Annotated in this window: 56 protein-coding genes and 1 pseudogene (1 of these 57 only partly in view); 12 read left to right on the forward strand and 45 right to left on the reverse strand. The window is 60.7% G+C overall.

Annotation, left to right across the window (positions count from 1 at the left end):
* Window positions 1-529: 529 nt before the first annotated feature.
* The 17 genes from IIY41_RS07490 to IIY41_RS07570 all read right to left on the reverse strand — a co-directional run bounded on the left by IIY41_RS07490 (window position 530) and on the right by IIY41_RS07570 (window position 14971).
* Window positions 530-1063 carry an inorganic diphosphatase gene (locus IIY41_RS07490; protein WP_009324619.1) on the reverse strand — a complete coding sequence of 178 codons (534 nt, stop codon included), beginning with the start codon at window positions 1061-1063 and terminating at the stop codon, window positions 530-532.
* Window positions 1064-1296: 233 nt separating this feature from the next.
* Entirely contained in the window at window positions 1297-2115 is an 819-nt protein-coding gene (locus IIY41_RS07495) for a histidinol-phosphatase (protein WP_256290048.1), read from the reverse strand.
* On the reverse strand, window positions 2112-2789 hold the full coding sequence (gene hisIE / locus IIY41_RS07500; protein ID WP_256290046.1) for a bifunctional phosphoribosyl-AMP cyclohydrolase/phosphoribosyl-ATP diphosphatase HisIE: 678 nt from the start codon (window positions 2787-2789) through the stop codon (window positions 2112-2114). The genes IIY41_RS07495 and hisIE overlap by 4 nt, the downstream gene beginning before the upstream one ends.
* Before the next feature lie 172 nt (window positions 2790-2961).
* Window positions 2962-3129, reverse strand: a complete 168-nt coding sequence (locus IIY41_RS07505) for a hypothetical protein (RefSeq protein ID WP_009324625.1) — start codon at window positions 3127-3129, stop codon at window positions 2962-2964.
* Window positions 3130-3153: 24 nt separating this feature from the next.
* Window positions 3154-3909 carry an imidazole glycerol phosphate synthase subunit HisF gene (hisF, locus tag IIY41_RS07510; protein ID WP_050004905.1) on the reverse strand — a complete coding sequence of 252 codons (756 nt, stop codon included), beginning with the start codon at window positions 3907-3909 and terminating at the stop codon, window positions 3154-3156.
* A gap of 4 nt (window positions 3910-3913) precedes the next feature.
* Window positions 3914-4636: a 1-(5-phosphoribosyl)-5-[(5-phosphoribosylamino)methylideneamino]imidazole-4-carboxamide isomerase gene (gene hisA, locus IIY41_RS07515; RefSeq protein WP_009324629.1), complete on the reverse strand. Its 723-nt coding sequence runs from the start codon at window positions 4634-4636 to the stop codon at window positions 3914-3916.
* Window positions 4637-4706: 70 nt separating this feature from the next.
* On the reverse strand, window positions 4707-5327 hold the full coding sequence (gene hisH / locus IIY41_RS07520; protein WP_050004906.1) for an imidazole glycerol phosphate synthase subunit HisH: 621 nt from the start codon (window positions 5325-5327) through the stop codon (window positions 4707-4709).
* A gap of 16 nt (window positions 5328-5343) precedes the next feature.
* Window positions 5344-5940: an imidazoleglycerol-phosphate dehydratase HisB gene (gene hisB / locus IIY41_RS07525; protein ID WP_009324633.1), complete on the reverse strand. Its 597-nt coding sequence runs from the start codon at window positions 5938-5940 to the stop codon at window positions 5344-5346.
* A 30-nt stretch (window positions 5941-5970) separates the two neighbouring features.
* Window positions 5971-7050 (reverse strand): histidinol-phosphate transaminase, encoded by a 1080-nt coding sequence (gene hisC, locus IIY41_RS07530; protein ID WP_009324634.1) that lies wholly within the window; start codon window positions 7048-7050, stop codon window positions 5971-5973.
* A 28-nt stretch (window positions 7051-7078) separates the two neighbouring features.
* Window positions 7079-7294 (reverse strand): hypothetical protein, encoded by a 216-nt coding sequence (locus tag IIY41_RS07535; RefSeq protein WP_055081174.1) that lies wholly within the window; start codon window positions 7292-7294, stop codon window positions 7079-7081.
* 23 nt (window positions 7295-7317) lie between these two features.
* Window positions 7318-8604, reverse strand: a complete 1287-nt coding sequence (gene hisD, locus IIY41_RS07540) for a histidinol dehydrogenase (RefSeq protein ID WP_050004908.1) — start codon at window positions 8602-8604, stop codon at window positions 7318-7320.
* Complete coding sequence (hisG, locus tag IIY41_RS07545) at window positions 8601-9218, reverse strand: ATP phosphoribosyltransferase (RefSeq protein ID WP_009324641.1); 618 nt, start codon at window positions 9216-9218, stop codon at window positions 8601-8603. The genes hisD and hisG overlap by 4 nt, the downstream gene beginning before the upstream one ends.
* Window positions 9212-10345 carry an ATP phosphoribosyltransferase regulatory subunit gene (locus IIY41_RS07550; protein ID WP_009324643.1) on the reverse strand — a complete coding sequence of 378 codons (1134 nt, stop codon included), beginning with the start codon at window positions 10343-10345 and terminating at the stop codon, window positions 9212-9214. The genes hisG and IIY41_RS07550 overlap by 7 nt, the downstream gene beginning before the upstream one ends.
* 385 nt (window positions 10346-10730) lie before the next feature.
* A complete protein-coding gene (locus IIY41_RS07555) occupies window positions 10731-11183 on the reverse strand; it encodes a hypothetical protein (protein WP_050004910.1) in 453 nt (150 codons plus the stop codon).
* A 55-nt stretch (window positions 11184-11238) separates the two neighbouring features.
* Window positions 11239-12054, reverse strand: a complete 816-nt coding sequence (locus tag IIY41_RS07560; protein WP_158555360.1) for an SH3 domain-containing protein — start codon at window positions 12052-12054, stop codon at window positions 11239-11241.
* Between the two features lie 217 nt (window positions 12055-12271).
* Window positions 12272-13489, reverse strand: a complete 1218-nt coding sequence (pepT, locus tag IIY41_RS07565) for a peptidase T (protein ID WP_050004913.1) — start codon at window positions 13487-13489, stop codon at window positions 12272-12274.
* Between the two features lie 102 nt (window positions 13490-13591).
* Window positions 13592-14971, reverse strand: a complete 1380-nt coding sequence (locus IIY41_RS07570) for a hemolysin family protein (RefSeq protein ID WP_058722855.1) — start codon at window positions 14969-14971, stop codon at window positions 13592-13594.
* 309 nt (window positions 14972-15280) lie between these two features.
* On the opposite strand from IIY41_RS07570, the gene IIY41_RS07575 reads away from it, so the two are divergent.
* From IIY41_RS07575 to IIY41_RS07610, 8 genes are all read left to right on the forward strand, one after another.
* On the forward strand, window positions 15281-16327 hold the full coding sequence (locus IIY41_RS07575; RefSeq protein ID WP_009324652.1) for a polysaccharide biosynthesis protein: 1047 nt from the start codon (window positions 15281-15283) through the stop codon (window positions 16325-16327).
* Complete coding sequence (locus IIY41_RS07580; RefSeq protein WP_278659535.1) at window positions 16317-17453, forward strand: polysaccharide biosynthesis C-terminal domain-containing protein; 1137 nt, start codon at window positions 16317-16319, stop codon at window positions 17451-17453. The genes IIY41_RS07575 and IIY41_RS07580 overlap by 11 nt, the downstream gene beginning before the upstream one ends.
* A gap of 2 nt (window positions 17454-17455) precedes the next feature.
* Window positions 17456-18595, forward strand: coding sequence for a non-hydrolyzing UDP-N-acetylglucosamine 2-epimerase (gene wecB / locus IIY41_RS07585; RefSeq protein WP_009324657.1), 1140 nt, complete (start codon window positions 17456-17458; stop codon window positions 18593-18595).
* Between the two features lie 51 nt (window positions 18596-18646).
* Window positions 18647-19876 carry a glycosyltransferase family 4 protein gene (locus tag IIY41_RS07590; RefSeq protein WP_123157726.1) on the forward strand — a complete coding sequence of 410 codons (1230 nt, stop codon included), beginning with the start codon at window positions 18647-18649 and terminating at the stop codon, window positions 19874-19876.
* A 67-nt stretch (window positions 19877-19943) separates the two neighbouring features.
* Window positions 19944-20657 (forward strand): glycosyltransferase family 2 protein, encoded by a 714-nt coding sequence (locus IIY41_RS07595; protein WP_287400231.1) that lies wholly within the window; start codon window positions 19944-19946, stop codon window positions 20655-20657.
* Complete coding sequence (locus IIY41_RS07600; protein ID WP_055081179.1) at window positions 20654-21061, forward strand: DUF2304 domain-containing protein; 408 nt, start codon at window positions 20654-20656, stop codon at window positions 21059-21061. The genes IIY41_RS07595 and IIY41_RS07600 overlap by 4 nt, the downstream gene beginning before the upstream one ends.
* Window positions 21062-21469: 408 nt before the next feature.
* On the forward strand, window positions 21470-22969 hold the full coding sequence (locus IIY41_RS07605; protein WP_058722858.1) for an MBOAT family O-acyltransferase: 1500 nt from the start codon (window positions 21470-21472) through the stop codon (window positions 22967-22969).
* Between the two features lie 12 nt (window positions 22970-22981).
* Window positions 22982-24196 carry a hypothetical protein gene (locus IIY41_RS07610; protein ID WP_155201373.1) on the forward strand — a complete coding sequence of 405 codons (1215 nt, stop codon included), beginning with the start codon at window positions 22982-22984 and terminating at the stop codon, window positions 24194-24196.
* Between the two features lie 211 nt (window positions 24197-24407).
* On the opposite strand, the gene cysS is transcribed toward IIY41_RS07610, so the two are convergent.
* From cysS to murD, 4 genes are all read right to left on the reverse strand, one after another.
* Entirely contained in the window at window positions 24408-25805 is a 1398-nt protein-coding gene (gene cysS, locus IIY41_RS07615; protein WP_119980495.1) for a cysteine--tRNA ligase, read from the reverse strand.
* Window positions 25806-25835: 30 nt separating this feature from the next.
* A complete protein-coding gene (locus tag IIY41_RS07620; RefSeq protein ID WP_009324671.1) occupies window positions 25836-27101 on the reverse strand; it encodes a methionine gamma-lyase family protein in 1266 nt (421 codons plus the stop codon).
* Between the two features lie 69 nt (window positions 27102-27170).
* Window positions 27171-27932, reverse strand: coding sequence for a GNAT family N-acetyltransferase (locus IIY41_RS07625; RefSeq protein WP_009324673.1), 762 nt, complete (start codon window positions 27930-27932; stop codon window positions 27171-27173).
* Window positions 27929-29323 carry a UDP-N-acetylmuramoyl-L-alanine--D-glutamate ligase gene (gene murD, locus IIY41_RS07630; protein WP_058722860.1) on the reverse strand — a complete coding sequence of 465 codons (1395 nt, stop codon included), beginning with the start codon at window positions 29321-29323 and terminating at the stop codon, window positions 27929-27931. Before murD ends, IIY41_RS07625 begins: the two co-directional genes overlap by 4 nt.
* 269 nt (window positions 29324-29592) lie before the next feature.
* Here murD and IIY41_RS07635 point away from each other — a divergent pair, with 269 nt between their 5' ends.
* The gene (locus IIY41_RS07635) at window positions 29593-31683 is read left to right on the forward strand and encodes a glutamine synthetase III family protein (protein ID WP_009324678.1); all 2091 of its coding nucleotides are present in this window, start codon (window positions 29593-29595) and stop codon (window positions 31681-31683) included.
* A 204-nt stretch (window positions 31684-31887) separates the two neighbouring features.
* Here the strand turns inward: IIY41_RS07635 and IIY41_RS14090 are convergent.
* The 15 genes and pseudogenes from IIY41_RS14090 to IIY41_RS07710 form a co-directional block, all read right to left on the reverse strand.
* Window positions 31888-31995: pseudogene (locus tag IIY41_RS14090) on the reverse strand (GNAT family N-acetyltransferase); the annotation flags it as partial.
* On the reverse strand, window positions 31989-32195 hold the full coding sequence (locus IIY41_RS07645; RefSeq protein ID WP_058722861.1) for a hypothetical protein: 207 nt from the start codon (window positions 32193-32195) through the stop codon (window positions 31989-31991). The gene IIY41_RS07645 and the pseudogene IIY41_RS14090, both read right to left, overlap by 7 nt.
* 82 nt (window positions 32196-32277) lie before the next feature.
* Window positions 32278-33321 carry a hypothetical protein gene (locus tag IIY41_RS07650; protein ID WP_117460425.1) on the reverse strand — a complete coding sequence of 348 codons (1044 nt, stop codon included), beginning with the start codon at window positions 33319-33321 and terminating at the stop codon, window positions 32278-32280.
* Window positions 33322-33479: 158 nt separating this feature from the next.
* Complete coding sequence (proC, locus tag IIY41_RS07655; protein ID WP_287400238.1) at window positions 33480-34271, reverse strand: pyrroline-5-carboxylate reductase; 792 nt, start codon at window positions 34269-34271, stop codon at window positions 33480-33482.
* Between the two features lie 45 nt (window positions 34272-34316).
* Complete coding sequence (locus IIY41_RS07660) at window positions 34317-35594, reverse strand: lipopolysaccharide biosynthesis protein (protein ID WP_287400240.1); 1278 nt, start codon at window positions 35592-35594, stop codon at window positions 34317-34319.
* 153 nt (window positions 35595-35747) lie between these two features.
* On the reverse strand, window positions 35748-36146 hold the full coding sequence (gene atpC, locus IIY41_RS07665; protein ID WP_009324690.1) for an ATP synthase F1 subunit epsilon: 399 nt from the start codon (window positions 36144-36146) through the stop codon (window positions 35748-35750).
* Between the two features lie 12 nt (window positions 36147-36158).
* Window positions 36159-37553 (reverse strand): F0F1 ATP synthase subunit beta, encoded by a 1395-nt coding sequence (gene atpD, locus IIY41_RS07670; RefSeq protein ID WP_009324693.1) that lies wholly within the window; start codon window positions 37551-37553, stop codon window positions 36159-36161.
* Between the two features lie 339 nt (window positions 37554-37892).
* Entirely contained in the window at window positions 37893-38744 is an 852-nt protein-coding gene (atpG, locus tag IIY41_RS07675) for an ATP synthase F1 subunit gamma (RefSeq protein ID WP_009324695.1), read from the reverse strand.
* A gap of 27 nt (window positions 38745-38771) precedes the next feature.
* Window positions 38772-40292, reverse strand: coding sequence for a F0F1 ATP synthase subunit alpha (gene atpA / locus IIY41_RS07680; protein WP_009324697.1), 1521 nt, complete (start codon window positions 40290-40292; stop codon window positions 38772-38774).
* A 37-nt stretch (window positions 40293-40329) separates the two neighbouring features.
* A complete protein-coding gene (gene atpH / locus IIY41_RS07685; RefSeq protein ID WP_055081187.1) occupies window positions 40330-40863 on the reverse strand; it encodes an ATP synthase F1 subunit delta in 534 nt (177 codons plus the stop codon).
* Entirely contained in the window at window positions 40860-41366 is a 507-nt protein-coding gene (gene atpF / locus IIY41_RS07690; RefSeq protein WP_009324700.1) for a F0F1 ATP synthase subunit B, read from the reverse strand. The genes atpH and atpF overlap by 4 nt, the downstream gene beginning before the upstream one ends.
* A gap of 55 nt (window positions 41367-41421) precedes the next feature.
* Complete coding sequence (atpE, locus tag IIY41_RS07695; RefSeq protein ID WP_009324702.1) at window positions 41422-41685, reverse strand: ATP synthase F0 subunit C; 264 nt, start codon at window positions 41683-41685, stop codon at window positions 41422-41424.
* Between the two features lie 93 nt (window positions 41686-41778).
* Entirely contained in the window at window positions 41779-42528 is a 750-nt protein-coding gene (locus tag IIY41_RS07700; protein ID WP_009324704.1) for a F0F1 ATP synthase subunit A, read from the reverse strand.
* A complete protein-coding gene (locus IIY41_RS07705; protein WP_287400246.1) occupies window positions 42525-42944 on the reverse strand; it encodes an ATP synthase subunit I in 420 nt (139 codons plus the stop codon). Before IIY41_RS07705 ends, IIY41_RS07700 begins: the two co-directional genes overlap by 4 nt.
* A 72-nt stretch (window positions 42945-43016) precedes the next feature.
* Window positions 43017-43250, reverse strand: a complete 234-nt coding sequence (locus IIY41_RS07710) for an AtpZ/AtpI family protein (protein WP_009324708.1) — start codon at window positions 43248-43250, stop codon at window positions 43017-43019.
* A 481-nt stretch (window positions 43251-43731) separates the two neighbouring features.
* Here IIY41_RS07710 and IIY41_RS07715 point away from each other — a divergent pair, with 481 nt between their 5' ends.
* Complete coding sequence (locus IIY41_RS07715) at window positions 43732-45213, forward strand: DUF1846 domain-containing protein (RefSeq protein ID WP_287400247.1); 1482 nt, start codon at window positions 43732-43734, stop codon at window positions 45211-45213.
* 131 nt (window positions 45214-45344) lie between these two features.
* Here the strand turns inward: IIY41_RS07715 and IIY41_RS07720 are convergent, their stop codons facing one another.
* The 6 genes from IIY41_RS07720 to IIY41_RS07745 form a co-directional block, all read right to left on the reverse strand.
* Entirely contained in the window at window positions 45345-45839 is a 495-nt protein-coding gene (locus IIY41_RS07720) for a DNA-deoxyinosine glycosylase (RefSeq protein ID WP_287400249.1), read from the reverse strand.
* A 102-nt stretch (window positions 45840-45941) separates the two neighbouring features.
* Window positions 45942-46751 (reverse strand): HAD hydrolase family protein, encoded by an 810-nt coding sequence (locus IIY41_RS07725; RefSeq protein ID WP_050004927.1) that lies wholly within the window; start codon window positions 46749-46751, stop codon window positions 45942-45944.
* A 155-nt stretch (window positions 46752-46906) separates the two neighbouring features.
* The gene (locus IIY41_RS07730) at window positions 46907-48178 is read right to left on the reverse strand and encodes an ABC transporter permease (RefSeq protein WP_287400250.1); all 1272 of its coding nucleotides are present in this window, start codon (window positions 48176-48178) and stop codon (window positions 46907-46909) included.
* Window positions 48165-48881 carry an ABC transporter ATP-binding protein gene (locus IIY41_RS07735; RefSeq protein WP_117472988.1) on the reverse strand — a complete coding sequence of 239 codons (717 nt, stop codon included), beginning with the start codon at window positions 48879-48881 and terminating at the stop codon, window positions 48165-48167. Before IIY41_RS07735 ends, IIY41_RS07730 begins: the two co-directional genes overlap by 14 nt.
* A 1-nt stretch (window position 48882) precedes the next feature.
* Entirely contained in the window at window positions 48883-50382 is a 1500-nt protein-coding gene (locus IIY41_RS07740) for an HlyD family efflux transporter periplasmic adaptor subunit (RefSeq protein WP_287400252.1), read from the reverse strand.
* A 407-nt stretch (window positions 50383-50789) separates the two neighbouring features.
* Window positions 50790-50996 (reverse strand): hypothetical protein, encoded by a 207-nt coding sequence (locus IIY41_RS07745; protein ID WP_205457210.1) that lies wholly within the window; start codon window positions 50994-50996, stop codon window positions 50790-50792.
* Between the two features lie 137 nt (window positions 50997-51133).
* Between IIY41_RS07745 and IIY41_RS07750 the strand changes: the two genes are divergently transcribed.
* Entirely contained in the window at window positions 51134-51718 is a 585-nt protein-coding gene (locus tag IIY41_RS07750) for a hypothetical protein (RefSeq protein WP_287400254.1), read from the forward strand.
* Window positions 51719-52396: 678 nt separating this feature from the next.
* Here the strand turns inward: IIY41_RS07750 and IIY41_RS07755 are convergent.
* Both IIY41_RS07755 and IIY41_RS07760 read right to left on the reverse strand, forming a co-directional pair.
* On the reverse strand, window positions 52397-54292 hold the full coding sequence (locus tag IIY41_RS07755) for an alpha-glucosidase (RefSeq protein ID WP_287400256.1): 1896 nt from the start codon (window positions 54290-54292) through the stop codon (window positions 52397-52399).
* Between the two features lie 53 nt (window positions 54293-54345).
* Window positions 54346-55227, reverse strand: coding sequence for an aldose 1-epimerase family protein (locus tag IIY41_RS07760; protein WP_009324718.1), 882 nt, complete (start codon window positions 55225-55227; stop codon window positions 54346-54348).
* 132 nt (window positions 55228-55359) lie between these two features.
* Here IIY41_RS07760 and IIY41_RS07765 point away from each other — a divergent pair, with 132 nt between their 5' ends.
* Complete coding sequence (locus tag IIY41_RS07765; RefSeq protein WP_058722864.1) at window positions 55360-56145, forward strand: hypothetical protein; 786 nt, start codon at window positions 55360-55362, stop codon at window positions 56143-56145.
* Window positions 56146-56157: 12 nt separating this feature from the next.
* Here IIY41_RS07765 and IIY41_RS07770 read toward each other — a convergent pair whose 3' ends face one another.
* Window positions 56158-57183, reverse strand: the 3' portion of a protein-coding gene (locus tag IIY41_RS07770; RefSeq protein ID WP_050004934.1) for a recombinase family protein. Its footprint extends 561 nt past the window's final position; the window shows 1026 of its 1587 coding nt (coding positions 562-1587); the start codon falls outside the window, past its right edge — the gene reads right to left on this strand; its stop codon occupies window positions 56158-56160.

Raw genomic sequence — 57183 nt, forward strand, 5'->3', positions numbered from 1 at the left:
CACAAAACTGGTACTTCCAGTGCGGGCGGTAGAAACGGCAGGTACCGCAGTCCTCCGGCGCTCCGGCCTCGCCGCTGTCAAAATGATCTGCGCCCGGTCTCGTCTGCATGAGCTGTTCAAAGGCCCGGTCACTGCCGGAAGTAAAGTACATAGGCGGTCGCCTCCTTTCTGGTTTTGGGCGCAAAAAAAGCGGCGTCCTGATCTCCCCAAAGGGGAAAAGAGAACGCCGCCGTCTGCGGTGTCGTGTTCGATTTTCGATGTGTCACTATTTGGGCGGTGGGCTTCACGGGAAGCGGAAGCGTGTCAAAGCTCAATCCGAAAGTAGTAAATCGGTAGTAAATTCAGTTCTTATATCCCGTGAAATGCCCGTATTTCCGGGCTTTTTGGAGATAATCAGAGTTGTTAACAGAAAAGTATAAGTGTATGTCTTTGGTCTGTCAATCCCGCCCGCTGCAAAGCGCAAATAAATCCAAGAAAGCACAAAAAAGCCCGCGGCGCGGGCAGCGCCGGGGCATGCATTTTGTCGGGTTCAGCGGCAGAATTTTTCGATATAATTGTCCAGACAGTTCTGAATGATGCGTTTCGCCTCATCCGGCCCCTGTTCCTCGTCCACCACCGTAGTCTTGCCTTCCAGATTCTTATACACACTGAAGAAATGGCGCATCTCGCTGAAGATATGGCTGGGCAGCTCCGATATGTCACGGTAGGTGTTGTAGGTGGGGTCCTCAAAGGGGATTGCAATGATCTTCTCGTCCATTTTCCCCTGATCCTGCATGGTGATGACGCCGATGGGATAGCACCGTACCAGGCTCAGCGGCGCAAGCACCTCGCTGCACAGCACCAGCACGTCCAGCGGGTCGCCGTCGTCCGCAAAGGTGCGCGGGATCAGACCGTAGTTTGCCGGATAGTGGGTAGAGGTATAAAGGATGCGGTCCAAAATGATATGGCCGGTCTCCTTATCCAGCTCGTACTTTTTCTTTGAGCCTTTTTCAATTTCGATCACCGCGATGAAGTCTTCCGGGTTAATGCGCGATGGGCTGATATCATGCCAGATGTTCGTCATATTCGTGTCCTTTCTTCTGTGCGGGCCGGGGCCTCCCGCCCCGCATACTTCCGCGCCGCGGAATACCGCAAGAGCTCCGTTTCACGCAAGCATTATACCATCCGCCGCGCGCGGGTGCAAACAAAAGAACGGCGCACCGGTGCAAAGCATTTCCCGGCACGGCAACAAAATTCTGTACGATACGCACAAATCAAGCCATTGAATTTCGTCAGGATGTTCACGCACCGGCTGCGTCACAGCGGTTTTTCCACAAACATGCCGTCCTCCAGCACCGTCACAGCCGTAAAGCCGATATCCCGCAGCAGCGCCAGCGTTTCGTCAAAACGGAAGCGCACGGCTTCGGTGCAGTGCGCGTCGGCGTTTACAGTGACGCGTGCGCCGCTTTTCCGCAGGGCTTCCAGCAGAAAGCGCGAGGGATACGGCTCACCGCAGTAACCGCGGAACATGCCGCCCGTGTTCACCTCAAAAACAGCCCCGGTGGCGGCGCAGGCGTCCAGCGCCTCCAGCGCCGCAGTACGGTAAACCGGGTCCGCTTCATCAAACAGGTGTCCGCCGCAGTTGTTTTTTTTCACCAGGTCGAAATGGCCGATGATCTCCGGCCGGTATTTCCGGACGTTTTCAGCCACAAGCGCGTAATAGGCCCGGGCCATGGCCAGCGCGTCGCCGCCGAACATCTGCGTCACACAGGCGTCCAGAGCCTCCGGTGCGCCGTCCACGGCATAATACCGGCCTGTGGCTTCGTCCCGCAGGTAATGCACAGAGCCAATGATGTAGTCCAGCGCCGCGCGGTCGTTCACCGGAGCGAACCAATCAGCTTCCATTCCCACGGCAATGCGCAGACGGCCCGCGTATGCCTTTTGCAGTGCACGCAGCTCCTGCACATAGTGTTGCTCCGATTTGACGGAATAATCCAGATCAAACGGCGCATAGCTGTGGCCGGAAAAGCCGAAATCCGTGAAGCCGGCCTCCAACGCGGCCCGGGCCATTTCCTCGGGCGTGTTCCTGCCGTCGCACAGATTTGTATGGTTGTGTGTGGAGGATGTCAGTCTCATTGCATCGTCTCCTGTTTCACCTTATGGTCAATGACATGGCGCGACGCCAGCTCGGCCCGGATGTCATCCAGCGTGATGCCTTCTGCGACCATCAGGACCAGCACATGGTAACACAGGTCGGAAATTTCGTAGATGGTTTCCTCCCGGCTGCCCTTCATGGCCCCGATGATGACTTCGGTGCATTCCTCACCCACCTTTTTCAAGATTTTTTCCCGCCCTTTTTCAAACAGGTAGGTGGTATAGCTGCCCTCGGGACGCTGGGCATTGCGGCCCTCCAGCAGCGCGTACAGCGCCTCCAGTGAAAACCGCTGCACCTCCTCGTCCCGGAAAAGCAGATTGGCAAAGCAGGAATCCGTGCCCAGATGGCAGGCGGGACCGTCCTTAATGACTTCCACCACCAGCGCGTCGCCGTCGCAGTCCGCCGTGACAGACACCACATGCTGCACATTGCCGCTCGTCTCGCCCTTGCGCCACAGCTCCTGCCGGGAACGGGACCAGAAGCAGGTGCGCTTTTCCCGCAGTGTGATGTCCAGACTTTCGGCGTTCATATACGCCACGGTGAGCACCTTTTTCGTGTAAAAATCCTGCACGACGGCGGGGATCAGCCCCTTTTCGTCGAATTTCAGCTCTTGTGTCGTCATTGCTGTTTTCTCCTTTTTAACAATGGGAAACATACTTTTTCAGCAGCCTTGCCGAATCTCTCGGCGCCGCAGGGGCAGCAGCGTCCCGCCGCTCGCGGTTCTGCATCAGCGAAAAACCGTTCCCCCGGCGGACCTGCCGAATCTCTCAGCGCCGCAGGGACGGCAGCTCCCCGCCGCATATCCATAAGCCTCCATTGAATTTCCGCTATACATCCGTCAGAATCTTCAAAACGGCAGCCGCCGCGTCCAGAATTTCTCCGGTTTTCCGGTTCTTTTCCTCCTGCCTGCGTTCTTTTGCAAAAACGGCTTGCTGCCGTTCGCGCTGCTGCGGCGTCAAGTTGTCTTTAAAAATCGGGGTTCCCCGTTTTTTCATTCCGGCACGCGTTCCTCTCCGCATTCACAGCCGCACCGGCACGCCGTTTTCAGTTAAATACCGCTTCAAATTTCCGATATCCACCTCGCCGAAATGAAAAATGCTGGCCGCGAGGCCCGCATCCACGCCCGGCAGCGTGAACAGCGTTTTGAAATCCTCCATTTTGCCCGCGCCGCCCGATGCGATGATGGGCAGCGACACACGCTTCGACAGGGCTTCCAGCATCTCCAGGTCAAACCCCCGCTTCACGCCGTCGGTATCGATGCTGTTCAGCACGATCTCCCCCGCGCCCCCGGCTTCGCCGCGCACAGCCCATTCCAGTGCGTCCAGACCGGTATCCTCGCGCCCGCCTTTTGTGAACAGGTGGTATTTGCCGTCCACGCGGGCCACGTCCATGGAGAGCACCACACACTGGTCGCCGTATTTCTTCGCAGCCTCTCCGATGAGGGCCGGGTCTTTGATGGCCCCGGAATTGACGCTCACCTTGTCCGCACCCGCCTTGAGCACCCGGTCGAAATCCTCCAGCGTATTGATTGCCCCGCCCACGGTGAGGGGGATGAATATCTGCCGCGCCACGTCCCGCAGCACGTCTGTGAACAGACCGCGCCCCTCCACACTGGCCGTGATGTCGTAAAATACCAGCTCGTCGGCGCCGGCGTCGTTGTAGCGCCGCGCAAGCGCCACGGGGTCCTCAACGTCCTGCACGCCCTTGAAATTCACGCCCTTTACCACGCGCCCGTTTCGGATGTCCAGGCACGGGATGATACGCTTTGTCACCATAGAACTATTCCTCCCCCGCCGCGGCCAGCACATCCGGCAGGGCCAGCGCGCCCGTATATACGGCTTTCCCCACAATAGCCGCCTTTGTCCCCATTGCGGCCAGCGCGCGGATCTCGCTCAGTGACGAAATGCCGCCCGACGCCGTGACGCCGAGGCCCGGCACCTCCCGCGCCAGCGTCTCATACACGGACAGGTTCGTGCCCTGCATCGCGCCGTCCCGGGCGATATCGGTGTATATCACGTTTCGCACGCCCGCTTCATATACCCGCCTGCAAAAGTCCACGCCCTGCGTGCGGCTCACGTTCAGCCAGCCGTCGGTGGCCACAAAACCGTCCTTCGCGTCCACGCCCACGGCGATTTTTTCTCCGTATTTGTCCACCATGCGCTGCAAAAACGCAAAATCGCGCAGTGCGGCGGTGCCCAGGATCACACGTCCCGCGCCCTGCTCCAGATACGCGCGCACCCGCGCCTCGTCGCGAATGCCGCCGCCCACCTCCACAAACATGCCTGTGGCCGCGATAATGGCGGACACCGCGTCGAAGTTGGAGAGCGCGCCGTCCTTCGCGCCGTCCAGGTCCACAACGTGCAGGTACTTCGCCCCCTGCGCCGCAAAGCCGCGCGCGGCGGCGGCCGGGTCCTGCCCGTACACCTCCACTTTTCCATAGTCTCCCTGCGTCAGACGCACCACCTGTTTGTCCTTCAGGTCAATCGCCGGGAATATCTGCATGGCCGCTTCTTCCTTTCTGCGCCCCGGCGGCGCGCACGCCGCCCGCGGGCCGGTTTCTGTATTTTTCCCGTCACAGCGCCGCAAAAGCCCGCAGGATGCGCAGGCCGGCTTCTCCGCTTTTTTCCGGGTGAAACTGGCAGCCGTACACATTGCCCCGCGCCACCGCGCCGGGCACCGTCACGCCGTATTCGGCGCCGGCCACCAGCGCGTCCCCGCAGCCCTTGACATAGAACGAATGGACGAAATAGACGAAATCGCCCTCGCGCGTATTGGCCATCAGCGGGTTTTCCGGCCTTACCAGATGCAGGCTGTTCCAGCCGATGTGCGGCACCTTGTAACTAAAGCCCGCCGCCGCGAGGTCCGGTTCCAGCGGGCAGACGCTGCCCGGCAGCAGGCCAAGGCCCGCGTGCTCGCCGTACTCATAGCTTTTTTCAAACAGAAGCTGCATGCCAAGGCAGATTCCCAGCAGCGGCTTGCCGTTTTCCGCCTGCCGCTCAAGCTCGGGCACAAGGCCCGTGGACGCGAGCTTTTCCATCGCGTCGCCGAACGCGCCGACCCCGGGCAGGATGATATGCGACGCCTCGTCCAGCTCCCGCGCGCTGCGCGTGACTTTGTTTTCCAGCCCCAGATACGCCAGAGAGGACGAAAGGCTGAACAGGTTGCCAACGCCGTAATCGATCACCGCGATCATATCCGTCCCTCCGCATTCACAAAATCGTCCCCTTGGTGGATGGGATCTCAAGCGCGTATTTTTCATCGATGGCGACGGCCTCTTTCAGCGCGCGGGCCAGCGCCTTAAACATGCCCTCGATGATATGGTGGCTGTTTGTGCCCGCCAGGCGGCGCACATGCACCGCGCAGCCCAGGCTGCGCGCGAAGCCCAGCAGGAATTCCTCCACCAGCTCGGTGTCGAAATCGCCCACCTTTTCGGTGGGGACCTCCAGCGCATAGCCCACGGCCGGCCGCCCGCTGATGTCCACAGCCGCAAGGATGAGCGCCTCATCCATGGGCAGCGTACAGGTGCCGTAGCGGTTGATGCCGGCGCGATCACCCAGCGCCTCGCTGAACGCGCGGCCCAGCACGATGGCGATATCCTCCACGGTATGGTGATAATCCACCTGCACGTCGCCGCGGCAGGCGAGCGTGAGGTCGAACCGGCCGTGGCGGCTGAACAGCTCCAGCATATGGTTCAAAAAACCGCAGCCCGTGTCCACGTCGTAAATGCCTGAACCGTCCAGATTCAGCGTCAGGCTGATCTCCGTTTCGTCGGTGCGGCGCGCGGATTTTACGATGCGCATGCTCATGGCAAACCCTCCTGTTTCGTGTGTTTTTTGTCAGCGCGCGGCGCTGTGCCGCGCGTCCAGTATCTGCTTTGTCACATCCACAAGGCGCTGCATCTGCGCGGCGGTGCCGACGGTGATGCGCACCCAGTTCTCGATACGCGGCAGCGTAAAGTGCCGCACAAGAATGCTGCTTTGCCGCAGCGCTGCATAATATTCTCCTCCGGAAACAGCCGGATGCGCGCCCGCGAACAGAAAGTTTGTTTTGCTGTCTGTCACTGTGAAGCCCAACGCGCGAAGGGCCTGCGCCGTCTCGTCCCGCACGGCGGCTACCTGCGTGCAGCAGCGCGCGAAGTAGGGTGCGTCGGCCAGCGCGGCCTCGCCCGCCAGAAGCGTCAGGCGGTTGATATTATAGGGGTTGAAGCTGAATTTGACGGTGTTCAGGTCCGCGATGAGCGCCGGGCTGCCCACGGCATAACCCAGCCGCGCGCCCGCGAGGCTTCGGCTTTTGGAAAAGGTGCCCACCACCAGCAGATTGTCGTACCGGCCCAGCAGGCAGGCGGCACTCTCTCCGCCGAAATCCACATAGGCCTCGTCCACCACCACCAGGCGGTCCGGGTCCTGCCGAAGGAGCGCCTCGATCTCCGCCAGCGGCAGGCACAGGCCCGTGGGCGCGTTGGGGTTTGCCAGGAACACCGTGCCCGGCACACCCGCATAATCGCCTGTATTCACCGAAAAATCCTCCCGGAGCGGCACCTCCTGCGCCGCGATGCCGAACAGCTGCGCGAACACCGGGTAAAAGCCGTAGGTGATGTCTGCGAATGCCGCGCCCTTTTCGCAAAACGCGAGGAATGCAAACGCCAGAACCTCGTCCGAGCCGTTGCCCGCGAACACCTGGTCCCGGCCCACGCCGAACGTCTCTGCCAGCGCGGCCAGAAAATCCGCGCACGCGGGGTCCGAATACAGGCGCAGGTTTTCTGCCGCGCGGCCGTTCAGCGCCTCCAGTACCTTCGGGCTGGGCGGGTACGGGTTTTCATTCGTGTTCAGTTTGATAAGGGTTTCCACGCCCCGCGGCTGTTCCCCGGGCGTATAGGGCGTAACGGCGCGCAGCGCGCCCGCCAAAAAACGGCTCATGCGTTTCTCTGCCTCCCTGCACCAAAAATCATTTTTCCTGCCCGCCGGGGCAACCGCCCGGGGATTGGGCATCGCTTTGTGTTTCGGCAGGCGCTTCTTTACGCTGCAGCGCCCGAAGAATGAACGCCGCCGCTGCCGCAGCGGCGAAAACTGCTCCCACACCGGGCCAGTTCAGCCAATTCCCCAGCAGGCTTTCCGCCACAAAGCCCACAAGCACCGTCACGATGAACGCAATAAACTCCATTCACGTTTCCCCTTTGCTTCGTCTTACTGCCCGTCCTCGAACCGGATGGACACGCTGCGCGCGTGAGCGGAAAGCCCCTCGCGCTCGGCAAAATCGACGATGCGCTCCTGCACCGCGCCCAGCGCCTCTTTCGTGTAATAAATAAAACTGGATTTTTTCACGAAATCATCCACGGAAAGCGGGCTGGAAAAGCGCGCCGTCCCCAGCGTGGGCAGCGTGTGGTTCGGCCCTGCGAAATAATCGCCCAGCGCCTCGGGCACGTTTTTTCCCAAAAAGATGCTGCCCGCGTTGCGGATGCTGTTCAAAAGGCTGAACGGGTCGTCCACGCAGACCTCCAGATGCTCGGGCGCGATCTCGTTGGCGATGTCCACGCCCTCGGCCATGTCCCGTGCAATGATGATCTTGCCGTTGTTGTCGATGGACGCGCGGGCGATGTCCGCCCGGGGCAGCAAGGGAATCTGCCGCTCCAGCTCCGCCGAAACCGCCCCGGCCAGCGCCTCGCTGTCGCACACCAGCACCGCGGTGGCCAGCCTGTCGTGCTCGGCCTGGCTCAGCAGGTCCGCTGCCACATAGGCGGGGTTCGCCGCAGCGTCGGCCAGCACCAGTATCTCGCTGGGGCCTGCGATCATGTCGATGTCCACGATGCCGTATACCCGGCGCTTGGCGGCGGCCACAAAAATGTTTCCCGGGCCGACGATCTTATCCACCTTCGGCACGCTTTCGGTCCCGTAGGCCAGCGCCGCCACGGCCTGCGCGCCGCCCATTTTGTAAATGGCCGTCACGCCCGCCACCCTTGCGGCCGTAAGAATGGCCGGCGCCACACTGCCGTCCTTTGCGGGAGGCGTTACCATTATGATCTCCGAAACGCCCGCCAGACGCGCCGGAATAGCGTTCATCAGAACGCTGGAGGGGTAGCTGGCCGTGCCGCCGGGCACATACAGGCCCACCCGCTCAATGGGCGTCACCTTCTGGCCCAGCACCACGCCGGGCGTGTCGTTGATGACAAAATTTCGGCGGATCTGCCGTTTGTGGAAAGCCTCGATGTTGCCAGCGGCCATCGTCAGCGTCCGGATGAATTCCGGGTCCGCCGCTTCGTAAGCCGCGTCGATATCCGCCTGCGCCACGCGCAGCCCCGCCAGCTTCACACCGTCGAATTTTTCGCAATAGCGCAGCACCGCCGCGTCTCCGTTTTTCTTCACATCGGCCAGAATATCCGCCACCGCGTCCTCCACGGCCTGCGTGCTGCCGGATTCTCCCCGGTATAAAATATCCGCGCGGGCCACTTCCCCGCTTTTGAACACACGAATCATAGCTTTTCCCTCAACTTCCCGCAGATGCCGTCGATGACGCCGGCGCTGAACTGATAGCTCGCCTTGTTTGCAATGAGCCGCGCGCTGCTTTGGGCCACGTCCGCGAACACGCCCAGATCGTTCTCCTTCAGCGTCGTGCCTGTTTCCACGATGTCCACGATCACATCCGAAAGGCCCAGAATGGGCGCAAGCTCGATGCTGCCGTTCAGCCTGATGATCTCGATCTGGCGGCCCTGCGCCTCGTAATACTCTTTTGCCACGCGGGGGTACTTCGTCGCCACGCGCAATGGCAGCGAAAGGTCCTCCTGCCAGCCGTTTTTCGCTGCCACAGCCAGACGGCAGCGGCCCAGCTGCAAATCAAGCAGCTCATATACATCGGGCTGTGTTTCCAGCAACACGTCCTTGCCCACCACGCCGATGTCCGCCGCTCCGTGCTCCACATAGATGGCCACGTCGCTGGGCTTCACCAGCAGGTACCGCACGCCGCGCTCCGGGTTTTCAAACACCAGCTTCCGGTTGTCCTCGTAAATGGCCGCGCAGTCGTACCCAATGGAGGAAAACAGCCCGTATACCTTGTCGCCCAAGCGTCCCTTGGGCAAGGCGATATTCAGCATATGCCGCCACCTCCTGTCACGGGGACCGCTCCGTCCGGGCCAAGGCGCAGCGTCTGGCGCACACGCAGGCCCTCCGGCGCGCTCTGTTCGGCCCTTACGCTGCGGCCGCTTTTTAAAATGCTCTGTACCGCCCGCGCCACCTGCGCCGGGCTTTGGCCTGCATCATACAAAAGAAGAGTGTCTACGTCGTAATCGGATTTTTCCGCAAACGCCCGGCCCAGCCCGCCCAGGTACAGCGCGAAGCCCACGGCGGGCTGCGGCTTGCCGAAGCGGCGCATCAGGTTGTCGTAACGCCCGCCCGCCAGCACGGCCCGGGGCACGCCCCGGACATAACCCTTGAACACAACGCCGTTGTAGTAGTCGATGTCGTTGAGCGTGGAGAAATCCAGCCGCAGAGTATCCGCCGCATCCACAGCCTCCAGCGCGTCGTACAGGCTCTGCAGCTCGCCGCAGGCGTCCGCCATGCCCGGCGCGGCCACCAGCGCGCGGGCGGCGTCCAGCGTTTCGGGGAAGGGCCCGGCCAAAGCCGCCAGCGCGGCAAGCTGGCCCGCCTCTTCCTCCGTGCAGCCGCTTTCGGCCGCGATGGCCCGCAGCGTGTGGGCGTTTTTGGCCCGCAGCGCGTCCAGCGCGGCGGCGCGGGCTTCCTCCCTGACGCCCAGCACGTCCAACAGGCTCGTGATGAAGCCCATGTGACCCACGTCCAGAACACTCTGCGGACCAATGGCCGCAAGGCTGCGCACGGCCAATTCAACGGCCTCAGCCTCGGCATAGCCGCCCTGGCCGCCAATGAACTCCAGGCCCATCTGGCTGATCTCCCGGTATTCGCCGCTCTGCGGCGCCAGACGGAACACGTTTTCCACATAATACAGCTTGCTGGAAACAGCGTCCGGCTTCGTATGCTTGACGATGCTCATGGTAACGTCCGGCTTCAGAGCCATCAACCGGCCCGACGCATCGGTGAAGGTAATGATCCCTTCGCTTTCGAGAAAGTTTTTATTCTCCCGGTACAGGTCATAGGCTTCAAAATTGCTCATCCGGTAGCGGCGGTAGCCGCGCTGCTCGAACAGTCCGCGCAAAAGCAGCGGCACCTGTTCGTCTTTCGGCAGACGTCCCGTTTCGATCTCCATTGGCGCTTGCCCCCTTTGTTCTGCGGCGCGGGCGGTCCCGTGCAAAGCCGGCTCCCGCTTTCGCCGTCCACGGCGGCGTTTCCGGCCGGTGCGGCCGCTCCGTTTTCCGTGATAAAAGCAGTATAATACAGCCGTTCGCTTTAGTCAAGTAAATTGGTAAAGCATTTCAAAAATTTTTATGCTTTTCTCCAGTTTACACATTCTGCGCCGAAAAAGAAAGCCGCTTTTATGTGGAATGATAAAAAGCGCGCTCCGCAAAGCCATAAGACCGGACGGAACGCGCTTTTATACGACGGAACAGCATGCCGTGGCAGCCGTCCCGCATGGTTCTTTTTTACTTACAGCAGCTCCGCCACGCGGTTTTGAACCGCCGGAAAACCGTGGTTCAACTGTATGTCGGCAGCTCACTTTCGCCTGTATCCACCGCTTCATAAGCACAGCCATCCCAGCAGCCTCCAATATCCGCCGAGGTGAAATAATCCTGCTGTTCTGCGGGGAGCTTCAATCGGCCTTTCTTAACAGCCTCTGCGCAATAAATAATTTCATAGCTTGTATGATCCGAAAGGTTGAACCTGAAGCTCGTTACCGCTCCCCCCACGACCGGCTCGGTCTTTCGGTCGCTCACAGGCAGTTCCGAAAACACGGCGTAAAGCTCGCTGATAGCATCCGCCTGCGTTATGATCTTTTTTTCAGCGGAGGCCGGAACGACATAATGGTACATTTCAACATTTTCCACGTCCGAGGCTGCAAACGGAAGGCTGATGGTCATTGCTTTTCCACAGCCGGATAACAGCGCGCAAAGCGTTATTGCCAAAATGGATATCGCTGTTTTTCTCATGGACAAACACTTCCTTTAAGCCCCGCTTTCAGTTTCTTCGAGCCCGTTTCACCGCTCAATCATAGGCGATATAAAGATAGGAAACATAGCCCGCCTTGCCGTTGTAAGCCACCCTGGCCCACTCATTCTCCTTGTTGCCGTAGCACTGTACTACGGTGCCGTTGGGAATGGTGAGCAGTTTTTCGGCCGTTTCGCTGGCAGAGGCGCGCAGGTTCAGGCCCGTGGACGCACGCACGGTAACGGGAACCAGCAGATAGTCCTGAGAAACATAACCTGTTTTGCCGTTGTAGGTCGTTTTCACCCAGCCGTCCCCCTGAGAAATGCAGGGCAGCACGGTGCCGTCCGGCACGGTGAGCAGTTTTTCGTAGCTTTCGCCCGGGCCGCTGCGCAGGCGCAGGCCGCCGTCCGCACGCACCTTTCCGTCATACAATAAGTACACTGCCGAGACATAGCCTGTTTTGCCCTCGTAGGTCGTTTTGGCCCACCCGCTCTGCCAGCCGGTGCACTCGATGTGCGTGCCGTCGGGGATCGTAAGCAGCTTTTCGCTTTTTTCGCTGGCGGATGCGCGCAGACGCAGGCCGCCGTCCGCGCGTACCGTAGCGCCGCGGCGTGTGCTCTGCGTGGGCGTGGCGGCCGCGGAGGACGAAGCGGCAGAGCTGGACGCCGGCACGCTGCTTGCCGCCTCCGATGACGCCGCGCTGCTGGAGCTTGCAGGCTGCGACGATGCGCTTGCCGGCGGTACGCTGGAGCTTGCAGGCGGTGTTGAAACGCTCTGCGGACGCGAAGACGAGCTGTCATCCTTTGAACACGCGGCAAACAGCACAGCGGCACAGAGCGCCGGTGCGAACAGCTTCCATACAGTTTTTTTCACAACAAAGCACTTCCTTTCCCTCTGGGGCATCCCTTTGTTTGTTATACGTCCGGCAGGAACAAAATATTTCATATTTCCGCATGTTTTGCGCAAATTTCACAAAACGCAAACGAAAAGAGGGGAGGCGCGGCCTCCCCGGTTTGTGCTTATCTGTCCAGGCCTCGCGCCCGCAGTGATTTTCAATGAAAGGGGCCCGCCCCTTTCAAACTATCCCCGCTCACGCCGCATACAGCGCGATGATATTTAAAATGATCTCCACGGCCTTGTCCATACTTTCTGCTGTGATACACTCGTAAGGCCCGTGGAAGTTATGGCCCCCGGTTCCCAGGTTCGGACAGGGCAAACCCATATACGACAGCCGCGCACCGTCTGTACCCCCGCGCGTCGCCTCCTCAAACCACTGTACGCCCGCCGCCTCGCAGGCCTTTTTCGCATTGTCAATGAGGTGCATGCAGGGACGGATCTGCTCCAGCATGTTGTAGTAGCTGTCCTTGAGCGCAAGCTCCACCCGCGCCGTGGGATACTTTTCCGTCATGGCCTTTTCCACGCCGCGCAGCAGCTCCTTGCGCGCCTCAAACTTTTCCCGGTCATGGTCGCGCACGATATATTCCAGACGCGCGGCAGCCGTGTCTCCGGACAGAGCGTCCATGTGGAAAAAGCCCTCCCGGCCCTCGGTGTGCTCAGGCACCTCCCGCGGCGGCAGCATGCCGTCGATCTCGCAGGCCAGCTTCAGCGCGTTTACCATGGTGTCCTTGGCGCTGCCCGGGTGTACCGAAACGCCCGTGATGCGGAACACAGCGGACGCGGCGTTGAAGTTCTCGTAGGATATCTCGCCCACCTCGCCTCCGTCCATCGTATAGGCATAAGCCGCCCCGAAGCCCGGCACGTCGAAATGGTCCGCGCCTTCGCCCACTTCCTCGTCCGGCGTGAAGGCGATCTTCACCGGGCCATGGGGCGCGCCGCTTTGCAGGAGCTGTTCACATGCCGTCAATATCTCCGCAATGCCCGCCTTATCGTCCGCGCCCAGAAGCGTGGAGCCGTCGGCCGTGATGAGCGTTTTTCCCTTCAGCTCTTTCAGGAACGGGAACTCGGACGTTTTCAGTACGCGGCCGCACTGCGGCAGGGCCACGTCGCCGCCATCATAATTCTCATGCAGAATGGGCTTCACATTCTCGCCGGAGAATGCCTGGGCCGTATCCATGTGGGCGATCCAGCCGATGGCCGGGCTTTTTTCGCAGCCGAGCGTAGCGGGCAGGCTTCCGTACACATAGCCGAAGCCGTCCACGCGCGCGTCGGCTATGCCCATTGCGCGCATCTCCTCCGCCAGCATCCGCGCCAGGTCCAGCTGGCGCTCCGTAGTGGGCGTTCGCCCCGTGCCGTCCTGGGATGTGGTGTGTACTTTTACATAATTCATCAGGCGTTCATAAGCGCGCATTGTTCAGCTCTCCTTTGTTTTATCGCCACACCGGGCTTTGTGGTTCAGGCGCCCGGACAAGTCCGTGCCCGGGTTTGCGCCTGCTTTCGTTCCGGGACAGGCTCACTTTTCCCCGTCCCTGTCTTTTTTGCGTCCGAAGCGGCGCTTCTGCTCCGGCGCGGGCTGCGGATCGGCCGTTTTTTCAGCCGTGCGGGTGATGGTCACCTTCGTCACAGCGCGGGGCGTGGCTTCCGCTACGGTGAGGGTATAGCCCAGTGTCTCCAACGGCAGCGTCTCGCCCGCCTGCGGGATACGGCCCAATGTCTCAGTGATGAAGCCGCCGATGGTATCACAGTCGGCATTTTCAAAAATGTCCTCGCCCAAAAGGCCCTCCAGTTCATTCACAGGCACATCGCCGCCCACCTCATACACGCCGTCCGCCAGCGTGACGACGGCATTGTCCTCCTCGTGCTCGTCGTCCAGATCGCCCACGATCGTCTCCAGCAGGTCCTCCATGGTTACCATGCCTTCCGTGCCGCCGTATTCGTCTACGACGATGGCCAGGTGCACACGCGCTTTCTGAAATGCGTGCAGCAGGTTGGAGCACGTCATACCCTCGGGCACATACAACACGCTTCGCATGTATTTTTCCGGCGTGGCGTCGGCATATCGGCCCGGCTCAAGCAGGGGGACAAGGTCTTTTACGAACACAGCGCCCACGATATCGTCCAGGTCCTCTTTATATACCGGGATGCGAGAGAAACGGTTTTCCGCCTGCAGCGCCACGATGTCCTGCAGCGTGGCCGTCACGGGCACGCCCACCACATCGGTGCGGTGCGTCATGATCTCGGACACCTTGCGGTCGTCGAACTCGAAGATGTTTTTGATCATCTCGTGCTCGCGTTCGTCCACGGTGCCTGTCTCCTCGCCGGCCTCCACCATCATCAGAATATCTTCCTCCGCCACCGGCTCCTCATCACTGGCCGGGCCGATGCCCAGCGGACGCAGCACAAGGTTGGTGGACGCGGCGATCAGCTTGATGACGGGCTTGCACACCTTGTTCAGCGCCCATATGACGCCCACGACCTTGAGCGCCACGCCGTCCGGATTCTTCATAGCGATGCGCTTGGGCGCAAGCTCGCCGAAAATCAGCATGAAATAAGAAAGAATAATGGTAATGAGAAACACCGTCACGCCGCGCAGCGTAGACGCGGGAATGGGAATGAACGACAGCGCGGAGACCAATGGGTCCGCGAAGCTGTCCGCGGCTGCGGCCGAAGCCAGAAAGCCGGACAGCGTAACGCCCACCTGAATGGTGGCCAGGAAGTCCGACGGAGCCTCGGTGATGACGAGCAGACGCGCGGCGGGCTTGCTGCCGCCCTCGGCCAGGCGCTTCATCTTCTGTGTGTTGACGGACACCACCGCAAACTCGCTCATGGCGAAAAACGCGTTGGAGGCAATGAGTATGACCTGCAGAAATAAACTGGGCAGGACTGTGTCCATAAAAATCGATCAATCTCCTTTTTTAATAATGGGAAGCTTTGTCTTTTTTGCAGCCGAGCTGAATCTCTTCACACCTGCAGACGGACAGGCTTGTTTTCGCACGCGCCTTCGTTGCGCAGGCCCTGCTTTCCGCCCCGCGCGCCGCTGCGCAGGACAGCTAAGAAAATAATACCAGAACCAAAGCGGACCGTCAAACGGCGAAATCCGTCAAAATCTTGGCATCCCGGGCGGATTATGGTATACTGTACAAGGTTATACTTTTCTTACGTGACATTACAGGGCCGCGCGCCCATTCTTGGAGGTTTCGATATGGAATCCACAGTATTTGCAGGCAAAACACTGCTCATCACGGGCGGCACCGGTTCTTTCGGCAATACGGTTCTCAAACACTTTTTATCCACAGACATCGGCGAGATCCGCATCTTTTCCCGCGACGAAAAAAAGCAGGACGATATGCGCCACGATTACCAGCTCAAATATCCGGAGCTGAGCGGCAAGATCAAATTTTATATCGGCGACGTACGCAATCCGGACAGCCTACGCGGCGTGATGCGCGGCGTGGACTATATCTTCCATGCGGCCGCGCTCAAGCAGGTTCCGAGCTGCGAGTTCTTTCCCATGGAGGCCGTGCGCACCAACGTGCTGGGCACCGACAACGTATTGACAGCCGCCATCGACGCGGGCGTAAAAAAGGTCGTCTGCCTCTCCACCGATAAAGCGGCGTACCCCATCAATGCCATGGGAATCAGCAAGGCAATGATGGAAAAAGTTATCGGCGCGAAAGCGCGCACCGTCAAGGCCGAGGCTACCACCATCTGCTGCACCCGCTACGGCAACGTCATGGCCAGCCGCGGCAGCGTTATCCCCCTGTTTATCGACCAGATCAAAGCGGGCAAGCCCATCACCATCACCGACCCGGAGATGACCCGCTTCCTGATGAGCCTGGACGAAGCCGTGGACCTTGTGGCCTTTGCGTTCGGGCACGCCAACCCCGGCGACCTGTTTGTGCAGAAAAGCCCCGCCTCCACCATTGGGGACCTTGCCAAAGCCGTGCAGAAGCTGTTCGGCGATACCGGCACGCACATCATCGGCACGCGCCACGGGGAAAAGCTGTATGAAACATTGCTCACCCGAGAGGAAAAAACGCGCAGCGAGGACCTGGGCGGTTATTACCGCGTGGCCGCCGACGGCCGCGATCTGAACTACGACAAATACTTTGTCAACGGCGAGGTGCGCACCCAGGCGCCCGAGGACTACACCAGCCACAATACCCGCCGCCTGACGGTGGACGAGGTCGTGGACAAGCTGCTGAGCCTTGAATATGTGAAAGAGGAGCTGGCCGCGCTTGGAAAATAAGAAAAAAACGCTGCTCATTACAGGGGCGGGCGGTTTTGTGGGAAAAAACCTTGTCGCCCAGCTTCGCAATGAAGGCTGGAACGACCTGCTTTTGTTCGACGTCGACACGCCAAAAGAGCTTCTGGCGGACTACGCCGCCCGGGCGGACTTTGTGTTCCATCTGGCGGGCGTGAACCGTCCCCAAAATCCGGATGAATTTTACGAGGGCAACCGGGGCTTCACCGAGCACCTGCTCGCCCTGCTGGCCGCGGCGGGCAACAAAGCGCCTGTGCTCGTCACCTCATCCATCCAGGCGGAGCTGGACAATGACTACGGCAAAAGCAAGCGGGAGGCTGAGGAGCTTATTTTCGCCCACGAGCGCGCCACCGGCGCGCCTGCGCTGGTGTACCGCCTGCCGGGCGTGTTCGGCAAATGGTGCCGCCCGTCCTACAACAGCGTTGTGGCCACGTTCTGCCACAACATCGCAAACGGCCTGCCCATCGACGTGCGGGACCCTGCATACAGCTTCCCTCTGGTATACATCGACGACGTGGTGGCCAGCTTCATCGCCGCGATGGAGGGGCGTGCCGCGCGGGACTGTTCCATTCCCGGCTACTGCCATCTGATGTGCGACGCCTATGATGTGACGCTTGGCCGTCTGGCGGAGCTGATTGAAAGCTTCCGCGGCAGCCGCGGCAAGCTGGACGTACCGGACATGGGTGACGCCTTCACACGGAAATTGTATGCGACATACCTTTCTTATCTTCCCACAGACGGCTTCTCCTATCCGCTGGACATGCACTGCGATGCGCGTGGCAGCTTTACGGAGTTCCTGCGCACCCCGGAGCGCGGGCAGGTGTCCGTCAACATTTCCAGGCCCGGCGTCGTAAAGGGCAATCACTGGCACCACACCAAAAACGAGAAATTTCTGGTGGTGAAGGGCGAGGGCGTCATCCGCTTCCGCCGGCTGAACACCGAAGCCGTGTACGAATACCGCGTCTCCGGCGATAAGCTGGAAGTGGTGGACATTCCCACGGGCTACACCCACAACATTGAGAATGTGGGCGAGAGCGATATGGTCACCGTGATGTGGGCCAGCGAGCCCTTTGACCCGGAGCGTCCGGATACCTATTTCCTTGAGGTGTGAACATGGAAAAGATTAAACTCATGACCATCGTCGGCACAAGGCCGGAGATCATCCGCCTTTCCGCCGTCATCAAAAAATGCGACCGGTATTTCAATCAGCTTCTGGTCCACACGGGCCAGAATTACGACTATACGCTCAACCAGATTTTCTTCGAGGATCTGGAACTGCGCGCGCCGGATTTTTACCTGAACGCCGTGGGCAGTGATCTGGGAGAGACCATCGGCAACATCATTGCCAAGAGCTATGCGCTGATGGCGCAGCAGAAGCCCGACGCGCTGCTGATTTTGGGCGACACGAACAGCTGTCTTTCCGCCATCGCAGCCAAGCGCCTGCACATCCCCATCTTTCACATGGAGGCCGGCAACCGCTGCTTTGACGAGTGCCTGCCCGAGGAGACCAACCGCCGCATCGTGGACCACATCAGCGACGTGAACCTGTGCTACTCTGAGCATGCGCGCCGCTATTTGAACGCCGAGGGCACGGCCAAAGAGCGCACCTATGTGACGGGCAGCCCCATGGCCGAGGTCCTGCGTGCCAATTTTGCCAAGATCGAAGCCAGCGATGTGCTGGAGCGGCTGGGCCTTGAAAAAGGGCGCTATATCCTGCTCTCGGCCCATCGGGAGGAGAACATCGACACCGAGAAAAATTTTCTCGACCTGTTCCGTTCCGTCAACCGTCTGGCCGAAGCCTACGACATGCCCATTCTGTATTCGTGCCACCCCCGCAGCAAAAAATTCCTCGAGCAGCGGAATTTCAAGCTGGACGCCCGGGTGCGGCTGCATGAACCGCTGGGCTTCCACGATTACAACCACCTGCAGATGAACGCCTTCTGCGTGGTGAGCGATTCCGGCACGCTGCCCGAGGAATCCAGTTTCTTCACCAGTGTCGGCCGCCCTTTTCCCGCGGTGTGCATCCGCACCTCCACCGAACGGCCCGAGGCGTTGGACAAAGGCTGCTTTATCCTTGCGGGCATCAGCGGGGGCGGCGTGGAGCAGGCCGTGGCTACCGCCGTGGCCATGAATCAAAACGGCGATTTCGGCATTCCCGTACCCAATTACACCGAGGACGTTTCCGTCAAAGTGGTGAAGATCATCCAGAGCTATGTGGGCGTTGTAAACAAAATGGTATGGCGCAAGGATTGATGCTTTGCCGTCTTTTTCCCACCCCGGAACACTGAAAAAAGGAGTTTTTGCGTGAAAGGCAAACGCATTCTTGTGGTGAGCCAGCACTACTGGCCCGAAAATTTCCGCATCACCGACATCTGCGCGGGCTTTGCGGAAGACGGCTGTGAGGTGGATGTATTGTGCGGCCTGCCCAACTATCCAAAAGGCGAGTGGTTTGAGGGGTACCGTTATACCGGCCCCCGGCGCGAGAGCCATGCCGGCGTGCAGATCTTCCGCGCGGGCGAAATACGCCGCAGGGGCAACACCTCCCTGCGCATCTTCCTCAATTATATTTCCTTCCCCGTTACGGCGCTGTTCAATCTGCCGCGCCTGCACGGAAGGAAATATGACGCCGTGTTCTGCTACGAAACCAGCCCCGTGCTGATGATGCTGCCCGCCGTCGTGTACGCAAAGCTGCACCGCGTGCCGCTCACCACCTACGTGCTGGACCTCTGGCCGGAAAACCTGTATTCGGTGATGCCTGTGCGAAACAAGGCGCTGCGCGCCGTGGCCGCGGGCGTTTCCCACTGGTTTTACCGCCGCAGCGAACGCCTTGTTGCCATGAGCCCGGCTCTGGACGAACGCCTGGCCGCCATCGCGCCCCGGGCGCAGCGCACCGTGGTGCCCCAATACTGTGAAGACCTGTATGCGCAGGACGTGCATGACGCGGCTCTGGAAAGCCGCTTTGCCGGGCGGTTCAACGTGGTGTTCGCGGGCAACATCAGCCCCGCGCAAAACCTGCCGCTTCTGGTGGAATGCGCGCGGCGGCTGAAAGCGGCGGACCGCCGGGACGTGCATTTTGTTATCGTGGGAGACGGCATGAGCCGCGACGCCCTTGAGCAGGAAATTGCCGCAGCGGATGTAGCGGATTGGTTCACATTCGAGGGACAGCATCCCGTAACGGATATCCCTGCCTATCACACGATGGCGGACGCACTGTTTGCCGCACTGAATGCCAGCGAGGACGTGGGACTGACGGTGCCCGCAAAAATCACCAGCTACTTAGCCGCCGGGCGGCCATGCCTTGTTTCGGTGAGCGGTGAAGCCGCCCGCGTGATGGACGAAGCCGCCGCCGGTTTAACGAGCCCCGCAGGCGACGTACACGGACTGTACGAAAACCTGCTGGCCCTGGCCGATATGCCGCCGGAGCGGCGCGCGGCCCTTGGCCGTGCGGGCCGGGCCTATTACGAAACCCATTTCCGGCGTGAGCCGCTGCTGCGGCAGCTGGAGGATTTTGTGCTTTCCGGTAAAAAAATGTAACAAAACCTTTTTTTGCCGCGTATTACTACTTGATACGGCGGGCGCGCCCGCCCAAAGAGGTGACGGTTTGAAGACCCTTGTGATCATCCCCTGCTACAACGAAGAAGAAAACCTGGACCGCGTGGTGGAACGCCTGCACGCTGCCGCGCCGGACGTGGATTACCTGATCGTCAACGATTGCTCCACCGACGGCAGCGCGGCGCTGTGCAGAGCCCGCGGCTACAATTACATTTCTCTGCCCGTAAACCTTGGCATCGGCGGCGGCGTACAGAGCGGCTACTTATACGCCCGGGAGCACAGCTATGACGTCACCGTGCAGATGGACGGCGACGGCCAGCACAACCCGTTGTTTCTGGCGGACGTGGTGCGGCCCGTGGCCGAGGGCAGGCTGGACATGTGCATCGGCAGCCGTTTTATCACGAAGGAGGGCTTTCAGACGAGCTTCATGCGCCGGCTGGGCATCAACTTCATCAGCGTGATGATCCGTCTTCTGTGCGGCGTGCGCATACTGGACACCACCAGCGGCTTCCGCGCCTGCAACAAGGAACTGACCGCCTATTTTGCTGACCATTACGCCCAGGACTACCCGGAGCCGGAGGCCATTATCACCGCTGTTCTGAACGGCTACCGCGTGGGCGAAGCCCCGGTCGTCATGGAAGAGCGCATGGGCGGCAAATCGTCCATCAGCCCTTTTAAATCGGTTTATTATATGGTGAAGGTGAGCATTGCGCTGGTGGTGTTCCGCATCACCTCCGGCAGACGGAAGGAGGGCCGCGCATGAACTGGCAGAGCATCAGCCCTATCCTGCGTATCGGCCTTTTGCTGGGTGCGGTGTGCTATCTTGCCCTCATCCTGTGGCTGCTCAAAAAGAAAAAGCTCACGGTGCGGTACTCCATCATCTGGCTCATTTCGGCCGGAGTGCTGCTCGTTTTCGCAGTATTTCCTTATGTCGTTCTGGTGCTGACAGACCTGCTGGGCATGGCTGTGCCCGTGAACGTGGTATTCCTCCTTGTCATCGCGTTCATCCTGCTTTTGCTGCTCAGCCTTTCCAGCATCGTCTCCGGCTTCGCGGAAAAGATCAAGCGCCTTGCGCAGGAAAACGCCCTCCTGGAAGAGCGCGTGCGCAGACTGGAAGCGCAGCTCGCGGCGCAGGATAAGCAAACGGAAAACGAAAAAACCTCGTAACGCGCCGTCCAAAGGCGGCGACAGCTTGTCAAAAACGCTGCGCTTTTCCGCCAAGCTGCTTACGACCAGGGTCTTTGGCCCCGTTCGCCGCGCACGGCGGCCTTCGGCGGCCGCTTCGCTCTACACATGCCTCGGCACTGGCCCTGCGGGGGCGTCTGCGCGCTAAGAGCCGCGCTTTCAGCGCGGTTGCCCGCAAGGGAGGCTTCGCACCGTTCCGACACGCGCCTGCGGGCGCAATCACCACCCCTTTTTGGCGGCATTCGCCGCGTGGCCTGCACTTTGCCGCGCAAAGATGCACGACTTTGCCACCGCCAGCTTTTTCCCCGGACGCTTCTTTTACTTCTTTGCCTTTTTCAACAGTCTGGTGCCGCCCATGGGCGGCGATCCTCCCCGGAAGGAGTTTTGCGCATGAGCAGCTTTTTCGCTGTTGCGTTCCTTGTGTTCCTGGCGGGCACGTGCCTGGCCTACTTCGTGCTGCCCAAGGCGGTGCGTCCCTACTGGCTTCTGGTGTGCAGTTACCTGTTTTATATGTACGACCCGGAAAATGCGGGCTTTGTGGCGCTGCTGCTTTCGGCCTCGGCCGTCACCTGGGCGGCGGCGCTGCTGCTGGAACGTCTGCGCGTCAAATGGATGCGCCGCGTCTGTCTGGTCGTGTCGCTGGCGCTGTGCGTGGGCTGTCTGTTCTATTATAAATATTTCAACTTTTTGGGCGAAACGCTGGCTGCGCTGCTGGATTCCTTCGGCCTGCATTATACGGCCCCCAGCCTGGATATTCTCGCGCCGGTGGGCATCAGTTATTTCACCTTTGCCGCGCTGGGCTATGTCATCGACGTGTACCGCGGCCGGCAGCGTGCGGAGAAGAACTTTTTCTTTTATGCGCTCTTTGTCAGCTTTTTCCCCTGTATCGTCACAGGCCCCATCGAGCGCGCGGAGCATATGATCCCCCAATTCAAAACGCCGCAGACCTTCGATTACGCCCGCGTTTCAGGCGGGCTGTTCCGCATTCTGTGGGGCTTTTTCAAAAAATTCGTCATTGCCAACACGCTGGGAACAGCGGTGGATGCGGTGTACGGCAACCCGGGTTACGGCGCATACACCGGCCCCATCCTGCTGCTGGCCAGCTTGCTGTATACTTATCAGCTTTACTGTGATTTTTCCGCCGGATGTGACGTGGCGCTTGGCGCGGGGGCCGTGTTTGGGTTTGAATTGACGGAAAACTTCCGCCAGCCGCTGCGCGCCCGCTCCTTTACCGAACTGTGGCGGCGCTGGCACATCAGCCTGACAAGCTGGTTCCGTGATTACCTGTACATTCCTTTGGGCGGCAACCGCCGTGGCAAGGCGCGGCAGTACATAAACCAGCTTGTTGTTTTCCTTGTAAGCGGTCTGTGGCACGGCGCCTCCCTGTCTATGGTGGTGTGGGGCCTTCTCAACGGCGTTTACCTGTGCGTGGGCAAGGCCACGCAGGACGCGCGGCGTAAATTGACGCGGCATAATCCGCTGTATCATTTCACGCCTGTGCGGCGCATTTTCCAGACCGCTGTTACCTATCTGCTGTTCACAAGCTGTATCATCTTCTTCCGTTCGTCGGAGGTGTTTGAAGGCAGTAAGGGCATTGCGGACGCGCTGTATATCTACGGCCATCTGTTTTCGGGCTGGGGCAAGCTGTTCACCGCGCCGGACGCCATTGGCCGCGCGCTTGTTTCCATCGGGCTTTCGGTGCAGACGGCGCTGGTACTGGCTGTGAGCATCCTTGTGGTGGAAACGCTGGAATCTGTGCAGGAGCCGGTGAACCGCACCATCCGCAAGGTACCCATCTTCCTGCGGTGGCCGCTGTATTACGCGCTGGTGCTGGGCATGCTGTTCTTCGGCTCATTTGCCAACTCGGGCTCTATTTACGGAAGGTTTTAAGGAGGACGGCAGATGAAAAAACGATTGCGCTTTTTGGGCAGCCGTTTGCTTTCCGCGCTGCGCCTGGCGTTGGGGGCACTGCTGTTTACACCTGTGTTTGCGTTGCTGGTCGCAGTCAATTACGGCGTGGATTGTCAGGGCTACTTCTTGGGCGATACCTATCTTCGGGAGATCGCCACGATGCTGTTTGAAGGAAAAAACGTTGTCGGGTTCAACCAGCTCAATGGACGTGAGCTCGAAGTGCTTGAAGTCATTGTCGCCAACATGAACGAAGAGACCACCCCTGAGACCATCGCCCTCGGTTCCAGCCGCATTTTGCAGTTGACGCGTGAAATGGTCGGCACCAGCTTTTACAACAGCGGTACCTCCGGCGGGGATTTCAACGATGTGCTGAGCGTATTTTCTTTGTATGACAAGGCGGGCAAGCTGCCGAAAAACGTCATCATCGGGCTGGACCCGTGGCTGTTCAATACAGATGTGGACGCCAACGGCTCCAACGATCCATCGCTGTATGCTGAATTTTTGACGGAAAAGCTGGGCGTTCCCACAGAGTATGAAAAAAAGGACCTTTCCAAGACATGGAAAAATCTGTTTGATCTGACCTATTTTCAGGGCAACATCGAGTATATGCTGAAGGGCTCCAACAAGAGCGGCGCTGCCCAGACCGTGGACGACAGCGCCCTGTATCAGCAGGATACCGAGGTAAAATGTTCCGACGGCAGTCTGGTGTACGACCGGGAATTCCGCGGCTGGAAACAGGACGCCGTGGACCATGCCGCGCTGGAGGTCGCCAACAACGGCATGTTCCGTCTGGATTATTACACAGAACCGGACGCTCAGCGGCTGGCCATCTTTGAAAAATGGCTCCAGTATATGCAGGAGAAGGGCATCAACGTCATCATCCTCCTCTCGCCCTACCACCCCATTATCTACGACCGCGCCCTATCGGACACCGAGCGTTACGGCGGCCTGTTCGGCACCGAGAAAGCCGCGCGCGCGCTTGGAAAAAAATACAATATCCCCGTGTACGGCAGCTATAATCCTTATGCCATTCCCGCCACATCAGCCGATTTTTACGACGGCCTGCACCCTCACGGCGACTGCCTGGCCCGCTTCTTTCCCGGCATTCCCCAGGCTCTGACCGACCGTGACGCGGGCGTGGATGTAGGCCTGGACTACACTGCCGCCGCCCCGGATGCAGACGACGAAGCCGCAGACGCGGCATAAAAAACAGCAGCGCAGCTGCTGTTTTTACGCGCACCCGGGCACTTTGTGCCCGGGTGCTTGAGATTTTAATGCCGTGGGCCGGGCACGACCCACGGACATCCGGATACGTTTTTATTGCGGAGCAATAAAAAATCCGACACAAACGCCCCGGCGCCGCGGTTTATAGCGGCGCCGGGGCGTTTGATATGTCATGTGTTTTGGATAGAGCGGCTTATTTTGCGCGGCTCACTTTCGGGCCTTTGGGAGTATCCTCCACCACATAGCCCTTCTCCGTCAGCTCCGCGCGGATGGCGTCGGCGCGGGCCCAGTCCTTTGCCTTTTTTGCGGCCGCGCGCTCGTCCACAAGCGCCAGGATATCCGCAGGGATCTCGTCCTTCTTGCGGTTATATAGGATGCCCAGCACGCCCGTCAGCGCGTCAAAAGCATCCGCCGCGGTCTCCAGCGCGGCTCTGCTGCTCTGCGGCGCAAGCGTGTTGATCTCACGCACAAAGTCAAACAGCGCGGCCAGCGCATCGGGCGTGTTCAGGTCGTCGTCCATGGCGGCACAGAATTTTCCACGGGCAGCCGCGGCCTTTTCCACCAGCGTCTCATCGTCGCCGTGAGCATTTTCAATGGCAAAGTCCAGGTTGTTCCGGCAGGTGTACAGGCGCTCCAGGCTGGCCTTGCATGCGCCGATCAGCTCGGCGGTGTAGTTCAGCGGGCCGCGGTACTGCCCTGTCAGCAGAAAGTAACGGATGGGCTCGTAGCCGTATACCTCGCTCAGCTCGCGCACGGTAAAGAAATTGTTGGCGCTTTTGCTCATCTTATGGTTGTCGATGTTCAAAAAACCGTTGTGCATCCAGTACCGCGCAAAGGTGCAGCCGTTGGCACATTCGCTCTGGGCGATCTCGTTTTCGTGGTGAGGGAAGATCAGATCCTCGCCGCCTGCGTGGATATCGATGGTCTTGCCCAGATGCCTGCGCGCCATGGCGCTGCACTCAATGTGCCAGCCCGGACGTCCCTTGCCGTAGGGGCTGTCCCAGTACGGTTCGCCAGGCTTCGCGGCCTTCCACACGGCAAAATCCGCGGGGTCCTCTTTCAAATCGCCGTCCATCTGGCTGCGAAGCGCGCGGTTGCCGCTTTCAAGGTCCTCCAGCACCAGATGGGAAAGCTTGCCGTATTCCTTGAATTTCTTAGCGCGGAAATACACGTCGCCGTTTTTGGCCACATAGCCGTAGCCTTTTTCAATGATGTCCGCCACGATGGACAATATCTCGTCGATGTGCTCCGTGGCGCGGGGGCGCACCGTGGGCGGCAGTGCGTTCAGACCGTCGCAATCCTTTAAAAACTCCGCCTCATAACGGCCCGCGTACTCCTGCATGGAAACGCCCGCCTCATTGGCCTTGGCGATGATCTTATCGTCGATGTCCGTAATGTTGGAAACAAACAGCACCCTGTTTCCCTGATACTCCAGATAGCGGCGCAGCGTATCGAACACCACCACCGGGCGCGCATTGCCGATATGCACATAGTTGTACACCGTGGGGCCGCATACATAAATGCGGTATTCCCCCGGCACCAGCGGCGTGAGCTCTTCCTTTTTACGCGTCATCGTGTTGAATATTTTCATTTTATGTTCCTCCTCCGTTCGGGGTGGGTTTCATTCAGAGCGCCGCAGACGCAGCATGCGGTCCGCGCCCAGCAGCACGCCCGCGCGGGCGGCGGCAAAATTCAGGCCGCCCTGCATATACACGGTATACGGCGCGCGCAGCGGGCCGTCGGCGGAAAGCTCGATGCTGCTGCCCATGGTAAATGCGCCCGCCGCCATGATGACGGGATCCTCGTAACCGGGCATGTCCCCCGGTTCGGGCGCTGCAAAGCTGTCCACAGGGCTGCCCGCCTGCACGCCGCCGCACAGCGCCACCATACCCTCCGGGCTGCCCGTCTCCACACTGGTGATAATGTCGTTCCGCTGCGCGCCGTAAGCCGGGGTGGCCGCATAACCAAGAAGCTCGAACAGACAGGCTGCATACACGCTGGTTTTCAGCGCCTCGCACACCACGCCGGGCGCATAGTACAGACCCAGATACATGCCGCGCAGCATGTCCAGCGTGCAGCCGATCTCCCCGCCCACGCCGGGTGCGGAAAGGCGGTGGGCGCAAAGCTCCACCAGATCGGCCCGGCCCGCGATGTAGCCGCCCGTGGGCGCGATGCCGCCGCCCGGATTTTTGATGAGGCTTCCCGCCATCAGGTCCGCCCCGCGCTGGGTGGGCTCCTGTTTTTGAGTGAACTCTCCGTAGCAGTTGTCCACCATGACGATGATATCCGGCTGCACCGCCTTGGCTGCGCGGCTGACGGCTTCGATCTGCTCCAGCGAAAGCGCGGGCCGCGCGGCGTAACCGCGGCTGCGCTGAATGTAACACATCTTTGCCCCGCGGCACTTCCGGGCAATGCCTGCAAGGTCCGGCGTGCCGTCCGCCAGCAGATCCACCTCATCGTACTGCACGCCGAATTCCATCAGATTTCCGTAATGGGTGCCGTCGATACCGATCACGCCGGCCAGCGTGTCGTAGGGACGGCCCGTGACGGCGACCATGCGGTCTCCCGGGCGCAGCACACCGAACAGCGCCACACTGAGCGTATGCGTTCCGGACATAAAGTTGTGGCGGAACAGCGCCGCCTCACTGCCCGTCAGCACAGCGAACACTTCCTCCAGCTTTCCGCGCCCCGCGTCGTCCATGCCGTAGCCTGTGGTACCCACAAGATGGCTGCCGCCCACGCGGCAGTCCGTGAAAGCCTTCAGCATTTTCAGCTGGTTGTATTCCTTGATTTCCTCCAGCCGGGCAAACTGCTCCCGGCACAGCGCCAGCGCCCTTTCGTCTGCGTCCAGCAGCGGGCGCGACAGATCATAAAACTGCTCGATCATTCCCTGTCCTCTTTCATCGTAGTGTCGGCGGCACGCCGCCCTGTTTTTCCTCCCGGCTGCGCAAGCCCTTTATTTTTCCTCCGGCAGCCCGTCCAGCGCATAGCGCTGCACGGTATCCTCCGCCGCAAAGCCAAGACGGTGGTAAAAATTCAGCCGTTCTTTTTTGCAGGAGAGTGCCACACGCCGCCCCCGGGCTGCCAGATCCGCTGCAAGCAGGCCCGTCAGCCAGCCGCCGATGCCCTGCCCGCGCAGCGCTTCCAAGGTTTCAACGGCGGCCAGATATGCGGTATCCGGCGAAAGGGCGTAAGCGCCCGCCGTAGAAACGAGCGCGCCCTCCCGCCGCACGGCCCACACCTCGGCCGCGCCCCGGGCCAGCTTTGTGCAGAGCTCGGAATAAAAATTGTCCCACGCGCCGGGGTCGTCCTCGCCGCGCATCATAAAATCCGTCACCTCGGCGGGCGCGGGCGCGCGGTCCAGCGTCAGGCGGACAGCGTCCGGGCACGGCGGAGCGGCGGCTTTCGCCAGCACCAGATTGTGCAGCGCGTACAGAGGACTGTACCCCGCCGGGGCCGCGCCGCCGGCATTCACATACCGTACGCCCTGCATACGCAGGAACGCGCCCGTCTCCTCCGCGTCGTATGTACCGCACAGCACGGCGCTGCGGCCCTTGAGCTGTACGGCGGCGGAACCATCCGCCACATAAAAGCGCATCAGCGCGCCGCTGCGGCCGAATACGGCCAGATGCACGGGCAGGATATCCCCGAAATAGGGCCTGCCCCGCACCGCGGCAAGAAACTGCGGACGATTGCTCTCATTCAGTTCCGCGATCACAGCGCGTTCACCAGCTCTTTGTAATGGCGCCCTCGCGCCTCAAAATTGGGATAGCTGTCAAAGCTGGCACAGGCGGGCGAAAGAGACACGATATCGCCCGGCTGCGCCGCCGCTCTGGCCATCTCTACGGCCTGAGGCATGTCCGCCGCCCGCAAAATCACAAGCCCGCTTTCGGCAAAGCCGGGGTCCGCCTTCACCGCATCTTCGATTTTCTGCGCGGTGGCTCCCGTAAGGATGAGTGTTTTCACATGAGCGATCAGCTCCGGCGCCAGCGGCGCAAAGCTGATGCCTTTGTCCGAGCCGCCTGCAATAATGATGAGCTTCTGGTCAAACGCCCGCAGCCCTGCGATGACGCGCGTGGGGCTGGTGGCGATGGAATCGTTGAACCACTGCACGCCGTTCAGCGTGCGCACCGGCTCGATGCGGTGCTCCACGCCTGCAAAGCTTTTGGCGACGGCGGCCATGGTGGAGACCTCCGCCATACCCCACACGGCTGTAAACGCCGCCAGCAGGTTTTCCAGGTTATGCTCGCCCCGCAGGGCCACGTCCTCGCGGCGCACGATGGGCGTTACGCGTCCGTTTTCCGCCATGCACAGCATGCCGTCCGCCCGCAGGAAACCACCGTTTTCCACCACGCTCTTACGCGTGAACCAGCGGCAGCTCCCCTTTACATCCGCGGCCATGGCGCGGGTGACCTCGTTTTCATAGCCCAGCACGGCTTTTCCGCCCGGCTTCTGGTACAGGAGGATATTGCGCTTGGCGTCGATGTATTCCTGCATATCCTTGTGATGGTCCAGATGGTTGGGCGTGACGTTCGTCACCACCGCCACCTCCGGGGACTGGCGCATGCTGATAAGCTGGAAGCTGGAAAGCTCCACCACGGCTACATCCGTGGCCGCGATGGCGTCCACCACAGGCAGCAGCGCGCGGCCCAGGTTGCCGCCCAGATGCACGGTGTACCCCGCCGCCTCCAATATTTTTGCAATGAGCGTCGTGGTGGTAGTCTTGCCGTCGGAGCCCGTCACGGCCACGATCTTGCAGGGACAAAGCCGGAAGAACAGCTCCATCTCGCTGGTCACCTCGGCGCCCGCCTCCCGGGCGGCCACCAGCTCCGGCGTATAGTATTCAAAGCCCGGCGTGCGCATGATCATCTCCTGTCCCGCCAGCCCGTCGAGGTAATGTTCTCCCAGCGAAAACCGGATGTCCAGCTTGCGCAGCGCCTGGGCATACGGGCCAAAGGCGTCGATGTCCGGCTTTTTGTCGCACAGCGTGATCTGCGCGCCGCACCGTGCGAACAGCTCAATGCACTGCTGGTTCGTGACGCCCGTGCCGATGAACGCAACGCGCCTGCCGCGCAGCGAACGGTAAAAATCCTCGATTTGTTTCTCCATTGTCCCACCTCATTCGCATAAGTATAGATAGTATAGCATATTTATGGTAAGTTTAAAAGGTTCGCGGGGATTTTGGAGGATTTTCCGCCGTGTTTCCGCAGGCTCTGCGCACACGCTGCTTTTTCCGCTCTTTTTCACACCGCCGGGCAACATTTTGTCTTGTGCGTCCCCCGCCCCGCATGGTAAAATATAGGGCGTACAGAAAAAACAGGACACGCCCGCGCCGGGAATCGTTTTCCCTGCCGGGCCTCATAGGGGAGGAACCGTTTTTGGCCAATGAATTGTTCGGGCTGTTCGGCAGCCATCTGTTCGACGACCGCGTGATGCGTGAGCGCCTGCCGCTGAGCGTATATGAATCGCTGCGTGAGATTCGCGACGAGGGCAAGCCCTGGAACCCGGAGGTTGCGGATATTGTGGCAGACGCCATGCAGGCCTGGGCCATGGAGCAGGGTGCGACGCATTACATCCACTGGTTCAGCCCCATGACGGGCACGGGCAGCGGCAAGCACGACAGCTTTATCGATGGTGTAAAGCAGGGCGAGCCTATCTTGAATTTTTCCGGCAAAATGCTTGCCAAAGGCGAGAGCGACGCTTCCAGTTTTCCTTCCGGCGGGCTGCGCGCCACATTCGAGGCGCGCGGATACACCGCGTGGGACCCCACCTCCCCCGCTTTTGTGCTGGGCACCACGCTGTACATTCCCACGGCGTTCTGCGCCTATACCGGCGAAGCGCTGGACCAGAAAACCCCCGTGCTGCGCAGCATGCAGGCGCTCAACAAACAGGCTCTGCGTGTGCTGCGCGCGCTTGGCGATACCGAAACGGTGTCTGTACAGCCCACTGTGGGCGCGGAGCAGGAATATTTCCTTGTGGACAAGGACCTGTTCGACCGCCGGCTTGACCTGAAGGTCTGCGGCCACACGCTTCTGGGCGCGAAGCCGCCCAAGGGACAGGAGCTTGAGGACCACTACTACGGCAGCATCAATGAACGCGTGCGCGAATTCATGCGCGAACTGGACGAAGAGCTGTGGCGCCTTGGCGTACCCGCTAAGACCGAGCACAACGAGGTCGCTCCCGGCCAGTACGAGCTGGCCAGCGTATTCGCCACAGCCAATATCGCCTGCGACCACAACCAGATCATGATGGAGCTGATGCGCAAGGTAGCTTTGCGCCACAATTTTGCATGCCTGCTGCACGAAAAGCCTTTTGCGGGCGTAAACGGCAGCGGCAAGCACAACAATTGGAGCATCGTCACCAATACGGGCAAAAATCTTCTGAATCCCACCGACAAACCCGAGGAAAACCCTGTTTTTCTTGTAACGCTGTGCGCGGTGCTGACGGCTGTCGACAAATATGCGGACCTGCTGCGCCTTTCGGCCAGCTGCCCGGGCAACGAGGAACGCCTTGGCGGCAACGAAGCGCCGCCTGCTGTGGTGAGTATCTTCCTGGGCAACGCACTGACGCATATGCTGCAGGAGCTTGCCGAGGGCCACGCACTGCAAAAGGAAGAGCGCGGCGCGCTTCTGACGGGCGTAAAAAGCCTGCCGCTTTTAAAGCTGGATGATTCCGACCGCAACCGCACCTCGCCTTTCGCTTTCACTGGCAATAAATTTGAATTCCGCATGGTGGGTGCGAGCCAAAGCATCGGCCTTGCCAATGCGGTGACAAACGCTATTGTGGCCGACGTGCTGCACGATTTTGCCGACAAATTGGAAGGTGCGGACGATGTTTCCGCCGTGGTGCGGGAAATCGTGGCTGAGACCTGGCACGCCCACGGCCGCATCATTTTCAACGGCAACAATTACAGCGCCGAATGGGCCGCCGAGGCCGCACGCCGCGGCCTTCCCAATATTCAAAGCATGGTGGACGCAGCCGACGGCTTCATCGCGGAGAAGAATGTAGCCATGTTCGAGCGCACCAAGGTGTTCACCGCTGCGGAGTGCCGCTCCCGATATGAGATCACGCTGGAAACGTACGCCAAGCATATCCACATCGACGCCTCCACGATGCTGGAGATGGCAGGCCGCAGCCTTCTTCCCGCCAGCTATGAATATCTGTCCCGCGTGAGCCGCGCGGAATATTACGCGGAGCGGAACGGCTGCGCCTGTGCCAGCGCCAAGGCGCAGGTGGAAAAACTGTGCGTCACCATCGACAAGACCGCGGGCGCTATGGAGGCGCTGCGCCGCGCTCTGCATGCGCTGGACACTGCACATTTGGGTGAAAAGGCCCGGGCGGACGCCTGCCGCGCGCTGCGCGAGCACGAGATGGCCGCCCTGCGCGAGGCCGCCGACGAGCTGGAGGAGCTTGTGCCCCAGACGTACTGGCCCATGCCGGATTACTGCGAGCTGCTGTTCGACCTGTAAGGCCCGCTGCTCACGGCTTCTGTGTGCAAAAATCATACTGCAAACGCAAAACGGCCCCGTTCCGGGCGGCTGCAAGCCGCGGGACAGGGCCGTTTCCTTATTCCGCCGGGTGTCCGTGCAGCACACGCTGCAGCGCCCGCCCGGCATTTTCCGAAATCCCATCTTTTCGTAAAAGCCCTTCTTGCCTTCGGCCGCAATAAGCTGTACGCTCATGCGTCCGCCCGGAGGCAGCCGGCTTTGGGCATAGGCCAGAAGCTTTTCTGCCACAGCCTTTCCAATGCCGCGCCCCTGGTATTCCGGCGCGATCACCACGTCCGCAATAACGTCGTACAGCCCGTCCCCACCAAACGCCCCATGGCAACGGCGCGGCCATCCTCCACGGCGGTCACGTCATACAGGGCGGCGGCAAGCGCGCGCCTCGTCTGTTCTTCGGAATGATTTTCCCACCCCGCAAGCGTGCGCAAGGCACGGTAATCCTCGTAGCACAATTCGTTTTCCCGGTATTCCGGCATCAATTTTCTCCCTTTCGTTCTCCCGCGTCCCGCCCGTGCGCACGGAGTGGGACGCAGCATATCCTTGCCGTTTCCGCAGGTGCTATCCCACCGGGACAAAGGGCGGCGGCTCCTCTCTCGGGCCGTTCACAGCGTATACGGCCCGCAGGATCTCATCCCGGCGCACCGCGGCCTCCTGCTCCGGCAGCTCCAGCCAAACGGCGTGCAGGTCGTATGGCCCGTAACGGAAATGTCCCATCACCGCGCCCCGTATCACGCCGTCCACCAAAAGATACTGCGTTACCTCGCTGCCCTTTTCCGGGCTTTTGTAGCGCTCCTTTCGTGCGCTTTCCCCACAGCGGACCAGCGGGTCGTTCCGGTGCAGCGCCAGCACGCCGCGCAGCGGCTCAAAGGCCTGCGCCTGCAGAAGCGGCACATCCTGCGCGGGCAGATAGCCCTCCCGCCAGCGAACCAGGATGCCCTGCCGCGCCAGCTCTTCCATCGCCGCGGCAACGTCCCTTGCGGGAAGGCCGTAAAAATCCTTTGCATCTGCCGCCGTCAGGTACACCTGCCGGTGCGCAAGCCGCGGCAGCACCCGCAGCAGGGCTTCGGCGCGGGAGATGCGCGCCGGGTCCACATCCGGGAACATCTCGTCAAACAGGTACCAGCCCCGGTCCCATTCGCCGTCGAACTGGTCCTCAAACACAAGAAAGGCTTCCTGCAGCCGGTGCAGCGCGGGCGTGATCTGCTTCACCAGCAGGCCCGTCATCCGTTTCATCGCTTCGATGTTCAGCGGGCCTTCCCGCCCGATCAGCTCCCGCAGCAGCTCCGAATGCTCCGTGGGCTTATAGGGCCTGCGGTACAGGCCGGCAAACAGCTCCATCTGTGCCGCCTCCACAAACCCGATGTTCCCGTTCTGGAACCGCCCTTTCACCAGAATGCGCTGCCGCTGGCGCCGGCCGTTGTATTCCACGTCGTCAAAATCCGCGCGCTCCACCAGGCACGGCGGCTGCCCGAACCCGTGCCAGTGTACGTTCAGCCCCGGCGAAAGGTCCCGGTACAGCGCATCGTACTCTGCCGCGCCCGCGTGCCGCGTCAGGCAATGGCGCCGCATGCGCAGCGCCGTAACGTTTTCCATTGTCAGCATCCTGCCGCCTCCCCTGTTCCGCCGCCCGTGCGGCGCTTCTGTTCCATGCTATCACAGGGAACCCGACAGCTGTATGTCATGTCGGTCCCACAGCACGCCGCACATGCAAAGCGCCCCGCGCAGAGCCGCAGCGCCTCCGCGCGGGGCTCCGCCCGCTTTTACTTATTCTGGATGGCGTCCACCGCGTTGATGACAGCCGCGCGCATACCGCCGCGCTCCAGCTCCGCCACGCCCACAATGGTCGTGCCGCCGGGCGAGCACACCGCGTCCTTCATCGCGCCCGGGTGGGCGCCCGTTTCCACCTGCATGCGGCCCGTGCCCGCCACCATCTGGCCGGCAAGGCGGTAGGCCATGGTCCGCGGCAGGCCGTGCTTTACGCCCGCGTCGCCCAGCGCCTCGATGAACATGCTCACAAACGCCGGGCCGCAGCCGCTCAGTGTGCCTGCAATGCCCAGCAGGCGGCTCTCCACGGGCTGCACCAGCCCCAAATGGCCGAACAGCTCCTGCACCAGCACGTATTCCTCTGGCGTAAGGGAATGCTTTTCCTCCAGCAGGAACACGCCCGCGCACACGCGCACCGGCGTGTTTGGCATGGTGCTCAAATGGCGCGTTCCGGGCAGCAGCGCCTCGTACCGCTCGAAGGGCCAGCCCGCCGCCACGGAAACGACTGCCTTATCCGCAAGCTGCCCGCGCACGGGCGAAAGCACCTCCTCGATCAGGTGCGGCTTTACGGCCACGATGACCACATCTGCGGCCTCCGCCACCTCCCGGGCGTCCCGGCAGGGACGCATGCCCCGGGGCTGCGTTGCGGCGCACAGCTTGTCCCAATCCTTCGCACAGGCGCAGATCTGCTCCGGCTCCAGTGCCTTTGAACGCAGCAGCCCCTCGGCAATGGCCTGCGCCATATTGCCGAACCCGATAAATCCCAGCTTCATATCCTTTCTTTCCATCCTTGGTCTTCCCCACTTTCCAATTTTTTCTGAACAGCCCGGCCCTCAGCTGGGCAGGCCGTCGAACGGGTCCTCCGGCTTAGGCAGCGGCCCGCTGCTCGCAAAGTGGCGGCGCGTCATCCGCAGCGCGACGCCGCCCAGCATCACCAGCTGCACCAGCTGGGCCAGAACGGCTGCATAGGTAGTGCCTTGCAGCTCCCACCGGGCGATGCACGGCCCGCTGGCCAGCGCGGAGACGGCAATGGCGCACACGTTTGCCACAATCAGCCCCTTCATACAGCGCATCACCGTCAGCACCATGCTGTAAAAAAGCACCAGCGCCGTCAAAATGGCGGACACGACCATAGGCCCCAGCAGGTACTGGTAATCGGCCAGGCCGGGCGAGACGAACGTCGCCAGCCCCCAGCGTCCCAGAAAATGCGCCACAGCCAGGCCCAGGGGCAGCAGTGCCAGCACAATGCCCTGCACGGCGAACACCGCCTTGAAAAAGCCCTTTTTGTCCCGCCTGGCATAGCTGTCCGCAAATACGGTGATGAACGGATTGAACAGGTAAGTCGCCCCCACCTGCAGCAGCACGACGGGCTGCGTGACGGGGCCGTAAATGCCCAGCGCCGTCTCCCCCATCCGGCTGCTGAGCGCCAATTTGGGGATGGAGGCCGTGGTGGTGTTCAAAAAGCTGTACACCGCCAGCGGCAGGCACTCCCACAGCAGCGAGGCCACGCGGGCGTTCTGCGGCTGCTCCGGCGCATAAAAAGCCCGCGCCTGCGGCAGAGAATAAACGAAAAACACCACGAGGCTCGCGCCCAGCATCAACGCAAGGGTCAAAACGATATCCTGGGTGAGCCACAGCGTCAGCGTAAAGGATGCCAGCGTCACCGCGCCGCGCACCGCATAGGTCTTGCCCACGATGTCCAGCCGCCCGCTGCGCTGGTCGATGGCGTTGTAGATATCGGTAAGGGATTCCACCATGCGGTAGCCCAGGAACAGCAATACGCAGACGCTCTGCTGGGCGCTGTATGGGTTTTCGCCCGTCAGGGCGCTCACCGCTACGAAGCCGATGCACAGCGCCACAGCCAGCGCACAGGTCCATACACGGCTGCGGATGTAGGTGCTTGCGCCGTACTTACCCCGGATGTCCGACACCTGAAAGCTGTACATGCCGTAGGATGCGATGGACAGAAAAATGCCCGTGGCCGTAAGCGCCGTATTGTACACGCCGGAAACCTGCTCCCCGGCCAGGCGCACCACCAGGATACCGCACAGGAACTGGCACAGCATATAGGTGAGCTGTCCGAATGTATTCCACAAAAAATTCCGTTTCAAGGTCTGGGCGTCCTGCAAAGCGCGGCGCCTCCTTTTCACTTATTTTCCCGCACCTTTCCGCGCGGCGGCGGGCGGCAGCCGGGCTAACAAAAATAGTATACCACCCGAACGGCAAAAAAGAAAGACGGGCCAAAGCCCGCCTCTCCTGCACAGCTATTTCGCCGTGACCTGCAGACGTGTCAGCGCGCGCTTCAGGCGCGCCTGTGCCAATTCCAGCTCGCGCTGGTCCTTGGCCTTTTCAATCAGCTGCTCCGCGCGCTCCTTCGCTCGCTGGGCGCGGTCCGCGTCGATATCCTCTGCCCACTCAAAGGTGGTGGCCACAAGGCGCACATTGTCTTTCGTCACTGCCAGCATCCCCCCCGCGCAGGCCGCGCGGCGGCGCTTGCCGTCAATGGTCACCCGTGCCTCACCCGTGCCCAGCGCCGTTACATAGGGCGAATGCCGGGCCAGGATGCACACGTCGCCGTCAATGGCCCGCACGATGAGCTTTTCCGCCTCGCCGTCGAAGAAACCGCCGTCCGGCGTCACGATCTGAAGATGAAAGGTTGACATGGCGTCTCCCCCTTACAGCGTTTTTGCCTTCTCCAGCACGTCGTCGATCGTGCCGGCGAAGAGGAACGCGGATTCCGGCAGATCGTCGTGCTTGCCCTCGATGATCTCCTTAAAGCCGCGGATGGTCTCCTTGAGCGGCACATATTTGCCCTGCATGCCCGTGAATTGCTCGGCCACGCTGAACGGCTGGGACAAAAAGCGCTGTATTTTGCGCGCGCGGGAGACTGTGAGCTTATCCTCCTCGGACAACTCATCCATACCCATGATGGCGATGATGTCCTGCAATTCCTTATACCGCTGCAGGATGCGCTGCACGTCGCGCGCCACCTCGTAGTGTTCGCGGCCCACCACGTCCGGCGTCAGGATGCGGGAGTTGGACTCCAGCGGGTCCACAGCCGGATAAATGCCCAGGCTGGAAATGCTGCGCGACAGCACTGTCGTCGCGTCCAGATGGGCGAAGGTGGTGGCCGGCGCGGGGTCCGTCAGGTCATCGGCCGGCACATACACGGCCTGTACGGAAGTAATGGAGCCCTTTTTCGTGGAGGTGATGCGTTCCTGCAGGGCGCCCATTTCCGTGGCCAGCGTGGGCTGGTAACCCACGGCGCTGGGCATACGGCCCAGCAGGGCGGAAACCTCGGAACCCGCCTGGGTAAAGCGGAAAATATTGTCGATGAACAGCAGCACGTCCTGGTTTTCCCGGTCACGGAAATATTCGGCCATCGTCAGGCCCGAAAGGCCCACGCGCATACGCGCTCCCGGCGGCTCGTTCATCTGGCCGTACACCAGCGCCGTTTTGGAAAGCACGCCGCTCTCCTTCATCTCGTTGTACAGGTCGTTGCCCTCGCGGGTGCGCTCGCCCACGCCTGTGAATACCGAAAGGCCGCCGTGCTCCTTGGCAACGTTGTTGATCAGTTCCATGATCAGCACGGTCTTTCCCACGCCCGCGCCGCCGAACAGGCCGATCTTGCCGCCCTTGGCGTAGGGGGCGATGAGGTCCACGACCTTGATGCCTGTTTCCAAAATCTCGGTGGTGGATTCCTGCTCGTCATAAGCGGGCGGCTGGCGGTGGATGGGCCAGCGCTCCTGAGCCTCCGGCGCGGGAAGATTGTCCACAGGGTCTCCCAGCAGATTGAAGATGCGGCCCAGGCATTGATCGCCCACGGGCACCGTGATGGGGCTGCCCGTATCCACGGCTTTCGCGCCGCGCACAAGGCCGTCGGTGCTGGACATGGCGATGCAGCGCACAACGTCGTCGCCGATGTGCTGCGCCACCTCCAGCGTGATGGTGTCGGCCCCGTTCTCCACCGTGATGGCATTCAGCAGGCCCGGCAGATGCCCGTCGGGGAATTTGATGTCCAGCACAGGCCCGATGATCTGGGTGACTGTGCCGATGTTCTGATTGCTCATTGGCTTGTCTCCTTTGAATAGGATGAAAACAGCTTTCGGCTGTGTGCGCCTGCGCTTCGCGCGGCCCCCTGCGAGGGCAGGCTTGAAATACCTGCAGGGCGTTTCCGGATGTGCGGAGCATACGCCGAAAAACGGGAAGCACCCGTTTTTCAGGCGTGGGACGCGGGGCGTCCATTGAGGACTGTTCTTGTCGCTTCGCTCCTCGAACGGCTAAGGCACCCGCTTGGCGCTCCGGCGCATCCGGCGCGCTACCCGCGCGCCTCTGTGCGCCTGCGCTTCGCGCGGCCCCCTGCGGGGGGTAGGCTTGAATTGCCCTGCTGGCGTTTCAAGCCAAGTGTTTTATGCCTCCGCGCCGGCCACGATCTCCGTGATCTCCTGCGTGATGGCGCCTTGCCGCGCACGGTTGTATTTCAGTGAAAGGTCCTCGATCATGTCACCCGCGTTTTTGCTGGCCGCATCCATCGCAGTACGCCGTGCCCCCTGTTCGCTGGCCACGCTCTCCGCCATAGCCCCCCACAAAAGGCCGCCCACATATTCCGGAACAATCGCGTCGTATACCGCCTCGCTGGACGGCTCGTAGATCGTCAGGCTCTCCGCCGTGTTCTTTGCTTCCCTGCGCTCGTAGCGGATGGGCAGCATTTTCAGCACCGCCGGCTGCTGGCTGAGCATGGACACAAAATTGGTGTATCCCACATACAGCGCGTCAAACGCGCCCTTGCGGAACTGCCCGCAGAGCATCCGTGCGATGGAAAAGCAATCGCCCAGCGAGACGTCCTCGGCCGTGGCATAGGCGTCCGTCACGGTCTCCAGCCCGCGGTGCGCACAATATTCCACAGCCTTTTTGCCGATGGGCAGCACGCACACCGCCTTGCCGTCCATATGCTCGGCCACCGTTTTAAACAGGTTGGTATTGTAGCCGCCTGCCAGCCCGCGGTCGCCCGCGATCATGATATAGCAGGTCTTTTTCACTTCGCGCTGCTGCACGAACGGAGAGGAAAAATCCGTGTTGCCGTACGCGATGTCTGTAAGGCATTCATGCAGCGTGGTGAAATAGGGCCGCGTCTCCTCGGCGCGTTCCTTCGCGCGCCGCAGCTTCGAGGACGCCACCAGCTCCATGGCCTTGGTGATCTGCATGGTGCTTTCCACGCTTTTGATGCGCAGCTTGATATCCTTCATGGACGATGCCGCCATGACGCCGTGCCTCCTTCTTCCTTCTTTTTATGCGTGGGATTTGAGGAACGCCGCCGTGAACTCCGCCAGCGCCTTGTCCAGCGCGGCCTTCGTCCCTTCGGAAAGCGCGCCGCTCTCCCGGATGGGCGCCAGCACGTCCGCGTCATGCAGGCTGCTTAGATCCTCGTACAGCTCCTGCTCGTACACAGCGATCTGCTCCACAGGCACGTCCACCAGGTAATCGTTGGTAACAGCATACAGGATGCACACCTGCTGCTCCACAGGCACCGGAGAATTGCGGTCCTGCTTGAGCACCTCCACAATGCGCTCGCCCTGCGCCAGACGGCGCTTGGTATCCGCATCCAGGTCCGACCCGAACTGGGCGAAAGACTGCAGCTCACGGTACTGGGAATACGCCAGCTTCAGCGTGCCCGCCACCTTTTTCATTGCCTTGATCTGCGCGTTGCCGCCCACGCGGGACACCGAAATGCCCGGGTTGACGGCAGGCATCACGCCCGCGTGGAACAGCTCTGTTTCCAAAAAGATCTGGCCGTCCGTAATGGAGATGACGTTCGTGGGGATGTAGGCCGAAACGTCGCCGGCCTGCGTCTCGATGATGGGCAGCGCCGTCAAACTGCCGCCGCCGTATTCGGGGGCCAGGCGCGCCGCACGCTCCAGCAGACGGCTGTGCAGGTAAAACACGTCGCCTGGATACGCCTCGCGGCCGGGCGGACGCCGTATGAGCAGAGAAAGCGCGCGGTAGGCCACCGCATGCTTGGAAAGGTCGTCGTAGATGATCAGGACGTCCCTGCCCTTGTCCATAAAATATTCGCCCATAGCGCAGCCCGCGTAGGGCGCGATATACTGCACCGGGGCCAGCTCGCTGGCTGAGGCCGAGACCACGATGGTGTAGTCCATTGCGCCGGCCACAGTGAGCGTTTCCACCAGCTGAGCCACCGTCGAGCGCTTCTGGCCGATGGCAACGTAGATACACACCACGTCCTTGCCCTTCTGGTTGATGATCGTGTCCGTGGCGATGACGGTCTTGCCCGTCTGGCGGTCGCCGATGATCAGCTCACGCTGGCCGCGGCCGATGGGGATCATGCTGTCGATGGCCTTGATGCCCGTCTGCAGCGGCACGCTGACGCTTTTGCGCTCAATGATGCCGGGTGCCTTGCGCTCGATAGGCCGCGTTTCGGCTGCGTCAACAGGCCCCTTGCCGTCAATGGGCTGGCCCAGCGCGTTCACCACGCGGCCGATGAGCGCTTCGCCCACCGGCACGCTGACGACGCGGCCCGTGCGCCGGACCGTATCGCCTTCCCTGATGCCCTCGTCGGAGCCCAGCAGCACGATGGCTACACTGTTCTCCTCCAGGTTCAAGGCCATGCCGTATTCGCCGTTCTCAAACTCCACCAGCTCGTTCGCCATGCACTTTTCCAGCCCGTAGGCGCGGGCGATGCCGTCGCCCACAAGAATGACGGTGCCCGTTTCGGCGCATTCGATCCTGCTGTCGTAATTTTTGATCTGGCTTTTAATGATCTTGCTGATATCCTCAGGTTTTAACTGCATAGTCTCACCAACTTTCCAACGTACAGATGTGCAGGCGTCACGCCTGCGTCAGCGCGCGCCGCAGCGCGGCCAGCCGCCCGGCGGCCGTGCCGTCCAGCTCCAGCCCCTCGTACCGCAGCTTTACGCCGCCCAGCACGGACGGGTCCACAGCGGTCTCCAGCAGGATGGTCCTGCCTGTCTTTTGAGCCAGACTGTCGCACAAGGCACGACGCTGCGCCACATCCAGAGGCACGGCGCTCACGGCCTGCACGGGCAGAATGCCGCGCGCCTCATACAGCAGCGCCTTATACTCCTGCAGGCAGCCCGCAGCCATGCCGAGTGCGGATTTCCCGCACAGTATCTTCAAAAAATTCAGCACATAAACGTGCACGCCCGCGCCGAACGCCTCGTCCAGCATGGCCAGGCGTTCTTCCCGCGGCACCGCGGGGTTCTGCACCAGCTTCAGGTAGCCGGGCGTCTCGCGGAAAGCGTCCGCCGCAAGGGTAAGGCCCTCCAGCACCGCGTCCTCGCAGTGCTCCTCGGCGGCAAGTGCGTACAGCGCGCCGCCGTATTCCTTTTCGGCTGCCGTCATGACGCGTCACCCACACGGCTGATGAAGTCGTCGATCAGTTCCTTGTGCGTTTCGGGATCGATCTCCTTCTCCACAACGCGGCCCGCAATGTCCAGGGCAAGCTCGGAAATATCGTTTTTCAACTCTCCGGCAGCCTTGCGGCGTTCGCTCTCGATCTCGGCGTCCGCCTTGCTCTTGAGCGCGGCCGCCTCGGCGCGCGCCGCGCTCACAAGCTCCTCGCCGCGCGCATTGGCACGTGCCGTGGCGCTTTTCACGATCTCCGCCGCCTCTTCCTTTGCGCTGGCAAGGCGTGTCTCGTATTCCTCTTTCATTGCCTGTGCGTCGCCCTCGGCCTTTTCAGCCTCGGTGTAGGACGCTTCGATCTCCTCTTTACGCTTGGCAAGGATCTGCTGCACGGGCTTGAACAGAAAATGCTTCACGCCCGCCGTCAGGATAAGCAGGTTGCAGATCTGGAAAATGAACGTCCACGGGGCGAGGGTGACGAGGTCCTGAAATTGTTTCATTCTGTCTCCTCCTTTTGGCGGCGCGGCCTGAACGCCCGCCGCCGGTGCCCGCGGCTTACAGCAGGCCCATGAAGATGCCGGGAGCCACGAAGATGAGCAGCAGGCCCGTTACGAAGCCATAAATACCGGTCGTCTCCGCAATGGCGCAGCCAAGCAGCATGGTGGATGTCACGTCGCCCTTGCACTCGGGCTGGCGGCCGATGGCCTCGCAGGCCTTGCCGACGGCGTAGCCTTCGCCGATGCCGGGGCCGATGCCCGCGATGAGGGCGAGGCCGGCGCCCACAGCGCAGCCTGCCAGGATGATTGCTTTTTCCAACATAGAGGTTTCCTCCTACATAAAAATAGTTTGGGTTATTTTCAGCGCCCTTGCACGCAGCGGGCGGCGGAAAAACAAACGGGAGCTTCGCGTCCGTCAGGAATCGTCGGCCGCGTTGGCGATATACAGCGTTGTCAGCATGCAGAAAATGAACGCCTGCATAAAGCTGGAGAACAAATCGAAATACACGCTGAGCACCGCCGGCACGCCCACCTGCAGGATGGGGATCGAGCCCAGCAGCTCGCCTGCCGCACCCGGCAGCCACGCAAACAGTGCGTGGGATGCCGTTGCCAGCGCCGCATACACCAGCGCCGTGATGACGCTGCCGGACACGATGTTGCCGAAATGACGGAACGCCATGGAAATGGGCGTCGCCAGCTCGGACAAAATGTTGAACGGCGTAAGCACGAAGATGGGCTGCGTGAAGCCTTTGAGGTAGCCGCCGACGCCGCCCGTGCGGATCTTGGTGTAGGTGATGAGCACGAACACCATCACCGCCCACGCCAGCGTGGTGGAAAGGTCGCTCGTGGGGGGGAACATCCCCACCAGGCTCAGCAGGCTGGAAAACAGCGACGATGCGAAAAGCGCCGCCACGAACGGGCCGTAATATGCGAATTTTTCACCCATATTGCCGTTCACGAAATTCTGCGCGGTCTCCACCAGGAATTCAGCCACCACCTGCCGCCTGCTCACCGCCCGCACCTTCAGGTTCCGGGTGAGGAATATGCTCAGCCCTATGATGATGAGCGTGACCAGCAGGCTGTTGACAATGGTGGCGGTGATGGGGATTCCGCCGAAGATCGGGATGGTAAAATAGATGCGCGCGCCGGTGATATCCACATTCATACCGGCTCATCGCCTCCTTCCTTATTTTTGGGCGGTTTGTACATGCTCAGGATCTGCATTGCAAGAATGGTAAGCCGCGGGAACAGCAGCGGGATCACCGTAGCCACCCACGAAAAGCACGCCAGCTTTACGCCCAGCACCACCACGGCCAGCGTGGCCAGCATGCGCAGGCTGTACGAGAGCTGCAGCACGAGCTTGCCTTTTTTTTCGTTCGGGTCCCCGGCCATTTTCTGCACCGTGAGGCCCAGCAGAAAAAAGTTCAGCACCGCAAAGCCGCCGCCCAGCAGCGTGCCCCACAGCACCGTCAGGTCCCATCTTCCCAGAAGTGCGAACACGCCGTTCATCACCGCCGAAAAGGCCAGCGTGCCCGCGGCGATGTGCAGCGTCTCGCGCTTTGTCGCTTCCTGTATCTTCATAAAAAGTCGATCACATCCAGCTCCGGCCTCCGGGCGCCGCCCGGAACGCCTTGTTTTACGGCCGTACAGCCGCTACTTTTTTCCGTTTTTGCGGCGGAACATTTTCACAAATTCCGCAAAGGTACACGCCGCGGCGCCCAAGCCCAGCACTATGGCCGCGAAATATACCCACGGCCCCAGCGAAAAGCGCCTCGCAAGCCAGCCCGCGCCCAGCAGGCACAGCACCGGCGGCGCCGCCAGCGAAAGGCCCAACTGCGTCAGCCAGGACAGGTTCTGCAAAACGGAAAACCAGCCTTTTTTCTTCACGCGGCACGCCCCCTCTGCGGCGGGCCTGCGCCGCGCTCCAGCCTTTTGTCAAGCTTTTTGCAAATATCCTTTATGCAAACAGCACCGATATTTATTATATCTGAACACCCACGCAAATACAATCCGTAATCCCGGTGTTCCCCGGCAGGCCCCGTATAAATTTTCGCGAAAACTTTGTTTGATTTGTTCAGAAACGCGCGTAAAAATCCATACTGCGGAATGCATGACAAAAAATTGTCGATAAGGCGCCCTCCGAACTCTTTTTTTCTGTTTTTTTCGCGTCGCACGCCTTGCCTTGCACATGGGTTAATGGTATCCTATATAGGATATTGGGATTTCCCGGAACAGGGACAGTATACCATCGGGGACGCGGGGCGGGCAATAGACAAACCCATTTGTTTGTGTATAAAAGCAGACAATTCCGCCCGAATGTATAAACGCATGCTCCGGGAAAGAATACGCAGGAAGAGGGAGCATAACAGTGGAAGCAGGATTTGACAACAGCCTTTATATCCACAAGCAGACGGAGCATATCCGCCAGCGCATTGCGCAGTGGGGCGGCAAGCTGTACCTGGAGTTCGGCGGCAAGCTTTTTGACGATTACCACGCGGCCCGGGTGCTGCCGGGGTTCGACCCCAACGGCAAGATCCGCCTGCTGTACGAGATGCGCGAACAGGCCGAGATCATCTTCACCGTCTCGGCGGGAGACATTGAAAAGACAAAAATGCGCGCGGACCTCGGCATCAGCTATGATATGGAGGTGCTGCGTCTCATCGACGACATCACGCACATGGGCATCCGCGTGAACAGCGTGGTCATCACGCAGTACACCGGCCAGGCGGCAGCCGACGGCTTCGCCAAAAAGCTGACGATGCGCGGCGTGAAAAACTACATCCACCGCCCCATCAAGGGCTATCCCACGGACATCGCCTATATCTGCAGCGACGAAGGCTACGGCGCGAACCCCTACATCGAAACCTCCAGGCCTCTCGTGGTGGTGACGGCCCCCGGCCCCGGCTCCGGCAAGCTGGCCACCTGCCTCTCGCAGGTGTATCACGAAATCCGCCAGGGCCGCGTGGCGGGCTATGCCAAGTTTGAGACGTTCCCCATCTGGAACCTGCCGCTGAAGCATCCGGTGAACCTGGCCTACGAGGCGGCCACTGCCGACCTCGCGGACGTGAACATGATCGACCCGTTCCATCTGGAGGCCTACGGCGTCACCACCGTCAACTACAACCGGGACGTGGAGGCCTTCCCCATCGTGCGCAACATCCTCTCGCGTATCACAGGGGACGAAAGCGTATACAAATCTCCCACGGATATGGGCGTGAACATGGCGGGCTACGCCATCGTGGACGACGAAGCCGTCCGCGCCGCCGCCAGCCAGGAGATCATCCGCCGTTACTACAAGGCCCTTTGCGACCACAAGCAGGGTAAGGGCTCGCAGGACGCGGTGGACAAAATCAAGCGCATCATGCAGGAGCTTTCCCTCACCACGGCGAACCGTGCGGTGGTTGCGCCCGCTCTTGCCAAAAGCGAAAGCTCCGGCGTGGCCGCCGCGGCCATCCAGCTGCCGGACGGACCGATCGTAACGGGCAAGGCCAGCAACCTGATGAGCGCCTGCTCCTCCTGCGTGCTCAACGCCATCAAGGCCATTGCCGGCATCGACGATTCTCTCACGCTCATCAGCCCCATCATACTGGAGCCGATCCTCAAGCTGAAGATTGACATCCTCGGCAGCCGTTCCAGCGTTTTGAAGGTGGACGACGTGCTCGCGGCGCTCTCCATCACAGCCGCCACCAACACGCTGACGGCCCGCGCCATGGCCGCGCTGCCGAAGCTGCGGGACTGCGAGATGCACAGCACCTGCATGCTGCATTCCGGTGACGAAGGCACACTGCGCAAAATGGGCCTGCGCCTTACCTCCGAGCCGGAATACCCCAGCAAGGACCTGTTTTTCTGAGCAGGCAGACTTTTCAGGAGCGGCAAAGCGGTGCAGAGACGGGGCTCCTCCACGGAAAACACCGGTTTTGGCGCCCAGCGTATTCAAAAAGCCTGGCGATCCGCAAAGGATCGCCAGGCTTTTTCGCGCGCTTACAGCCGCTCCGCGTCCGGCGCGGCCTTCTCTCCCAGATAGTTTCCCCACGCCGCCGCCAGCTTATCCATCGTCCAGGCGGCGTTGGCCGGGCTGGTGCTGGGCAGCTTCACGGCCTCCAGCCCGGGCACGCGGCTGTATTTTTCATACAGCCGGTACGCCGTGGCCCCGTTGCACAAAACGCGCCGGATGGGCGCTTTGCGGGCAAGGCCCGCAATATCCGTGGGCACCACGTCCCGGATGGAAGCATCCGAAGCGCCGGTGATGGTACAGCTTTCAATGGTGTCCCACAGCGCCAGGCCATGGGTGAGGATGAGTGCCTTTTTCTCCGGCACGCTTTGGGGCACGGGCGCTCCCAGAAGCCGCGCCAGCAACGGCCAGAACCGATTCTGCGGATGGCCGTAAAAAAAGCCCTGCTCCCGGCTTTTGGGGCTGGGCCAGGTTCCCACGATCAGTGTGCGGGAATCCGGACCGTATACGGGCGGAAACGCCATTTTTTCTTCCTCCTCTGCGGGCCGGGCCGCTTTGCGCCGGCCGCGCACAGCGCCCTGCCGCGGGCGTCCGCCCCTGTTTTTTCTCTTCCCTGCGCGGGCGCGTCACTCCAGCAGATATTCCCGAACGGCAGCCGCCGCGCCGTCCAGGGCCGCAGCGGGGGCCACCGCGTCGGCCAGGGGCAGCAGGCTCTGCGCGCCGCCCTCCATTGCCACGGCAAAGCCCGCCGCCTCCAGCAGCTCCGCGTCGTTTTCACCGTCGCCGAAGGCCGCCGTTTCCGCCCAGGAGATGCCCAGCCGCTCCAGCAGCCGGCCAACGCCCGCCGCCTTGCCTGCGCCCGCGCGCAGCACGTCGTACCGGCCCGGTGCAAAGGGAATAAACCGCAGGCCCAGATGGCCGTATTTCGCTTCAAAGGCCGCTGCATGGCGCGCGTCCATTGCCGCGCAGGCGCCGAAGGGCATGTCCTGCAAATGGCGCACCTGGTCCTCGCCGTCCCGCAGCACGCTGTCAAAAAAGCCGGACGCAGCGTTCTGCCCGCAGTACTTTTCCACAAAGGCCGCGTATTCCACATACACATAGTATGCGTCGGAAAAAATAAATTCCAGCGGCAGCTCATGGTCCTCGCAGAAATCCACAAGCGCGTACATTTCCTCGGGCGTCATGCGGCTCTGCCACACAGGCCGCCCCGCCGCGTCCGTCACGTCCGCTCCGTTCACCGCCGCGAAATAATCCGGCTTTATCCCGCTGCCCAGCACCCACTGCGCCGTATACCGCGCGCGCCCCGTGGCAATGACGACGGCCACACCGCTTTGCGCCAGCTCCCGCAGCGCCTGCACCGCGGCCTGGCCGGGGCCGGGCGCGCCATAGGGCACCAGCGTGCCGTCAATGTCGAACACAGCCGCTTTGATCTTCATGCAAACCACCCATTCCGCCGCCCGCGGCGGCGCAGATTCCGGCGGAGCTTTCCGCCGCTGCGCCCATCATAACACAAAACGCGCCGCCCGTGCAAACCGCCGGACGGCACGCTGCTTCTGCTTTTCAGGGGGCATCCCTGCCCCGCGGCGGCGCGTCATTCGTAGCGCAGCGCCTCAATGGGGTCCAGCCGGGCCGCTTTGTTCGCCGGATAATAGCCGAAGAACACGCCGATGGCCATGGAGAACGCCACCGCAATGAAAATAACGCCCGCGCTGGGCGCGGCCGCATAGCCCAGCAGGTTCGCACCCGCGGCGCCCAGGCCCAGGCCCGCCAGAATCCCCAGAACGCCCCCGATGAGGCAGATGATGACGGATTCCACGATGAACTGCACACGGATGCTGCCGTTCGTCGCGCCCAGCGCCTTGCGGGTGCCGATCTCCCGTGTGCGCTCGGTGATGGACACCAGCATGATATTCATTACGCCGATGCCCCCCACCAGCAGGCTGATGCCCGCGATGACCGCGATGGCCAGGCTGATGGTGGAGAGCATCTCCGTCATGCTCTCCATCAGGCTCTCCATGCTGGAAGCCGTGGCCGTATAGGAGGTATTGCGCGTGTAATAGCCGGCGAAGAAATTTTCCGTCTGCGTCAGAAATGCGCTGGTGTCCACGCCTGTGGCCGCCACCACCGTGAAGCTCTGGTAGCCGTCGTCCGCATGGGACATGGCTTTGGCCGTGGAGATGGGCAGGTACATGTCCGTGGTGGGGGTGGCGTCTGTGGATTCCAGCACGAGCCCGTTGCTCTCATACGGGTACACCCCCACGATATAAAATGTGTATACCTTGGTGCCGTAGGTGAGCTGGAACGCCTGGCCGATGGCCTCCTGCTCTGGAAACAGTGTTTCGGCAAACACGTCGCTCACAACGGCCACCGTGCGGGCTTTTTCCTCGTCCTCCTCCGTGAAGAAGCGCCCGCGGGACAGCTCCACGCTGTTGGCGGCGGCATATTCGGTGTTCACGCCCGTGGCGTTCACGCCGGCTTCGTCCGCGTTTGTGCTTACCGTATAGCTGCCAAGGCTCTGTGTCAGGCTGACAGCGTAGATGCTGCCGCCGTAAAGCGCGCGGTAATCCGCCAGCATCTCGTCCGTCAGCAGGTCCTCCGCGCCGGGAGTGGTTGGGCGGAACATGCGCGTCTGCGCACCCTCGGTGTAATCGCTGTCGCTTTTTTGCGTCAGGCTGACGGTGATGTTGTTCGCGCCCATGCTCTGCATGCTGGTGGTGATGGAGTTCGTCATGCTGCCCGCCACCGTCATGATAGCGATGACCGAGCCGATGCCGATGATGATGCCCAGCATCGTGAGCAGCGCGCGCATCTTGTTGGCCCGCAGGCCGTTGAGGGCAAGCTGGATGTTTTCAAACAGCAGCATCCGCAGCACCTCCTCCCCTGCGCACGCCCGTGACGCGGCCGTCCTTGATGGTGACGATGCGCTGGCATTCGCCGGCAAGCTCCGGGCTGTGGGTAATGAGCACGATGGTCTTTCCCTGCTCCCGGTGCAGCCGGTGGAACAGGTCCATCACCAGGCGCCCCGTGGCGGAATCCAGCGCGCCCGTCGGCTCGTCGGCCAGCAGGATGGCGGGGTCGTTGGCCATGGCGCGCGCAATGGCCACGCGTTGCTTCTGCCCGCCGGAAAGCTGGCTGGGCGCATGGCCCGCGCGGTCGCCCATTTCCACCATATCCAGCAGCGCGCGGGCGCGCTGGGTGCGCGCAGCGCCGCGCACGCCGTTGTACATCATGGGCAGCGCCACGTTCTTCAGCGCGCTGGTGCGGGGCACCAGGTTGAACGTCTGGAATACAAATCCGATCTTCCGGCAGCGGATGCGGGAGAGCTGCTTGTCGCGCAGTGTGCCGACATCCACGCCGTCCAGCACATAGGTGCCTTCCGTGGGGCGGTCCAGCGCGCCGATGATGTTCATCAGCGTGGATTTGCCCGAACCGGACGCGCCCACGATGGCCACAAATTCGCCTTTGCGCACCGTCAGGTCAATGCCGTGCAGCACCTCCAGTTCCTCGCCCGTGCCGATGGGGAACCGCTTGACGATGCCGTGCATGTCGATGATGGGAGCATCCATATCACATCCCTCCCGGGCCGCCGCTGGGCATGCCGCCGCCACCGGGCATATCGCCGCCCGGCATGCCGCCGCCCATGTCCATGCTGAACATGGCGTTTTCCCCGCTCTGCTGCGCGTCGTCCGCGCCCGCGGCGGCCGTGGCCGTATCATTGGCGCTCGTCTTTACCTCCATCCCGTCGGAAAGCCCTTCGCCGGAGATCTCAATATAATAATCCGTTTCCATGCCCGTTTCCACAGGGATGGCCGTGAATTCCGTTTCGCCTCCGCTGCGGGCGTAAACCACGCTGCCGCCGTTTTCGTCCGTGCCCACCGCATCGTAAGGAACGGCATAGACGTCCGTCACCTGGGAAAGGATGATCTCCACCTTCGCGGAAAGGCCGATGAGCAGGCCGCTGTCCTTCCCGGTTACGGTCACCTCGGCCCCGAAGCCAGAGCTGCCGGTACCGCCCTGCGTACTGCCTGTGGAGCCGGAGGTGAGCGAAAGCTGGGACACCGTGCCCGCGATCTCCGTGTCTCCGGTGGCGTCGCTTTTGATGATGGCCTGCTGGCTCACAGCCACGCTTTTGATATCGTCCTCGTCAATGGTAATGGACACCTTCAAATCGTCGGTGTTCTGGATGACCGCCAACGCCGTGTTGGAGGTACCGCCGCCCGCGGCCGAGCCAACCGTCGCGTTCAGCGTAGTGATGGTGCCGGACGCACCTGCGGTGATGGTGCAGTCCGCGATCTGCTCCTCCAACTCCTCGATCTCATCGCTGGTGCCCGCGTTTTCCAGATTTTCGGCCGCGGTCTCCATGTTTTCCTTAGCCTGCCGGAGGGTTTCCGTAGCCGTCTCGTAGGTGCTCCTGGCCTGCAGCCAAGCCTGGTCCGCCGCGGCATAGGCCTGATACAGCGCGTCGTAGCCGCTGTTTGCCTTCGCAGTCTTGAGCGCATCCTCCGCCGCCTGCCGCGCGGCGGACTTCGCGGTGTAATCGCTTTGCGCCGCCGCGGCCGTGTTCTGCGCCGCCGTCAAAGCCGCCGCCGCGTTGTCCCGGGCCGCCTGCAGCTCCGGGTTGGCGCTGTCCGCATCCAGCGCGGCCTGTGCGGCGTCGCAGGCAGCCTGCGCAGCGGAAAGTGCCGTGTTGGCGTTGTTCAGCGCCGCGCCCGCCTCCTGCTCCGCCGTCAGAGCCGCGTCGTAGGCGCTCTGATACGACGAAACGGAATTGGTCGCGTTCAGATATTCGGTGTTGCGCGCCGTTTCCAGCGCCGAAGCCGCACTGGCGTAGGCGTTGTACGCCTCGGTCTGCTTCGCCGCCGCGCTGTTGTAGCTTTCCACGGCCTTATCGTAATTTTTCTGCGCCGTTTCCCTGCTTTCGGCCAGCGCCTCCTGCCGTTTGGCAAGCTGTTCCTCCAGGTCGGAGGAATCCAGCGTGCAGATGACGTCGCCCTCGCTTACCGTGTCGCCCACCTGCACAAAGATCTCCTTGACGGGATAGGAGAGCGACGTGGTGACGTTGGCCACGCTTCCGCTCTCCACCGTGCCCGTGACGGTGATGCTCTCTGACAGCGTGGTTTTTCCAGCCGGGTGGTGCGCACCGCGTCAGCCATTGCGGGCAGCGCCCCGCCGGCAGGGCGCAGGAAGCGCCAGACGCCGAAGCCCAATGCCGCAGCCGCCAAGACGGCCGACACCAGGAGCACACGCTTTTTGGTGAACCGAAACGACCGCAGCCTTTTCCACAGCCGTTTGAACCAAAGGCCTGCTTTTCCCATAATAAAACCCCTTTCTTTGTACCGGATCTTTACAAAAAAATGGTAAATAAAAAATGTGAAAGGGATGTGTGGAGCAGCGGAAAGAACGGTGAAAACAACGCGGAAAAGCCGCGCCCCAAGGGAGGCGCGGCCTAAGCGCAAAAGGAGCAGAGCCGCCGGTCACGGCGAGGGCGGCGCGCTTTTCGCACGCGGCAGCTTTACCGCGCATTCACGCTCCGCCCGCCTGAAAAAGCGCGCCAGCGTCGCCGCGGCCGCGGCAGCCATCTCCAGCTCGGCCGCTGCCTGGGCGCAGGGCAGGCCGTACAGCGGGAACAATGCATCCAGCAGGTTCCAGATGGCCATAGGGCATGCAAAGACGTTTTCCACGCCCCCAAAAGGAGCTTTCGCGCTGGAGGACTTGCTCGAGAAAATAAAAATGTATATACTCAGTACAAAGAAAAGGAAACAGGTGAGCCCGATGGTGCGGAAATAATAGGCCTAAAACCCAAAAGGAGGTTCTCTGCGTGTCAAAAAATAAGACAGCCAAAGAGAAAAGACCTTGGCATATATTGATTTGGCTTATACTGTATCTTGTTAACCTGCTTGCAGCCCTGGCCTTCCAATATTTTTTCATTCATACATACTCCGCGCCATTAACAGCGGAAAGTCTCGGGAGCATTTCGTATTTTAACGGGTGCGAAATATTGGACATAAGCGGTGAGGGTGTTCCCGATAACAGTTTGATTGGCAAAAGTTCACCGGACTGGATTCTTTATAAAAATCAAGCTGGTGAGACTCATGCTGTACGGATTGAATGGAATTTATATATGCCAAGATTCAGGATTGAAAAAAACAGTAATACGCTTATTCCAAATGAAGAAAGCTACACCTTTTCAATGCGGGACTTTTTGGGAAAAAACGAAGTTACTGTTGAAAATCAAGAGGCTATTGTTCAATTAAAGTGGTCCGGATTATTCAGGCAGCAGGGTTATATTCAGGGCATACATATGTTAACCGCTTTGGGATTGCTGCTTCTGGAGGCGTGGATTTATCTCCGTATTCAAAAAAAAACAAAACGCATAATTACAGCAGTTACAACTGTCAATTAAACATTTTGAGTAGTAGGATTTGTTAGGAGCAATCATTCATCTTATTACTAAATCACAAATTTTGGCACAATGACCATCGTAAAAGCAAATATGCATAAGCATGATACAAAAGCAAGAGAATCGGCATCAAGCGCCGCATACTATACCTTTGTGGCATACTTCGTTGACGGTTTTGGCAGTCTGTATGGAAGTCCCTTGCGAATCTAACGGTAGGAAACAATAATTTCTCTTAGTGTGCAACTTAGCTGCTTCACAAAATTGTATATATTAACCATCTAATAAAGCACGGCAACTCAAAATGAGTTGCCGTGCTTTAATTGGGTAAGCGATAGAAACAGCCTCAATGGAAACCTTTAGGCAGGTTGTTCATATTCTTCTTGTTTACCCCATTGAACGCTAACGAATATGGCGCAGCGATAAGTGCAAAATTCTTCAAATAAAAGCCAGACAAAATAGCCACGGTTTATTGCCGCCTTTCAGTATGGCGTGTTGCAGCTTTGTTCCGTCAGAGTTCTGCAATCATATCTCTTTCTTTTGGGCGAAACTTTTCCGCCTTATCCCAACGGATAAGCTACTTGCACCACAGGATATCACCAGGGATGGCGCTTGATGCCGTTTTATGAGCAGCTATGCGAAAAGACGCTTTTTGCCGTTTCCCTCCGGCGGGCCGCTGCCCGCTCACAGCACCTCGTATACGTTTGCCTCATAGGGGCGCAGCACGGGCGCTTTCTCGGCATAATTACCGATTCGCTTTGCCTGTGCGCCGGAGAGCGGCGCCGGGCGCGGCGTCTGGTGGGCCGTCAGGTTGCATTCCACATAAAACTTTCTGCCGTCCAGCACACGGAAATAGCAGAACACATCCGCATGCCTTTTCGTCTTTAAAAACACGGGACGGAACGCGCCGTATACCAGCGCCGGGTTTTCCCGCCGCAGCGCGATCAGCTTCTTATAATAATGGAACACCGAGTCCGGGTCCCGCATCTCGTCGGCGGCATTGCACGTCTGCCAGCCGTCCGCCATGCGCAGCCAGGGCGTTCCTGCGGTAAAGCCGCCGTTGGGCCCCGCGTTCCATGGCATGGGCGCGCGGGCATGGTCCCGCGTACCGGCCAGGATGCGCTTCCACGCTTCCTCCGACGGCATTTTGCCGCACAGCTCCTGGTACAGGTTGTGGCTCTCCACGTCGTTGATCTCGTCGATGGATGCAAAATCCACATTGGCAAGGCCCAGCTCCTGCCCCTGATAGATGAACGGAGTGCCCTTGAGCGTGAGCTGAAGCGTCGCCAGCAGCTTTGCCAGCGGCGCGCGCACAGCCGGGTCCGGATTCACTTTGCTCACCATGCGCGGGTTGTCGTGGTTTTCAAAAAACAGGCTCATCCAGCAGTTGTCACCGTAATTCTGCTGCCAGTCCAACAGGTATTTTTTCAGGTAGCGCAGGTCGTACCGGTAATCGTCAAAGCGGGTCTTGCCCGGGTTCTCCAGCGCGTCGAAGTTGAACACCATGTCCAGCTCCGCGCGGCTCTCCGCGGTGAGCATTTTGGACATCTGCATGCCCAGGCCCGCCGTCTCGCCCACAGTGACGGCGTCGTAACGGCCAAAGCTCTCCCGCCGCATCTCTGCCAGATATTCGTGCAGGCGCGGGCCGTAAAAATAATGCTCGATGCCCCGCAGGCCGATGGCTCCCGCCAACGCCTCGCTGCCGTCAGCCAGGCCGTCCTTAGAGATCAGGTTGATGACGTCCATGCGGAAACCGTCCACGCCCTTGGCCAGCCACCAGTCGATCATGTCATAGACCTCGCGGCGCAGCGCGGGGTTATCCCAGTTCAGGTCCATCTGCTTTTTGCTGAACAGGTGCAGCGCCCATTCGTCCCGTTCGGGATAGTAATTCCACGCGGGGCCGGAAAAAAAGCTCACCCAGTTGTTCGGCTCTTTTCCGTCCCTGCCTTTGTGCCAGATGTAATAGTCCCGGCAGGGACCGTCGGGGTCGCGCAGGGAACTTTGGAACCAGGGGTGCTCGTCGGAGGTGTGGTTCACCACAAGGTCCATGATAAGCTTCATGCCGTTCGCATGTGCCTCAGCCAGCAGGGCGTCGAAATCCTCCATGGTGCCGAACTCGGCCATGATTTTCCGGTAATCCCGGATGTCATAGCCGTTGTCGTCGTTGGGGGAATCGTATACGGGCGAGAGCCACAGCAGATTTACGCCCAGTTCCTTCAGATAGGGCAGCTTTTCGCGGATGCCCCGCAGATCGCCCACGCCGTCGCCGTTTGAGTCCGCAAAGCTGCGGGGATAGATCTGGTAGGCCACGGCCTCCTTCCACCATTTGCGGGTGATGCCGCCTGTGGGCGCGGGCGGCGTCTGCGTTTCATGGTTCAGCAGGCCCAGCAGGGAATCCACCAGGCTGTCGTCCAGCCTGCCCGGCGCCAGCTTCTGCAAAGCGCGCAGTGAAAGGCGGCGCACCACAGGGTTGGCGACGGCCTTTTCCGGCAGACCCGTCTGCAAAAGCAGCGTATGGATGATGTCGTGCCCAATGGGCGTCGCATAGATCTCGCCGATGCGGCTGTCCCGTGTCAGCATAAACAAACCTCCTTCGGCGCGGCCGTGCCGCGTGCTTCCAATAAACGCGCGCCTCACCGTGCGAACGTCATCGCAAGGCCGGTGCTCCAGCTTTCGCCAGGCGCAAGGCGCACCGTGTCGGGCTTCTCCTCCCAGATGCCGCTGGCCGTGCGCGCGTCCGGCAAGCCGTGCCACGGCTCGATGCACACATAGCGGACAGGGCCTTTTGCGCTCCACATCAGCACATAGGGGTAGCCTTCGATCCCCACGCTCACGCGGCGGCCCGTCTCTTTTTCCACAATGGAAAGGCTCCCGGCCGTCAGCCGGGAAAAGCAGGTGCTGTCGTGGTCGAACATGCCGTCATGCAGCGGAATGTCTGTCTCACTTTCAAAATAAACACGGGTCGCGCCCGTCACAAGGCCGTCGTCCTCCCCGGTTTCGATGACGGTGGGCGTCTGCGGCGTATCGAACCGCAGCACGTAATCCTCCGCTTTATGCGCCGCGTCGAACGGGCACAGAAACGCGGGATGGTACCCGAAGGCGAAGGGCATCACCTCGCCGCCGTCGTTCTCCACACGGATGTCGTGGTGCACCGTCACGCCCTCCAGCCGGAAAGTGGAAAACAGCTTGAATGCAAACGGGAATTTTTCCATCGTCAGCACATTTGCCTCCAGGCACAGCGTCACGCTGTCCCCGCTCTGTTCCACCAGCGCGTGCTCCATATCCCGGGCAAAGCCGTGCTGGCCGCCCTCATAGGACACGCCGTTGTGGGTGAACGCGCCGCCCTTCAGCCGCCCGCAGTAGGGGAACAGAATAGGCGCATGCCGGTTCCACACAGCTGGGTCCGCCTGCCAGAGCATTTCCTCGCCCGTTTCCTTTTTCACCACGCTGCACAGCTCAGCGCCCCTGCTCTGCACCCGCACGCACAAAAAATTATTTTCAATCGTAAATTCCATAAACGCCCTCCGTTCGCTCCAAGATTCGGGTCTAAAACCAGTATATCCCAAACAACGGCAAAAAGGAAGAGGGAGCCCGGGTGTCAGCACAGGTTTTCAAAGAATATCCTAAGACAAGAAAGGAGTGTTTGTATGAACTCTGACAAACAAGGCCGCGCCATGTGCGCATGCGGCAGCAGCGGTGCCGCTCCGGGTGCGGAGCCCGCCGCCGCTGCGCCGCAGTGCAGGTGCCGCACCGCACCCCGCGCGCCTTCACCCGCTCAAAACATCACCGCCGCCATCGCCGCGGCGGACCTTACCGGCACAGGCTTTCTGCGCCTGCGCAGCTTCGCCGCCAGCAACGCGCAGCCCGTGCCTGACGTCATCGTCACCATATCCCAGCGTTCCGGCACCGGAATCCCGGACAAAACCGTCACCACCGGTCCCGAGGCATTGTCCGACGACGTTGCCATCGCCTGCCCGCCCCGCTCTTACTCCCTGGACGAAAACAACCGTACCGTCCTGCCCTATGCCGTGGTGGACGTGACCGCCGAGCATGAGGGCTATGACCCCGTGCATGTGGCGGGTGTGCAGGTATTCGACGGCGAGGTAAGCCTTCTGGAACTGCTCATGATCCCTGTGGAGGAGGACGAAACGGCCGCCTACACCGTACGCAGTCTCCCTGAGGATTTCGATATCCCCACGCACAAGCTGTTCGAGGGCGGCGAATCCTCCGGCCCCACCCCGCTGTCTGCCTGCCGCCCGCGCATTCTGGACCAGCCCATCATCCCCGAAAAGATCACGGTACACCTGGGCCGCCCCTCGGCCAATGTGCAGAACGTGACGGTATCGTTCCGCGATTACATCAAAAACGTCGCCTCCAGCGAGGTATATCCCACCTGGGTAGGCTCAACCAACCCCACAATTCCGGGCCTTTAAAGCCCCTTTTGTTCAAAACTTCCAGTCAATTTCAATTTTCCGGGTGTTTTCCATGACATCGGGAGGGTACACTACTACTTTTCTAATCAGCAGGCAGGCCAGCTCACGGTCCAACGCTTTTATTTCCCCGGCTGCATTGAAGCAATGCTCCAGCGTTTTTTTCTGCCCTGGCGTGTTCGCTGCCCGCGCCAGGGCGTCTTCCAACAGCACGCACCTTTTTTCAAGGCGATCTGCTTCGTCCAAAAAAGCACGGTTCATCTGCGCAAACTGCGCGGAGCTGACGGTCCCGCTGCTTTTATCCAGATACAGTTCCTGCATTGCTTTCCGGCGGCGCTGTATTTCCGCCTTCAGACGTTCCAATTCCTCACGTTTCGCTTGGCGGCACTGCTCCGCTTCTGATTTTATCTGTTCCGCTTCAAACCATTCCGGCTTCAGATGCCCAGCGATATGGAAGCGCGTCCGCTCCAGTACCAACTCCTGCAGCTGCTCCATCGGCATATAGTTCTGCCCCGGACAGCGTGTTTTGTCCCGCTGTGAAGTGCGGCAGCGAAAGTAGCGGTTCGCCTTTCCTGTTTTTTTGCCGGCGCAGCCCGAAGCGGTCTGCTCCATCGTGCAACCGCATATCCCGCAAACCACCTTCCCCGCCAGTGGATTTACCGTGCCCCGGCCTCCGCCCCGGGCATGCGCGCGCAACATCTGCTGCACACGCTCAAAACTATCCCGTTCGATGATCCCTTCGTGCGTGCCTGGCACAACGATCCAATCTTTTTTCGGGATCCACACGGTCTTTTTCGATTTATAGCTCACCTTTTTGTGTCTTCCCTGTTCCATATCTCCGGCATAGCTTCGGTTGGTCAGCATACGGTAAATCGTCGCCTTTCCCCACAGATCCTCATTTTTGTAGCGCGCGGGCCTTTTCCATACAACACCATGCTCCCGCTTATACTGTGTCGGCGAAGGTACGCATTCCTCGTTCAGTATTCTCGCAATGCGGGTCGTTCCGTTGCCCGCCAGATAAAGTGCGAAGATACGCTTTAC

It is taken from the genome of Ruthenibacterium sp. (assembly GCF_017421385.1).
GTDB lineage: Bacteria > Bacillota > Clostridia > Oscillospirales > Ruminococcaceae > Ruthenibacterium > Ruthenibacterium lactatiformans.

Coding starts and splice junctions, on each gene's coding strand:
- cysS (WP_119980495.1), bottom strand. CDS start 25,805: ATGAAAATATTCAACACGATGACGCGTAAAAAGGAAGAGCTCACGCCG.
- IIY41_RS07605 (WP_058722858.1), top strand. CDS start 21,470: ATGAGCAGCTTTTTCGCTGTTGCGTTCCTTGTGTTCCTGGCGGGCACG.
- atpD (WP_009324693.1), bottom strand. CDS start 37,553: ATGAGCAATCAGAACATCGGCACAGTCACCCAGATCATCGGGCCTGTG.
- hisH (WP_050004906.1), bottom strand. CDS start 5,327: ATGATCGCGGTGATCGATTACGGCGTTGGCAACCTGTTCAGCCTTTCG.
- IIY41_RS07735 (WP_117472988.1), bottom strand. CDS start 48,881: ATGGATGCTCCCATCATCGACATGCACGGCATCGTCAAGCGGTTCCCC.
- hisIE (WP_256290046.1), bottom strand. CDS start 2,789: ATGTTTCCCATTGTTAAAAAGGAGAAAACAGCAATGACGACACAAGAG.
- IIY41_RS07610 (WP_155201373.1), top strand. CDS start 22,982: ATGAAAAAACGATTGCGCTTTTTGGGCAGCCGTTTGCTTTCCGCGCTG.
- IIY41_RS07535 (WP_055081174.1), bottom strand. CDS start 7,294: ATGGAGTTTATTGCGTTCATCGTGACGGTGCTTGTGGGCTTTGTGGCG.
- wecB (WP_009324657.1), top strand. CDS start 17,456: ATGGAAAAGATTAAACTCATGACCATCGTCGGCACAAGGCCGGAGATC.
- hisB (WP_009324633.1), bottom strand. CDS start 5,940: ATGAGCATGCGCATCGTAAAATCCGCGCGCCGCACCGACGAAACGGAG.
- atpA (WP_009324697.1), bottom strand. CDS start 40,292: ATGCAGTTAAAACCTGAGGATATCAGCAAGATCATTAAAAGCCAGATC.
- murD (WP_058722860.1), bottom strand. CDS start 29,323: ATGGAGAAACAAATCGAGGATTTTTACCGTTCGCTGCGCGGCAGGCGC.
- IIY41_RS07755 (WP_287400256.1), bottom strand. CDS start 54,292: ATGCTGACACGGGACAGCCGCATCGGCGAGATCTATGCGACGCCCATT.
- IIY41_RS07505 (WP_009324625.1), bottom strand. CDS start 3,129: ATGAAAAAACGGGGAACCCCGATTTTTAAAGACAACTTGACGCCGCAG.
- IIY41_RS07720 (WP_287400249.1), bottom strand. CDS start 45,839: ATGGCGTTTCCGCCCGTATACGGTCCGGATTCCCGCACACTGATCGTG.
- IIY41_RS07600 (WP_055081179.1), top strand. CDS start 20,654: ATGAACTGGCAGAGCATCAGCCCTATCCTGCGTATCGGCCTTTTGCTG.
- IIY41_RS07620 (WP_009324671.1), bottom strand. CDS start 27,101: ATGATCGAGCAGTTTTATGATCTGTCGCGCCCGCTGCTGGACGCAGAC.
- IIY41_RS07550 (WP_009324643.1), bottom strand. CDS start 10,345: ATGGAGATCGAAACGGGACGTCTGCCGAAAGACGAACAGGTGCCGCTG.
- IIY41_RS07725 (WP_050004927.1), bottom strand. CDS start 46,751: ATGAAGATCAAAGCGGCTGTGTTCGACATTGACGGCACGCTGGTGCCC.
- hisG (WP_009324641.1), bottom strand. CDS start 9,218: ATGCTGAATATCGCCTTGCCCAAGGGACGCTTGGGCGACAAGGTATAC.
- hisF (WP_050004905.1), bottom strand. CDS start 3,909: ATGGTGACAAAGCGTATCATCCCGTGCCTGGACATCCGAAACGGGCGC.
- IIY41_RS07700 (WP_009324704.1), bottom strand. CDS start 42,528: ATGAATGTGGATATCACCGGCGCGCGCATCTATTTTACCATCCCGATC.
- pepT (WP_050004913.1), bottom strand. CDS start 13,489: ATGCGCGCTTATGAACGCCTGATGAATTATGTAAAAGTACACACCACA.
- hisD (WP_050004908.1), bottom strand. CDS start 8,604: ATGATTCGTGTGTTCAAAAGCGGGGAAGTGGCCCGCGCGGATATTTTA.
- IIY41_RS07650 (WP_117460425.1), bottom strand. CDS start 33,321: ATGCTGACAATGGAAAACGTTACGGCGCTGCGCATGCGGCGCCATTGC.
- IIY41_RS07705 (WP_287400246.1), bottom strand. CDS start 42,944: ATGAAGATACAGGAAGCGACAAAGCGCGAGACGCTGCACATCGCCGCG.
- atpG (WP_009324695.1), bottom strand. CDS start 38,744: ATGGCGGCATCGTCCATGAAGGATATCAAGCTGCGCATCAAAAGCGTG.
- IIY41_RS07760 (WP_009324718.1), bottom strand. CDS start 55,227: ATGGAATTTACGATTGAAAATAATTTTTTGTGCGTGCGGGTGCAGAGC.
- IIY41_RS07575 (WP_009324652.1), top strand. CDS start 15,281: ATGGAATCCACAGTATTTGCAGGCAAAACACTGCTCATCACGGGCGGC.
- IIY41_RS07555 (WP_050004910.1), bottom strand. CDS start 11,183: ATGAGAAAAACAGCGATATCCATTTTGGCAATAACGCTTTGCGCGCTG.
- IIY41_RS07495 (WP_256290048.1), bottom strand. CDS start 2,115: ATGAGACTGACATCCTCCACACACAACCATACAAATCTGTGCGACGGC.
- hisC (WP_009324634.1), bottom strand. CDS start 7,050: ATGAGCCGTTTTTTGGCGGGCGCGCTGCGCGCCGTTACGCCCTATACG.
- proC (WP_287400238.1), bottom strand. CDS start 34,271: ATGGAAAGAAAGGATATGAAGCTGGGATTTATCGGGTTCGGCAATATG.
- IIY41_RS07765 (WP_058722864.1), top strand. CDS start 55,360: ATGAACTCTGACAAACAAGGCCGCGCCATGTGCGCATGCGGCAGCAGC.
- IIY41_RS07570 (WP_058722855.1), bottom strand. CDS start 14,971: ATGGACACAGTCCTGCCCAGTTTATTTCTGCAGGTCATACTCATTGCC.
- IIY41_RS07645 (WP_058722861.1), bottom strand. CDS start 32,195: ATGCCGGAATACCGGGAAAACGAATTGTGCTACGAGGATTACCGTGCC.
- IIY41_RS07730 (WP_287400250.1), bottom strand. CDS start 48,178: ATGCTGCTGTTTGAAAACATCCAGCTTGCCCTCAACGGCCTGCGGGCC.
- hisA (WP_009324629.1), bottom strand. CDS start 4,636: ATGCAGATATTCCCGGCGATTGACCTGAAGGACAAACAGGTGGTGCGT.
- atpE (WP_009324702.1), bottom strand. CDS start 41,685: ATGTTGGAAAAAGCAATCATCCTGGCAGGCTGCGCTGTGGGCGCCGGC.
- atpF (WP_009324700.1), bottom strand. CDS start 41,366: ATGAAACAATTTCAGGACCTCGTCACCCTCGCCCCGTGGACGTTCATT.
- atpH (WP_055081187.1), bottom strand. CDS start 40,863: ATGACGGCAGCCGAAAAGGAATACGGCGGCGCGCTGTACGCACTTGCC.
- atpC (WP_009324690.1), bottom strand. CDS start 36,146: ATGTCAACCTTTCATCTTCAGATCGTGACGCCGGACGGCGGTTTCTTC.
- IIY41_RS07490 (WP_009324619.1), bottom strand. CDS start 1,063: ATGACGAACATCTGGCATGATATCAGCCCATCGCGCATTAACCCGGAA.